At 58.5% G+C, this 56668-nt stretch carries 49 protein-coding genes and 3 tRNA genes (1 of these 52 running past the window's edge); 30 read left to right on the plus strand and 22 right to left on the minus strand.

Going from position 1 to position 56668, the window contains the following annotated elements:
* The 5 genes from B5D49_RS08915 to B5D49_RS08935 form a co-directional block, all read right to left on the minus strand.
* Positions 1–478: the 5' portion of an NADH-quinone oxidoreductase subunit C gene (locus tag B5D49_RS08915; protein ID WP_078717348.1), read on the minus strand. It extends 56 nt beyond the left edge of the window; 478 of the gene's 534 nt are visible here — the first part of the coding sequence; the start codon lies at positions 476–478; its stop codon lies beyond the left edge, outside the window.
* Between the two features lies 1 nt (position 479).
* Entirely contained in the window at positions 480–1031 is a 552-nt protein-coding gene (locus B5D49_RS08920) for an NADH-quinone oxidoreductase subunit B (protein ID WP_078717349.1), read from the minus strand.
* Positions 1007–1387, minus strand: a complete 381-nt coding sequence (locus B5D49_RS08925) for an NADH-quinone oxidoreductase subunit A (protein ID WP_078717350.1) — start codon at positions 1385–1387, stop codon at positions 1007–1009. The genes B5D49_RS08920 and B5D49_RS08925 overlap by 25 nt, the downstream gene beginning before the upstream one ends.
* A 212-nt stretch (positions 1388–1599) precedes the next feature.
* Complete coding sequence (locus tag B5D49_RS08930) at positions 1600–2913, minus strand: GGDEF domain-containing response regulator (RefSeq protein WP_234990667.1); 1314 nt, start codon at positions 2911–2913, stop codon at positions 1600–1602.
* 11 nt (positions 2914–2924) lie between these two features.
* Positions 2925–3629 carry a 2-phosphosulfolactate phosphatase gene (locus B5D49_RS08935; RefSeq protein WP_144019345.1) on the minus strand — a complete coding sequence of 235 codons (705 nt, stop codon included), beginning with the start codon at positions 3627–3629 and terminating at the stop codon, positions 2925–2927.
* A gap of 136 nt (positions 3630–3765) precedes the next feature.
* On the opposite strand from B5D49_RS08935, the gene B5D49_RS08940 reads away from it, so the two are divergent.
* Positions 3766–4734 carry a UDP-glucuronic acid decarboxylase family protein gene (locus B5D49_RS08940; RefSeq protein WP_078717352.1) on the plus strand — a complete coding sequence of 323 codons (969 nt, stop codon included), beginning with the start codon at positions 3766–3768 and terminating at the stop codon, positions 4732–4734.
* A gap of 37 nt (positions 4735–4771) precedes the next feature.
* Here B5D49_RS08940 and B5D49_RS08945 read toward each other — a convergent pair whose 3' ends face one another.
* Positions 4772–5911: a glycosyltransferase family 4 protein gene (locus B5D49_RS08945; RefSeq protein ID WP_078717392.1), complete on the minus strand. Its 1140-nt coding sequence runs from the start codon at positions 5909–5911 to the stop codon at positions 4772–4774.
* 121 nt (positions 5912–6032) lie between these two features.
* Between B5D49_RS08945 and B5D49_RS08950 the strand changes: the two genes are divergently transcribed.
* Genes B5D49_RS08950 through B5D49_RS08960 form a run of 3 tightly spaced genes read left to right on the plus strand, consistent with a single transcriptional unit; the run spans position 6033 to position 8302 of the window.
* Positions 6033–6674, plus strand: a complete 642-nt coding sequence (locus B5D49_RS08950; protein ID WP_078717353.1) for a carbonic anhydrase — start codon at positions 6033–6035, stop codon at positions 6672–6674.
* Positions 6675–6684: 10 nt separating this feature from the next.
* Positions 6685–7611 carry a DUF1848 domain-containing protein gene (locus B5D49_RS08955; protein WP_078717354.1) on the plus strand — a complete coding sequence of 309 codons (927 nt, stop codon included), beginning with the start codon at positions 6685–6687 and terminating at the stop codon, positions 7609–7611.
* Between the two features lie 55 nt (positions 7612–7666).
* On the plus strand, positions 7667–8302 hold the full coding sequence (locus B5D49_RS08960) for a phosphatase PAP2 family protein (RefSeq protein ID WP_078717355.1): 636 nt from the start codon (positions 7667–7669) through the stop codon (positions 8300–8302).
* A 39-nt stretch (positions 8303–8341) separates the two neighbouring features.
* Here the strand turns inward: B5D49_RS08960 and B5D49_RS08965 are convergent, their stop codons facing one another.
* Genes B5D49_RS08965 through B5D49_RS08975 form a run of 3 tightly spaced genes read right to left on the minus strand, consistent with a single transcriptional unit; the run spans position 8342 to position 10130 of the window.
* Complete coding sequence (locus B5D49_RS08965; RefSeq protein ID WP_234990668.1) at positions 8342–9097, minus strand: TVP38/TMEM64 family protein; 756 nt, start codon at positions 9095–9097, stop codon at positions 8342–8344.
* On the minus strand, positions 9094–9393 hold the full coding sequence (locus B5D49_RS08970) for a hypothetical protein (protein ID WP_078717356.1): 300 nt from the start codon (positions 9391–9393) through the stop codon (positions 9094–9096). Before B5D49_RS08970 ends, B5D49_RS08965 begins: the two co-directional genes overlap by 4 nt.
* Positions 9394–9404: 11 nt before the next feature.
* On the minus strand, positions 9405–10130 hold the full coding sequence (locus B5D49_RS08975) for a glycosyltransferase family 2 protein (protein ID WP_078717394.1): 726 nt from the start codon (positions 10128–10130) through the stop codon (positions 9405–9407).
* A 215-nt stretch (positions 10131–10345) separates the two neighbouring features.
* Between B5D49_RS08975 and B5D49_RS08980 the strand changes: the two genes are divergently transcribed.
* Positions 10346–10422: transfer RNA gene (locus B5D49_RS08980), tRNA-Met, on the plus strand.
* Between the two features lie 68 nt (positions 10423–10490).
* Positions 10491–10567, plus strand: a tRNA-Met gene (locus B5D49_RS08985).
* 294 nt (positions 10568–10861) lie between these two features.
* Here B5D49_RS08985 and B5D49_RS14870 read toward each other — a convergent pair.
* Positions 10862–10942, minus strand: a tRNA-OTHER gene (locus B5D49_RS14870).
* A gap of 212 nt (positions 10943–11154) precedes the next feature.
* A complete protein-coding gene (locus tag B5D49_RS08990) occupies positions 11155–11409 on the minus strand; it encodes a hypothetical protein (protein ID WP_078717357.1) in 255 nt (84 codons plus the stop codon).
* 1 nt (position 11410) lies between these two features.
* Between B5D49_RS08990 and B5D49_RS08995 the strand changes: the two genes are divergently transcribed.
* The 5 genes from B5D49_RS08995 (at position 11411) to B5D49_RS09015 (ending at position 17411) form a co-directional block, all read left to right on the plus strand.
* Positions 11411–12010, plus strand: a complete 600-nt coding sequence (locus tag B5D49_RS08995) for a DUF6884 domain-containing protein (RefSeq protein ID WP_078717358.1) — start codon at positions 11411–11413, stop codon at positions 12008–12010.
* Positions 11997–12698: a hypothetical protein gene (locus tag B5D49_RS09000; RefSeq protein ID WP_200806786.1), complete on the plus strand. Its 702-nt coding sequence runs from the start codon at positions 11997–11999 to the stop codon at positions 12696–12698. The genes B5D49_RS08995 and B5D49_RS09000 overlap by 14 nt, the downstream gene beginning before the upstream one ends.
* Positions 12699–13102: 404 nt before the next feature.
* Positions 13103–14785, plus strand: a complete 1683-nt coding sequence (locus tag B5D49_RS09005; RefSeq protein WP_078717359.1) for an MBL fold metallo-hydrolase — start codon at positions 13103–13105, stop codon at positions 14783–14785.
* Entirely contained in the window at positions 14782–14979 is a 198-nt protein-coding gene (locus tag B5D49_RS09010; protein WP_078717360.1) for a YwbE family protein, read from the plus strand. Before B5D49_RS09005 ends, B5D49_RS09010 begins: the two co-directional genes overlap by 4 nt.
* Positions 14980–15263: 284 nt before the next feature.
* The gene (locus B5D49_RS09015) at positions 15264–17411 is read left to right on the plus strand and encodes an ATP-binding protein (protein WP_159447185.1); all 2148 of its coding nucleotides are present in this window, start codon (positions 15264–15266) and stop codon (positions 17409–17411) included.
* Between the two features lie 176 nt (positions 17412–17587).
* Here the strand turns inward: B5D49_RS09015 and B5D49_RS09020 are convergent, their stop codons facing one another.
* Entirely contained in the window at positions 17588–18643 is a 1056-nt protein-coding gene (locus B5D49_RS09020) for a TOBE domain-containing protein (RefSeq protein WP_078717362.1), read from the minus strand.
* Between the two features lie 199 nt (positions 18644–18842).
* Here B5D49_RS09020 and modA point away from each other — a divergent pair, with 199 nt between their 5' ends.
* The 15 genes from modA (at position 18843) to B5D49_RS09095 (ending at position 35719) form a co-directional block, all read left to right on the plus strand.
* Entirely contained in the window at positions 18843–19577 is a 735-nt protein-coding gene (gene modA / locus B5D49_RS09025; RefSeq protein ID WP_078717363.1) for a molybdate ABC transporter substrate-binding protein, read from the plus strand.
* A 3-nt stretch (positions 19578–19580) separates the two neighbouring features.
* Complete coding sequence (gene modB / locus B5D49_RS09030) at positions 19581–20237, plus strand: molybdate ABC transporter permease subunit (protein WP_078717364.1); 657 nt, start codon at positions 19581–19583, stop codon at positions 20235–20237.
* A complete protein-coding gene (locus tag B5D49_RS09035; protein ID WP_078717365.1) occupies positions 20234–20923 on the plus strand; it encodes an ATP-binding cassette domain-containing protein in 690 nt (229 codons plus the stop codon). Before modB ends, B5D49_RS09035 begins: the two co-directional genes overlap by 4 nt.
* A 272-nt stretch (positions 20924–21195) precedes the next feature.
* Positions 21196–22215, plus strand: a complete 1020-nt coding sequence (locus B5D49_RS09040; protein WP_078717366.1) for a molybdopterin-binding protein — start codon at positions 21196–21198, stop codon at positions 22213–22215.
* A gap of 74 nt (positions 22216–22289) precedes the next feature.
* Positions 22290–25010, plus strand: a complete 2721-nt coding sequence (locus tag B5D49_RS09045; protein ID WP_078717367.1) for a molybdopterin-dependent aldehyde oxidoreductase — start codon at positions 22290–22292, stop codon at positions 25008–25010.
* 94 nt (positions 25011–25104) lie between these two features.
* Positions 25105–27435, plus strand: coding sequence for a pyridine nucleotide-disulfide oxidoreductase/dicluster-binding protein (locus tag B5D49_RS09050; protein ID WP_078717368.1), 2331 nt, complete (start codon positions 25105–25107; stop codon positions 27433–27435).
* On the plus strand, positions 27432–27647 hold the full coding sequence (locus B5D49_RS09055) for a DVU_1557 family redox protein (RefSeq protein WP_078717369.1): 216 nt from the start codon (positions 27432–27434) through the stop codon (positions 27645–27647). The genes B5D49_RS09050 and B5D49_RS09055 overlap by 4 nt, the downstream gene beginning before the upstream one ends.
* An 86-nt stretch (positions 27648–27733) precedes the next feature.
* Positions 27734–28384, plus strand: coding sequence for a DVU_1556 family methyltransferase (gene trsM / locus B5D49_RS09060; RefSeq protein WP_144019351.1), 651 nt, complete (start codon positions 27734–27736; stop codon positions 28382–28384).
* Between the two features lie 13 nt (positions 28385–28397).
* The gene (locus B5D49_RS09065; protein ID WP_078717371.1) at positions 28398–28862 is read left to right on the plus strand and encodes a DVU_1555 family C-GCAxxG-C-C protein; all 465 of its coding nucleotides are present in this window, start codon (positions 28398–28400) and stop codon (positions 28860–28862) included.
* Entirely contained in the window at positions 28852–30324 is a 1473-nt protein-coding gene (trsS, locus tag B5D49_RS09070; protein WP_078717372.1) for a radical SAM (seleno)protein TrsS, read from the plus strand. The genes B5D49_RS09065 and trsS overlap by 11 nt, the downstream gene beginning before the upstream one ends.
* Positions 30302–31687, plus strand: a complete 1386-nt coding sequence (locus B5D49_RS09075) for a DVU_1553 family AMP-dependent CoA ligase (RefSeq protein WP_078717373.1) — start codon at positions 30302–30304, stop codon at positions 31685–31687. The genes trsS and B5D49_RS09075 overlap by 23 nt, the downstream gene beginning before the upstream one ends.
* Positions 31684–32766 carry an XdhC family aldehyde oxidoreductase maturation factor gene (locus tag B5D49_RS09080; protein ID WP_078717374.1) on the plus strand — a complete coding sequence of 361 codons (1083 nt, stop codon included), beginning with the start codon at positions 31684–31686 and terminating at the stop codon, positions 32764–32766. Before B5D49_RS09075 ends, B5D49_RS09080 begins: the two co-directional genes overlap by 4 nt.
* A 19-nt stretch (positions 32767–32785) precedes the next feature.
* Complete coding sequence (locus B5D49_RS09085) at positions 32786–33910, plus strand: DVU_1551 family NTP transferase (RefSeq protein ID WP_078717375.1); 1125 nt, start codon at positions 32786–32788, stop codon at positions 33908–33910.
* Between the two features lies 1 nt (position 33911).
* Positions 33912–34613: a histidine phosphatase family protein gene (locus B5D49_RS09090; protein WP_078717376.1), complete on the plus strand. Its 702-nt coding sequence runs from the start codon at positions 33912–33914 to the stop codon at positions 34611–34613.
* A gap of 206 nt (positions 34614–34819) precedes the next feature.
* Positions 34820–35719 (plus strand): CBS domain-containing protein, encoded by a 900-nt coding sequence (locus tag B5D49_RS09095; protein ID WP_078717377.1) that lies wholly within the window; start codon positions 34820–34822, stop codon positions 35717–35719.
* A gap of 273 nt (positions 35720–35992) precedes the next feature.
* Here B5D49_RS09095 and B5D49_RS09100 read toward each other — a convergent pair whose 3' ends face one another.
* From B5D49_RS09100 to B5D49_RS14750, 9 genes are all read right to left on the minus strand, one after another.
* Positions 35993–37051, minus strand: a complete 1059-nt coding sequence (locus B5D49_RS09100) for an FAD:protein FMN transferase (protein ID WP_078717378.1) — start codon at positions 37049–37051, stop codon at positions 35993–35995.
* Positions 37048–39186 (minus strand): RnfABCDGE type electron transport complex subunit B, encoded by a 2139-nt coding sequence (locus tag B5D49_RS09105; RefSeq protein ID WP_078717379.1) that lies wholly within the window; start codon positions 39184–39186, stop codon positions 37048–37050. Before B5D49_RS09105 ends, B5D49_RS09100 begins: the two co-directional genes overlap by 4 nt.
* 48 nt (positions 39187–39234) lie before the next feature.
* Positions 39235–39810 (minus strand): electron transport complex protein RnfA, encoded by a 576-nt coding sequence (locus tag B5D49_RS09110; protein ID WP_078717380.1) that lies wholly within the window; start codon positions 39808–39810, stop codon positions 39235–39237.
* A 23-nt stretch (positions 39811–39833) separates the two neighbouring features.
* The gene (gene rsxE / locus B5D49_RS09115; RefSeq protein ID WP_078717381.1) at positions 39834–40583 is read right to left on the minus strand and encodes an electron transport complex subunit RsxE; all 750 of its coding nucleotides are present in this window, start codon (positions 40581–40583) and stop codon (positions 39834–39836) included.
* Between the two features lie 51 nt (positions 40584–40634).
* Positions 40635–41213: an RnfABCDGE type electron transport complex subunit G gene (gene rnfG / locus B5D49_RS09120; protein ID WP_078717382.1), complete on the minus strand. Its 579-nt coding sequence runs from the start codon at positions 41211–41213 to the stop codon at positions 40635–40637.
* Positions 41206–42198, minus strand: coding sequence for an RnfABCDGE type electron transport complex subunit D (locus tag B5D49_RS09125; RefSeq protein ID WP_234990669.1), 993 nt, complete (start codon positions 42196–42198; stop codon positions 41206–41208). Before B5D49_RS09125 ends, rnfG begins: the two co-directional genes overlap by 8 nt.
* A 37-nt stretch (positions 42199–42235) precedes the next feature.
* Entirely contained in the window at positions 42236–43387 is a 1152-nt protein-coding gene (locus B5D49_RS09130; protein WP_078717383.1) for a 4Fe-4S dicluster domain-containing protein, read from the minus strand.
* A gap of 18 nt (positions 43388–43405) precedes the next feature.
* Positions 43406–43882, minus strand: a complete 477-nt coding sequence (locus B5D49_RS09135; protein ID WP_234990670.1) for a cytochrome c3 family protein — start codon at positions 43880–43882, stop codon at positions 43406–43408.
* 97 nt (positions 43883–43979) lie between these two features.
* A complete protein-coding gene (locus tag B5D49_RS14750; RefSeq protein WP_144019357.1) occupies positions 43980–44225 on the minus strand; it encodes a hypothetical protein in 246 nt (81 codons plus the stop codon).
* A gap of 183 nt (positions 44226–44408) precedes the next feature.
* Between B5D49_RS14750 and B5D49_RS09140 the strand changes: the two genes are divergently transcribed.
* Both B5D49_RS09140 and B5D49_RS09145 read left to right on the plus strand, forming a co-directional pair.
* Positions 44409–46985, plus strand: coding sequence for a hybrid sensor histidine kinase/response regulator (locus B5D49_RS09140; RefSeq protein WP_234990671.1), 2577 nt, complete (start codon positions 44409–44411; stop codon positions 46983–46985).
* A gap of 2 nt (positions 46986–46987) precedes the next feature.
* Positions 46988–48472, plus strand: coding sequence for a sigma-54-dependent transcriptional regulator (locus B5D49_RS09145; protein WP_078717385.1), 1485 nt, complete (start codon positions 46988–46990; stop codon positions 48470–48472).
* 77 nt (positions 48473–48549) lie between these two features.
* Here the strand turns inward: B5D49_RS09145 and B5D49_RS09150 are convergent, their stop codons facing one another.
* Positions 48550–50427, minus strand: a complete 1878-nt coding sequence (locus tag B5D49_RS09150; RefSeq protein ID WP_159447186.1) for a methyl-accepting chemotaxis protein — start codon at positions 50425–50427, stop codon at positions 48550–48552.
* 476 nt (positions 50428–50903) lie between these two features.
* On the opposite strand from B5D49_RS09150, the gene nifJ reads away from it, so the two are divergent.
* Both nifJ and B5D49_RS09160 read left to right on the plus strand, forming a co-directional pair.
* The gene (gene nifJ / locus B5D49_RS09155) at positions 50904–54515 is read left to right on the plus strand and encodes a pyruvate:ferredoxin (flavodoxin) oxidoreductase (RefSeq protein ID WP_078717387.1); all 3612 of its coding nucleotides are present in this window, start codon (positions 50904–50906) and stop codon (positions 54513–54515) included.
* 251 nt (positions 54516–54766) lie between these two features.
* On the plus strand, positions 54767–56479 hold the full coding sequence (locus tag B5D49_RS09160) for an L-lactate permease (protein WP_078717388.1): 1713 nt from the start codon (positions 54767–54769) through the stop codon (positions 56477–56479).
* Positions 56480–56668 lie beyond the last annotated feature (189 nt).

A 56668-nucleotide genomic window follows, 5' to 3' on the forward strand; every position in this document is an offset into this window, starting at 1 on the left:
CGGCGCTGCAGGTCTCCGTTTCATACAGCGACATCAGACTCTTCAGCCCGGTACGCTTTTTGTCGGTCTTCAGCAGCGGCGGCTGGATGCGTTGATCTTCTTCCGCCGGCAACAGCAGAGGAATGAGGTTGGCATGCCCCTCAAAAACAACACCGTGAAAATCGCAGGTTTCCCGCTCATGCCAATCCGCGCCCTGGAAGATGTCCGAGATGGTGGGAACCGTGGGCTCCTCACCGGAAACCAACACCTTGAGCGTAATCCGCCCCGGTTTGGTCATCTTGTCAAAATGGTACACCACGAGCATTCCGTCCGTGGTATCCAGGGCCAATACGTCCTCCACGAACCAACCGTCTTTGTAGAGACGTTGTGCGGCTTTCCGCAGGACAGTCGGTTTAAGGAAGAACACCCATTCCTGGCCTGTTTTGGCAAAATCGGCCCGGGCTTTACATTCCACAGGAAGGCCGTCGAACAATTTCATATCAGCCCTCCTCCTTCAGCGCGGGAACCGGCCACCAGCGGCGTCCCGTGATCTGCTGCTGCAGCGTGAACAACCCCTCGAGCAGCCCCTCCGGACGGGGAGGACACCCGGGGACATAGACATCCACGGGAACGAGCGTATCGATTCCCTCCACCAGGTTGTAGGCTCCCTTGAAATTAAACGGCCCACCAGAGATGGCACAGTTGCCCATGGCCAAAACGTACTTCGGTGCGGGCATCTGCTCGTACAGACGGACAATGGCGGGAGCCATCTTCTTGGTCACAGTACCGGCCACGATCATCAAATCGGCCTGCCGCGGGGAAGGCCGGAACACCTCGGCGCCGAAGCGGGCCAGGTCGTACCGGGCCATACCGGTGCTCATCATTTCGATGGCGCAGCAAGCCAGTCCAAAGGTCATGGGCCAGATGGACATGGCCCGACAGACATTGAGGATCTTGTCCACAAGCTGGATCTGGACCAGTGCCGGCTCCACAGTCCCCGCGGTTTGCCGCAGGGTTGCCAGTTCCTCTACAGATTGATTCGGCGTGGCCATGAAAACACCCCTTTAGCCCAGAAATAGACAATGGATACGCCCAGAACGAAAAGGAAAATAAAGACCTTGACGAACGGCAACCAGCCCTCGATGGAGCCATAGGCCGTGGCCACCGGGAACAGGTACAGCACGTCCACGTCGAACGCGAGAAAGATCAAAGCGTAACAGTAATAGGAAATGCCCCACTTGACCCAGGAACTGCCATGCGGACGCATGCCGCACTCAAACGGCATTCCCAGATCGCCTCCTCTGGCCTGCGGCCCAAGCAGCACGGCCAGAATCAGCGGACCAACCCCGAAGAGCAGCCCGCCGAGTAGAAACAGCACAATGGCAAGATGCAACCAACTGAAGACCATACGTGACCTCTACCCCTTGTTTTGTGCGGCGCCCGAATTCGGCCCGGGCGCATGCCACCTACACGGAATGGTGCTTTTTTTTGCCCCATAACCCAAGTTACGTCAAGAACTTCGTGAAATATTTCATCTAGTGTCGCGGCATTCAAGGCATGCCCTGGCTTACCTCGCGTACGCCCTCCCCCTCGATTTTACATCCGAAAAAGAGACAAAACTCATTCACCGGACGTTGAGCACCACTTTCGGCCGGACCGCTTTGCGGCATACATGGCCGTATCCGCCAGATGCAGCAATTCCCCAGCAGTTGTCGCATCATGCGGAAACATGCTGATACCAAGCGTGGCGCCCACAAAATGCTTTTCCCCGGCAACGTCAAACGGCTCCTCCAGGGAAGACAACAGCTCCTGAGCAACATGCTCCGCGTTTTCCAATGAATCCACAGCAGAAAGCAGGACGCCGAATTCGTCGCCGCCGATCCGGGCCAGGGTGTCGGCCGAGCGTACACGCTGCCCGAAACGATGCGCCACGGAGCGCAAGACCTCATCCCCGACCTGGTGACCAAAGCCATCGTTGATCTTTTTGAAATTGTTCAGATCAATGAAAAAAATCGCCATTTTGTTGCCGTAGCGCTCAGCGCTCTGCAAAAAATGCTCAAGACGATCAAAGAACAATGTCCTGTTCGGAACCCCGGTCAGCTCATCAAAATTCGCCCGTCGGTGCAGGTTCAGCTCACAGGTTTTGCGGGCCGTGACGTCTTCCACCACTCCCTCAATCACCTTCTCTTCACCGCCCCGAACCAACCGGGAGCTTTCCGAAAGCCAAACGATCTGCCCATCGGCGCGCCGCACCTGGTATTCCCAATTGGAAACATACCCCTCTTCATCCAACGTTTCCAAATAGAGGCGATATTGTTCGGCATCCAAAACCATCGACTGGATCAAGCCCGGCACCTCCACCATGTCGTCCGGACATTCATATCCCAGGACGCGGGCCAAGGCAGGATTGGCTTCAATCAACGTCCCGTCCAGTCGCATTTGAAAAATCCCTTCAACGGCTTTGACAAAAAAGCTACGATACCGCTCCTCGGCGCGGCCCAGGGCTTCCGCAGCCCGTTTGCGCCGTACGATTTCATGTTCCAGACGAGTCTTTTGCCGGTGCAAATCCAAAAAAACCTTCACCTTGCTGCGCAGCATGTACGGATCCACGGGACGCAACAGATAGTCCACGGCACCGGCCTCGTATCCGAGTTTCACCGATGCCTCGTCCTGAAAAATGGAGGTGATAAAGATAACAGGGACATGCCGACCGCGATCCATTTCCTTGATGGTTCGGCACGTATCGTACCCATCCATTCCCGGCATTTGGATATCCAGCAAAATCAGCGCGAAGTCATGTTCACGCACCAATTCCACGGCCTCATGTCCATTTTCCGCCATGCGAACCACACAGTCGTGCTTTTTGAGCAACTGTTCCAAAAGCACCAGGTTCATGGGCGTATCGTCCACAATGAGAATTTCCAACGGATTCACGACCAACTCTCCTATGAGGTTGCCGTGGAAGCGGCGATCGGAACCAGCGCGGGCAACCCGAAATCCGATGTCACGACTTCCAGCGCCGTTTCCTGACTGTCCAACATCATGCAGGCGTCAAAATCTTCAGACGGCGCATCCGTCCGGGCGGGATCGTCGAACATGGCCGCCGCTGGTCGGTTGCGCAGGTGACCGTAAAGCACCTGATGATTATTCGGATAATCTTCCACCGCGTTTTTCAAAAACATGGCACACATGGAATTTTCCAGGCTGCGCTGTCCATCGGCTCCGGCGGGAGCCACCAAAGCGACCTCGTCGGCATTGGAGGATTCCAACGCCTGCGCCACGGCGGTAATATTGCCGAAAAAGAAAGGGAAAATTCGATTATGGTCCCGCAATCGAACAATAGCGGGTACGGCACCGGAGGACACGAGCACCACGGTTCGGTCCCGGAGGTCCGCCTCGCGGCACAGGGTGGGAGAACACGGCAGGTCAAACCCTTGCGGCGTGATGCCGTCCCATTCCCCGGCGAGCAACCAGTCCGGATGCCGTGCATGCACCTCGGCCGCCTCCTCTGGGTCGCTTGCCAGCAAGACCTTGGCACCGGACTGGATCACCGCGTACGCAGTCGCCCATGCACGGAAAACATTCGCCACAGCCACCACGCCCACGGAGTCAGGTACGGCATCCAGGTTCTCAAAAATGGTCAAACGCATGAGATCCTCCGGTTTGACCGGAAGATATTTCACATTTCCAGCACACAGTAAAGGGGGGACCGCTGTTCTTGATTATTGCACCCGCAGCCCGTATGGAGAAATCCCCACCACGCTGTATCCCCCCTGCGGAGGCACTATGCATCGCAAAAAACGCGTCCTGGTTACGGGCGGAGCCGGGTTCCTCGGCTCCCACATCTGCGAGTCGCTCCTCACGAAAGGGCACGAGGTGCTCTGCGTGGATAATTTTTTTACCGGCGGGAAGGAAAACATCCTCCATCTCCGGGACAATCCGCACTTCGAACTGCTGCGGCACGACGTGACGTTCCCGCTCTATGTCGAGGTCGATGAGATATACAGCCTGGCATGCCCCGCATCTCCCATCCATTACCAGCAGGATCCGGTGCAAACCACCAAAACAGCGGTACACGGCTCCATCAACATGCTCGGGCTGGCAAAACGCATTAAGGCCAAAATTCTATTGGCCTCCACATCCGAGGTTTACGGCGACCCCGCCCGGCATCCCCAAACCGAGGACTACTGGGGCAATGTAAACCCCATTGGTCCCCGCGCCTGCTACGATGAGGGCAAACGATGCGCCGAAACCCTGTTTTTCGACTATCGCCGCCAACACGGATTGAACATCCGCGTGGCCCGAATATTCAACACCTATGGCCCGCGCATGGCCGTGGACGACGGCCGCGTGGTCTCCAACTTCATCATGCAGGCGCTGCGGGGCCAGCCCATCACCATTTACGGAGACGGCAGTCAAACCCGGTCCTTTTGCTATGTGGAAGACATGGTGGAAGGATTGCAATGTTTTATGAATTTGAAAAGCGACAACCCCGGTCCGATGAACCTGGGTAACCCCGTGGAATCGACAATACGGGAAATCGCGGAAACCGTGTTGCGGCTGACGGGATCCGGGTCGCATATTGAACACCGGCCGCTGCCGGAGAACGACCCTGTCCAGCGCTGCCCCGACATCGGCCGGGCCAGACAACACCTGGGCTGGGAACCGCGTGTGACCCTGGAAGAAGGATTGTCGCGTACTATCGAATATTTCCGCACGGTACTCAACAAAGAGCGCGCCCGCCCCCCCTTTTGAGGACACCTAACAGGCTGTTGAAAAACGCTCCGGCGCCTCAGGCCGGTTCAGTGCCTTCCCGTTCCCGCAACAGTTTTTCCACCAGATCAACCCAGGCATCCATGCCGCTGGCCGCCCAGTCCGGCCATTGGAAAGGCGGTGGAGCAGGAGCACTGATCACAGCTGCGATACGCAGGGCCATGGCTTTAGGATCCGATGGATCCTCCAAAAGATTCTCCGGCGGCAGAAATGCACAACTGCCGTTGCTGGAACTGCTCACGGTTCGCACACCCATGGCCAAAGCCTCCATGACCGCATTGGAACACGCATCATAAAAAGTGGGCAGGACAAAGACATCCCCGGAGGCATAGAACGAACGCATATCCTCCACCCGACCCAGAAACCGAACCCGATCCGCCACCCCGAGCTTGCGGGCATAGGCCTGCCAGCGGCCTGCGCCGCGCCCTCCGGCCACATGCAGCACATACCGCTCCGGCAGCAGAGCCAAGGCCTGCAACAGCCCCCGCAACCCCTTGAGCATAAAATTCGTCCCGGCCGTCAACAGTACGACCTGGGCATCCTTGATCCCCGCAGCAGAACGAATTTCCGCCCGTTCCACCGGGTCTGCGGCATGGAACCGCCCCAAGTCCGGACGGTTGTAAATCACGGGCATAACTTCAGGACGTAAAAACGGATGCGCCTCCACCATCCATTGGCGGGTTCGCTCGGAGTTGGCCACGATCACCGGTGTGGTCCGGGCCTGGATCCGTTCAATCCACCAGCTGACCCAATTGGCCGGAGAAAGACGACGACGCAGCATCTTCAACGCACGACGCGGACCACGCGGCCAGGCCCGACGAGAAAGCCGCCAAAACACGGGCAAAGGGCCGCCCCCCTGTCGAAACACGTCCTGATAAAACGTTTTGCCAAGCCCCACGGACAGGTCATACCCGCCCTTTTTCCTGGCCCGTTCCGCAGCCAAGGCATACCAGAGCACCTTGAGCCACTTGAACGGCCCAAAACGCCCCACAACAACGGGATGTACGCCGGGCGGAGGTTCCACCTCGGCCCTCGCGCAGATGAAATCCACTTGATGTCCGGCTTCGGCCAATGCCTTGGCCAGCCGCCAACCAAACCCCTCGGCCCCGCCATAGCGGGAAAAACGCGGCATCATCACCGCAATACGCGCTGTGTTCATGTCCCGGCCACTTTGACAGCCCCCCGAGGGGAAGGCAAGACCGGGCTTGCCAGAAGCTCCCCCCGAACGGTAGGGTTTCATGGAACTTTTCTCCAAGCATCCATACCAAGGAATATGTACCATGCAAGATATTACGAAATTTCTTACAGGATTCCGGAAGTTTCAGCAGCACTGCCTGACCAATGAAGGGGAATTGCTTGAACAACTCCGCCAGGGACAGGCACCCAAGGTGCTCATGATCGCCTGCTGCGATTCGCGGGTCGACCCAGCGGTTCTCATGGATTCGGACTTGGGAGAACTGTTTACCTTGCGCAATATCGCCAGCATCGTCCCCCCCTATGAACGTGGCGGCGGTTTCCACGGCGTCAGCTCGGCCATCGAATACGCGGTCCGCCATCTCCAGGTGGAACACATCGTGGTGCTCGGCCACCGCCAGTGCGGCGGTGTCCATGCCTTACTCAACGGCTGCGGTCCGGACGACGACTTTATCGACGAATGGGTGAACATCCTGGAACCAGCCCGGCAATTGGCCATGGAAAAATATGCCGATGCAAACCCGGCCGAACGGGAACGGGCCTGTGAACAAGCTTCGGTATTGGTTTCCTTGCGCAACCTGCTGACGTTTCCATGGATCAAAGAGCGCTTTGAAAATGAAACGCTGATCCTGCACGGCTGGTATTTTGATTTGGAAACCGGAGAACTCCTCAGCTATCATCCCGACACCAAGCAATTCGAAACCTTGGTGGCTATTGATCACGACTGACGGTAGCGGCATGATTCTATCCGCCAGTCGCCGTACCGATCTGCCCGCTCTGTATACCCCGTGGTTTTTGGAACGGGTGCGGCAGGGCTGGTGCGCGGTCCCCAACCCGTTCAACCCCCGGCAGGTAAAACGCGTTTCCCTACGCCCCGACGACGTGGACGCTCTGGTGTTCTGGACGCGCTGGCCCGCCCCCCTGCTGTCAAGGTTGGATGAACTGGAGTCACTGGGCCTGAACCGTTTCCTGTTTCTGGTCACACTGCTGGGATATGGCCGTGATCTGGAACCCAGGCAACCGCGACTCGCTTCACGCATCCGGGCGTTTCAGTCCCTGTCCCGACGCATTGGACCGCAACGGGTAGTATGGCGCTACGATCCCATTCTTCTGAGCCGGGCCACGCCTCCTGAGTGGCATGTTTCCATGTTTACGGAATTGGCCCGCGCATTACGCGGTTCCACGGAACGTTGCGTGGTCAGTTTTCTGGAGGAATACACAAAAATCAAAACACGCATGCGCTCCCTGGTTTCCCAGGGGTACGCCCCCGATCCACCGGACCTCATACGACAGAACCGACTTCTGCAAAGGCTGGCCCGCATTGCCCGAAACAACGGGATTCAACTCCAAACCTGCGCACAGAACATCACCGCATCGGACCCGGCCGTTACACCCGGCGCCTGTGTGGACGGAGAACTTTTAACGCGTCTTTTTGATCTCCCCGCCATGCCCCCACGCGATCCGAACCAACGACGACACTGCCAGTGCGCCCGGTCGCAGGACATCGGCATGTATGACTCCTGCACTTTTGGTTGCGCTTATTGTTATGCAACCCGATCCTTTACCCGGTCCCGCCTCAACCGAAACGAACATGACCCGCATTCCCCCTCTCTCCTGGGACACCACATCCCTCCGCCTGGGCAGGCCACGCTCCCCGGCTGCTGACGCCAAGGGAGAAAACGCGCTTGCCCGCGCAATCCCGCCGGGATATGCTCATTGCATGTTTTTCGACACACCGGCCTTTGATCTATGGCTTTTTGAACTGATCAACCAGCACTGGCATGTGTTCTGGCTGAACGGCATTATGCGTCTTCTTTCCTCTAAGACACTGCTTTTCCTGCTGTTCGTACCCGCGGCCTTGCTCACGGCCCGACGCTTGGGCCGCCGACAACTGATTCTGTTCGTGGTTCTGCTGGCCGCCATGGGTCTCACGGACCTGACCACCTCCATGGTCAAGGATTCCATCCAGCGGGTACGGCCGCTGAACAGTCTGCCCAACACTCATTTTGTGGAGGACGGACAATGGCAACAGCGCCCGGCTGATTTCGTTTCCACAAAAACTTCCGGCTCATCCTATCCCTCGGCGCACGCGTCCAACAGCATGTGCCTGGCTACATTGGCCTTGTTGTTTTGGGGAACGCGCATGCGTCAGGGGCTGCGAACCGCGGTTGCGGCACTGCCGTTTTTAGTGGGGTATTCCCGGCTTTATTTGGGGAAGCACTTCCCCAGCGATATCCTGGCCGGATGGCTATACGGAATGGTCCTGGCCATACTGGTCTGGCTGATCTGGAAATATTTGCTGGAACAAAAAATCACCGGCGGGAACGGAATGGCTCAGGAACCTTCCCAGCATTAAAGAACGCGGGAAAAGAAACCAGGGAACGGGAATATCATATCAACGTTCCCCGGGGACGCTTCCAGCCTGGGCCTTATATTTTCGGTATACCGAGATGCCGAGCCAGGCCGAGGCCGCCAAAAGCGCCACGCTCATCCCCACCGAAAGAACCAACCCCAGCCGGGATTCCGCATTCATGCCCCCGCCGAACAGAGCAAAGACCAAATTTTGAGGCAGGTACCCCAGGGTTGAACCGAGCACAAAGGGACGCAACGGAATACTGCTCACTCCGGCGGCCAGATTGGTGAGCAGGTTGCTTCCCACGGGGATAAGACGGATGGTCAAGGCCGTGCGGAACGGACTGGAGCGCAAAAACGCATCGGCCCGGGCCAAACGTTTGCCCAACAGCCGGGTCACGGATCGCCGCCCCAACAATCGGGCATATCCTGCACACAAAAGGCATCCCAGACCGCAGGCCACGGTTCCGAGGAGCGTGCCGAACAACGCGCCAAACCCCACCCCACCGAGAAAACAAACCAGTTGCCGGGGCAGTCCCACGGCGGTGCAGGCCATGCCTACCCCTACGTAGATCAGCACGGAGAGCGGACCGTTGCCCAACACATGCTCATTAAACCAGTCCGCGTCGCGGAGCATGTCATCCAAACCGGCGCAACGTGTGCCCCATACCAACAGTCCCAAGCCCGCAAGCATGACAACACCCTTGAGCGCTGCCTTCAACCCGCTATGCTTCTCTGATTCGGGCATCACCTGTCCGTGGGCCACAGCTCTGTCCGGCCGGGCATGTACTTCCGTCATTTCTGCTTCCCGTGATTCTGTTTGGAAATTTCCGCCCGAACGCATCGCAGCCACCGCCACCCCAAGATCAAGGCCGTACCCTGCCCCAAAAGCAATACCGCGTCGCGTTGCAGCAAGCCGTAAATCATGCCGGCACCGCCGCCCAGCAGAAAGAACAAGGGAGCAATGCCAGCGGCCGCCGCCTCGCACCGATCATATCGTAAGCGGCACCAGAGCAAAATCAAGGCCCATACGCCCTGCCCCGCGCAGGCACAGGCCATCAGCCACCACCAGCGGGGCGGCGTCAGCCCGGTCATGGCTTCCAGGCTCAGAGATTATGCTCCTTGAGATCGTACTTCACCGTCCGGGTGAGCAGCCAGCGCACCCCGATGAGATCAAACACCCCGGCCACGGCCCTATCCCATGTGCCGTACTTGGAGTTGCCCTGACCACGAGGACGGTGGTTGACCTTGACCTCGGCGATGCGCGCGCCCTGCGCCTGAAGCAACGGCGGCAGATAGCGGTGCATGTTCACAAAGCGAGGCAGGCGCAAGAGCAGGGAACGGCGCATAACCTTAAGAGAACACCCCGTGTCGTGTACCGTGTCGCGGGTGATGCTCCGGCGGATGGCGTTGGCTGCCCGGGATGCCCAGCGTTTGGCCAGGGTATCTTTGCGCCGCGCGCGCCAGCCAATGACCAGATCATACCCCTGTGCGAACTTCTGCAACATGGCTGGTATGTCTCTGGGATCATTCTGCAGGTCCGCGTCCATGGTCACCACGATGTCGTGGCGGGCCGCATCGAACCCCGCGCAAAACGCGGCGGACTGCCCCCTGTTCTCGGCAAAGGAAAGATAGCGCAGTTCGCCATGACGTTCAGCCAGGTCATGGATGACGCGCATGCTGGCGTCACTGCTGCCGTCATCCACGAACACTGCCTCCCATTCCAGATCCAACGGATGCAGCACCGCGTGAATCTCGGCAAACAGATGTTCGAGGTTCCCCTCTTCATTATAAATGGGTACCACAACGGAAATGGCTTGCGTTTCGGACATGCCGTGGGGATAAGGAAAAACCGGGCGGAAGTAAATAGAGTCCTTTTGTCCGTCCACCCCACCGAGCCATGAAAATCGGCATTCCCCTAGAAGCCCTGGACGTACCCACGGCACAAAAACCAATTTTCTTTCAACAGGTTTGCGAAAAATACATCTTTTTTCATTTTGCGGTTGACATTGCCGTGGGCCAAGGCCTATATACCCCCCTCACGTGACGCGGGGTGGAGCAGTTCGGTAGCTCGTCGGGCTCATAACCCGAAGGTCAGAGGTTCAAATCCTCTCCCCGCTACCACGAAAACCACAGCGGTTTTCCCAAGCCGCTCACGTATCGTCGAAGTTGATTCGGCACCCATATCATGACGCGGGGTGGAGCAGTTCGGTAGCTCGTCGGGCTCATAACCCGAAGGTCGTAGGTTCAAATCCTGCCCCCGCTACCAAGGAAATCAAGGACTTACAGAGAAATCTGTAAGTCCTTTTTTCTGTTGCCATGTGTAAATAATGTGTGTTTTTTTTGCCAAAACCTGCTTAATTTATTGATAAAATTGGACATCCCAATTAACCTTCAGGTTAGAAACCCGACGGTCAAACGTCTCCTTACTGACAAAAAGTGATGGAATTTTATGTAGATGTTGATGCAAGTTCCAAATGTAACCCTCAAAAGTCTCCCAAATTCTACCCGAGTTTACCGATTTTGACTTTGGGAAAAGACACATTGAGGCTCTATGATTGAAAGGCAGTGTCAGGGAATCGAACCCTACACGAGCACATGTCTCAGGCGCACGCCTTGCGTCTTCCATCTCCGCCACACTGCCAATAGTCGAAAGGCACTGGCAGAATTTAAACCTGCTTGGCGGGTCACCATGTCTTCAACATCAGCATACGATCTGGCTGTAGCCCTCAGTGCCAATATCCATAATTCAACCGAACAATCTTTTTAGTTGCACGAAAATATTGTAGTCAGGATCACTTTTCCCCAAAAAAAAGAATTACAATATGTAACTGCCCTTTTTTCATAAACATTATATCACCTCATCCCTGGTCTTTTGACCTCTTCGCCTGACACGAGGTCAAATCTTGCTTTCATTATTTTTGCGTTCATTACCTTTGTTTTCTTTATTTTATCAGAGCCTGCAATAAGGTCAGATAAAGAAAAGAGATCTTTATCATTGGGAGTGGTCAAATCGACCTTCTCAACGACCACATGTTCCCCTTCCCGAAAGTCTTTCCGGTCTTTCTTCGGTATCTCAACGTGCAGCCTCTCTCCGTGGAGCTTGGACACCTTGAGAATCAGTGATTTTGATTTTGGCCTCATGTCCACATGGTGGACGAGCAAGTATTTAAACTTTTCGCTTGTGTGGAGGGCAGTTTGGGATAGGCACGACCAAGAGATCAGGGATGGGTTGAAAGGACTCATCCAACAGGATATGAATTCAATGAATATTGGATATCGAAAAATGGACAAGGCAACGAAAATATTTCTTGTTTCATGCGTAAAGACCAAACAGAACTCAGCCTGTGAAGTTAGTCAGCTGTATACTTCTGACTGGTTCCAGAAAGCCAAAGAGTACACAGAGCGACATTGTGATAAATGGTATATCCTGTTTGCAAAATATGGGCTTATTCAACCAGATGAAGTGCTAGAGCCGTATGAGGAAACTCTGAACACGAAAAAGAAGCCAGAACGGATTGCGTGGGCTGAAAAGGTTATTTCAGACCTTGAAAAGATTATCTCTCTTCAAGATGAAGTAACGGTGCTGGCCGGTTTGAAGTATCGTGAGTTTTTGAAACCTTGGCCCGAAGTGCGAGGCAACAAAGTAGTCATTCCATTGGAAGGATTGCGTAGCGGAGAGCAAAAGAGGGGGTTTAATGAAAACCAATAGTCGTGTTGAACATCTTGTAAGGCTTTATGGTTGCCTTGATGAGCTTGAGAAACGCATTGGGGGAAAACTTGAGCTTTCAGCCTGTCATGGACGCATGAATTGGCCGAACCAAGGTGTCTACTTTTTCTTTGAGGATGGAGAAGAAAGGACAGGCAGCGGCAATGGGCCGCGTGTTGTTCGAGTAGGCACGCATGCTGTGTCAAAAGGGTCGAAGACAACACTTTGGAAACGCCTTTACCAACATAAGGGAACTGAAAAAACGGGCGGTGGAAACCATCGAGTCTCAATCTTCAGACTGAATGTCGGAGCGGCCCTTCAGCAAGCCGGAAAAATTGAATCAATCAGTTCATGGGGGAAAAGCTCATCCGCTAGCCGAGAAATCGTGAATACTGAATTTGAAGCTGAGAAATATGTTTCTAACTATATCGGCAAGATGCCTTTCTTGTTCATTCGAATTGAGGATGAATCCAGCAAAGAGAGTGATCGAGCATTCCTTGAAAAAAACTTGATTGGACTGCTCAGCGAGTTTGAAAAAGCTCCCATAGACCCTCCAAGCAAAACTTGGCTAGGAAACAAGAGTCCGAAGCCTGAGATTGGATCGTCAGGGCTTTGGAACTCAAATTATATCGAATTTGACTATGACCCGAACTTTCTTAATCTGTTGGAACACTACATTTGTAACATGTAGCTGAAATCAGCGTTTCGGGCGAATCCACACATTTTCGGTTGCGTTTAAACTCAAAACCCCGCGCCATTGCTTGGATAAGCTCGAATTTCCATGTGTGTATAATGTGTAAATTTTGCCAAAAACAACGGGAAACCGGAGTAAAGGCCGGTAAAAAGTTTTCAAAAAATAGCTATGGAAACCAAAGAATTAGGTAGGCAGCGGGAAGTAGCGGTAAAGTCCGGTATGCTTAAATCGTAAAACTCATAACCCGGAGGTCGTAGGTTCAAATCCTGCCCCCGCTACCAAGATTTGTACGGAGACCTGGACAGCTGTCCGGGTCTCCTTTTTTTTTCGGTCCCGCCTGCTTTGACATCTCCCGATATCGGCACTACATCTGTGTCGCCGCATGCGGCAGGAGAATTATCATGACGCATTCCACACCTTCCGCGCCCTCCAGCGGGCCAAGCAAAGACCATATTTTTGAACTGTTCCGCCGACCTGACGGCTCCTGGTGTCTGGACCTGCGCGCCCATATGCTGGACCGACCGGGCGAGCTTGCGGATCTGGCCGCTTTTCTGGCTGCCAACAACGCCAACGTAGAGCGCTTTTACTACAATCGCTCCGAACACGCCCGACTGGTCCGCTTGCGTGTCGGGTGCGACTCGGCCACGGTAAGCGGCGCGCTCATGGACCAGATGCAACGCATGGGACGGCTGCCGCTTCAGGATACGACCCCCCCCACGGACCCAGCCTTGCCCGAAATTGGAACCATCACGGACCAGGATGGCTTGCTCAGTCTCAAGGTCACGCTGGCGGACCGGCCCGGCACGCTGGCAGAGCTGGCCGAAGTGCTGCGCAATCACGACGCCAACGTGATCCACATGACCTATGACGGTGACGAAGCCCCGGGACTGGTACGTATCACGGTGGCAACATCCTGTCCGGATCAGGTGGCCGCACTGCTGGCGGAACTGAACCAGAGTGGTCTGCACTTCCACGTTCAGTGGCAAGGCATGGACGGCGGTCCTATCGACCGCGTCATCGGCCTTTCCGCTGTGGAACAATTTTTGTTCCGACTCAAGACCATTTTGCCGCCCGACAAGCTGGACCGTCTCAAAACACTGATGAAATCATCGGATGAAATGGGTCGCGCCCTTTTGGATTTTCGTCGGGAATCCGGTGAGGATCCCGAATCCATGGCCGTTTCCGAAGTCTTCAGCAACATTTTGCACCTGGCGGCACGGTCCATCGGCAAAACAGGAAACAACTTCGTCATGCGGTTGACCGGCCCGCTGAACGTAAGCAAAGAAGTGGATTTGTATATGCTGGCCTGCCCCACCGGAGGGAACGCGTTCCTGCTGCGCACCGATGCGGAGGACGTACTCATCGACACGGGGTATGGCTTGTACTATTCCGACGTGTGCCGGTGGATGCAGTGCCACGGGTTTGATCCGGCCCGTATCCGACGTGCCTACGTGACCCACCCGGACGCGGATCACGCGGGTTGGGCCGCCCCGCTCCAGGAGGACTTCGGCACCCGAGTCTTCATGCACCAGGACGCGAGCCAGGTTTTTGCGCATGAAAACCGCGCACACAACACGGGTACCCGCCTGCAGGCCTTGAATATTTCATTCACCCGTCTGATCACCAGACTCACGGAACTGCGTCCCCCCAACGTCATCGAGGGATTTGATCCGATTCCCGGCACACCTGAAACGATGGGAGGATTTGCCGTACTTGGCGGGTTCCAGGTGGGAGATATTTCCTTCCTTACCCTGGAAAGCTTGGGAGGCCATGTGGCGGGGCAGGTCTTTTTCCTGGCCCCGGATCACGGACTGCTCTTTTGCGGCGACTATCTCATCGACGTTTCCAGCCTGTCCGAACGGGATAAGCAAACCCTTTCCATTCCAAAATACCTGATGACGAGCACCAACTCCGACAGCCGCGTATTCAGTAGGGAAATGAAAATGCTGCGCCGGTTCATGGCGGAGCTGCAAAAACAACTGGTCCCCCAAGGCATTACTGCCCGCGTGTGTTCCGGACACGGCGGACTGTACGCTGTGGAGGAAATGGGGTGGGCCAGGAAACAGGAGGATACGAAAGAATGACTGTCCCCGCCAGAAAAGAACTGTCTCCGGGCCTCCGGGTGGCCATCGTGTTGAAGCGCGATCAGCGCACCGGCAAACGCACGACCGGTGTACTCAGCACGATCCTCACCAAATCCCCGACGCATCCGCATGGGATTAAAGTCCGTCTTCAAGACGGACAAGTGGGCCGGGTGCAGGAAATCATCGCTCCCTGACGCCTGCCGGTCTCCGACCTCTGTTGAATAATTTTCCTTCTTCCTCCAGCGCAATACAATGAAAGATACTTTGACGAAAGAGGCTTCAAACAGTATATTCATTTTACTAATTTCAACTGTGCGATTCGCTCTAACTGACCGGAGCACGAATGGTCCACCTGCTCTCCTTGATCCGGCACTGGCCGCACAGATTTCTGCATTTACCTTTTCGACTTTGTATCTACACAGCAATATCAACAATTCTTTTTCTTGCCATCTCTACAGCACGGGCACACACTTCTACGATGCCCACACCGGCCAAAGTCCTGGTGTTGCTTTCCTATCACCAGGGATACGCCTGGACGGATGATCAAGTTCGCGGAATTCTGGATGTCCTGGGCGAAAACGGCACCAACGTGGACATCTCCTTCGAATACATGGACACGAAGCGCTTCCCGCCCAAGGAAAGCTTTCCTCCGCTGGCCGCCATTCTGCAACACCGTTACTCCGGGCAGCAGCCCGACCTCCTGCTGACCTGCGACGACAACGCCCTCAACTTCATCAAAGAATACCGCGACGCATTGTTCCCCGCCGTGCCTGTGGTCTTTTGCGGCATCAACGACCTGCACATGGACCGCATCGCCGGGATCCCGCGCATCTCCGGCGTTGCAGAACGATTTGACATGCAGGCCACGCTTGAAACCGCATTACGCCTGCACCCCACGGCCCGGCAGGTCGTCACCGTCACCGACGCAACGCCTTCCAACAAGGCCAATCTCGAAAAACTGCGCAAGGATTACCCCATCTTCCAGCGGGAGGGGATCCGGTTTCTTGAACTGCACAACCTTTCCCCCGCGCAGCTCACCAAACGACTTTCCCGCCTGGGTGACGAAAGCGTGGTCTTTTATCTCGGCTATTTCCTCGCTCCCGACGGGACAACCTTCACGACCAGACAGGGAACCCGCATGGTCAGCCGCGCCACAGATGCTCCCGTATATTCCTTTTGGGATTGGAGCATGGGACACGGCGTGGTTGGCGGCAACATGGCAAGCGGATTCAACCAAGGCCGCTGTGCCGCCAACATGGCCCGGCGGGTGCTCACCGGCGAATCCATCGACGCTATCCCCGTCCAATGGGACTGCTCCTCTCACTGGCTTTTCGACGCCAGAGAGCTGACGCGTTTTTCCATCCCACCGAACCGATTGCCCAAGGGCAGTGAAATTCTTTTCCAAAAGCACAGTTTTCTGGAACGCAACAGACCGCTCGCTCTGGCAATCGTCGGAGTCTTTCTGCTGCTCACCCTTGCGACGGTAGCCTTATCCATGAACATCCTGGCGCGCCGCCGCGCCGAGCAAAGCCTCAAGGAAAGTGAACGCCGGTATCGAATGCTCTACGAAGAAGCCACCGAGGGCATTTTCATCCTGGACGAAGACTTTTGCATTCAGGATGTGAACCCGCATCTATGCCGATCTCTGGGCTTCGCCCCCAGCCAACTCCGCGGCGTCAAGCTGTCGAGCCTGATGCACAAAGAAGACCTGGCCCTGCGTCCGCCGCAGATAACGGAACTGCTCATGGGCAATACCATGCGGCTGGAGCTGCGCCTCCAGCATAAAAACGGGCAATGGCTTTTTTTTGAAATCAGCGCACGCCGCCTCGGTCCCGCCTTTATCCAAGGCATTTGCCATGACGTCACCTCACGCAACGCCACCCAGGTGCAACTGCAACGCGCCAAGGAACTGGCGGAAGCGGCCAGCCGTTCCAAATCCACCTTCCTGGCCAACATGAGCCACGAATTGCGCACGCCCCTCACCGCGGCCATGGGCATGCTGGAACTCCTGCGGGCCAAGGATCCCCGCCCGGATCAGCTACGCCATATCCGTAGCGCCCTGTCCGCCTGCGGCACGTTGACCCAGCTTCTCGGTGATATTCTGGACATTTCCAAGGTTGAGGCAGGGCGAATGGAGCTGGAGCAGGAAAACTTCTCTCTAAACAAACTGATCAACGCCGTACGGCTTAGCCATGGTCCCAGCGCCCGCAAGCGTGGATTGCAGCTACGCATCGATCTCTCCCCATCCTTGCCGGACCGGCTGCTGGGAGATCCGGCGCGGATCCGGCAAATTCTCATCAATCTGGTTGGAAATGCAATCAAATACACGGAAGAAGGCCATGTTACCCTGAGCGTTGACCACATCGGCCCGACCGACTCACATACGGTTCATCTGCTGTTCACGGTGACGGACACGGGAATCGGCATGCCGGACACCCTGCTTCCGTCTATCTTTGACGCCTTCACCCAGGCTGAAGTCGGGAGTAATCGAAAATATCAGGGGTCGGGACTGGGGCTTCAAATCGTCAAACGACTGGTTCAACTCATGAACGGCAGCCTGTGCATGGATACGGAGCCAGATCGCGGAACCGTAGCCTATCTCACGCTTTGCCTGGACCGCCCCTAGCGGGCTGCGTCACGCTTCAAAAAAATTTACCCGCCTCGCATCCCAAAATAATCCATGATCCGAAATGGTTATGCTCAAGCATTGCGCCTTTGCCAACCGTCACTGGTTGAAAGTGTTGCATTGATCATTTGGTGGGAAACTCCTTCAAAAGACTCCCGCAAAGGCCGGCCCGCCCATCACACGGTGTTCAAAACGACGGACAACGCCTTGAAATGAAACACCGCGCTATCTCCCCGAGACAACCCCAAAACTTCAGCGCCCGAGGCCGACACCAACGCGCACACCGCTTCCCCCTCGCCCGTGATGCCGGAATATTCCGTCAACACCTCGGAAGAACGCACCGAAGTAATCTCAGCACAAACATGGTTTACGGCTACGCCTTGCCGAGCCTCTGCTCCGGGAATAACGCCTACCAGAGGAGCCTTGATGGTGGCGACTACGGGAACCTCCGGTTCCAGGCCCAAAGCCACCAGACTTTCCACGGTAATGACGGCCGTGATCGACGTTCCCGCCCTTGAAAGCATGCGGACCTGGGCCATAACGCCGTCACGCACTACCTCGGTCACCCGCCCGACAAACGTATTTCGCGCACTGGTCCGTTCGGCCAGATCGTCAAGCCCCAACCGACGCACCAGTGTGGTGGCTGTTTCCCCGGAGTAATGCTGATACACGGCGGTAAGATCGGTAGAGGACTGCCCTAGTACGTCCCGCACCACGGCCAGCGGGACGCCGTTGCGCAGTAATTCCACTGCCCTGGTATTGCGTAGCGTCCGAGGAGCGGCCAACTCCCGCGGCAAACCGCACGCCTCGGCCCGGGCATAAAACACCCGGCGCACGTACCCGGGATCCAACTGAAAAAAACAGCCCTCCAGTCCCGCAGCCTCCGGTGCCTGCAAAGCCCACTGCATCTCACGGCAAAACGGCTCCGGCAATGGTACGCTCCGGCGTGACCGGTCGTTCCCAAGCCGGACACAGCCTTTATCAAGATCCATATCCCGTGATTCGTCCAGCCCCAGTGCCTCACCCAGGCGTGCGCCGGTGCGCCGCAAAAACAAAAAGAGAAGATCCAGTCGCCGCCTGGAGCGCCGCTCGGTCGCTGTTCGCGCCGAAGCCCGCCACCGGGCAAAGGCTTGCTCCAGCTCTTCGGCCTGCGCTGCGGAAAGGTACCGGACCCCTTCCGGCACATCAAAAGTTTGATTCGGAGCCAAACGTCCATTTCCTTGCGTCGTCATCCATGCTCCTTGTTCCCCGCGAAGGGCCGCTGGTGCGTCTGCATAGCAATCGATCCGGCTTCCGGTCACGGTTCTTCCAAAAAGCGTGACCACATTGCCCCATGGATCGGAAGCCGAGTATGAGGCAGGGCAGACTTGCTGTGCGAATCCTGTTTTCTAGTCGCACCGATCCGATAATGCAAACCCTGTGAGGCTCCGCATGAAACGACTCCTCGCCCTTGTGATGCTCCTGGCCATAGCCCTGCCTCTGCCTGCCTCGGCAGCGGATCTGCTTGTGGCCCAGGCCGCCAACTTCATGCCCGCCATGAAGGAAATCATCCCTGTTTTTGAACAACAAACCGGCCTTGAGGTGGATGCCACCTATACATCAACGGGAAAGCTTTACGGCCAGATCGTAAACGGTGCTCCGTTCGACGTTTTTCTTGCCGCTGACCAGCGCCGGCCCGACAAACTCTTTGCGGACGGCCTGTGTTCCGAACCGTTTGTCTATGCCAAAGGGCAGATCGTACTCTGGAGCCTGAATCCCCAGCTTTGCAAAGGCGATTGGACCAAGGCCGCCCAACACACGGACGCCGTCAAAGTGGCCATAGCCAATGTGGAAAACGCCCCATACGGCAACGCCGCCATGGTGGCCATGCAGAAGGCGGAGATATGGGACGCCATGCAGTCGCGGCTCGTATTCGGCCAGAACATCGCCCAGGTGTTCCAATACGCCTCAACGGGTGCGGCTGACGCCGGGTTCTGCGCGTATTCCTCTGTGTTCACCGAGCAAGGTCAAAAAGGTTGCTTCGTAGAAATCCCCCAGGCTCCGGACGTAATTCAGGCGGCCTGCATCCTCAACAGCGCCCCGCATTCCGAGGCAGCGGCCAAATTCGTCGAATTTCTGGCCACACCGGAAGTAGCGGCCATCAAGGCCAAATACGGGTACAAATAGATCATGGATTGGAGTCCTCTGCTCCTTTCGGCAAAATTGGCGCTGCTGACCACCGTACTTATTCCGGTGGCAGCAGCGCCCCTCGCCTATATGCTCGCCTTTTTCCGTTTTCCCGGCAAAAGCCTGCTGGATGCCTTCATCACGCTCCCCATGGTGCTTCCGCCCACGGTGCTCGGCTTTGGTTTGTTGGTCTGCTTCGGACCAAACGCCTTTCTGGGAGCGTCATGGGAACAGCTCTTCGGGCAGCGACTGGTGTTCAGCTTTTCCGCCATTGTCCTCGCCTCCCTGATTTTCAACCTGCCTTTTGCGGTCCAGCCCATGCGCGCCTCCTTTGAGAAGCTGGACTCCCGCCTGTTGGAAAGCGCATCCATCCTCGGCCTTTCACGCACCGCAGCCTTTTTCCGCGTGGTTTTGCCCAACTGCTTGGGTGGTCTGGCCGCAGCGTCTATCCTGGTCTTCGCCCACAGCCTGGGTGAATTCGGCGTCATCCTCATGGTCGGCGGCTCCATTCCCGGTGAAACCAAGGTGGCCTCCATCGCCATTTTCGAGGCAGTGGAAGCCCTGCGCTACGACGATGCCTTCCGCATGTCCGCCCTGCTTGTCCCGGTAAGCTTTGTGGTGCTGCTGATCATCAACCGCATCAACCAAAGAGACCAATGAGCCTGAACGCCTCCATACGCAAACGTCTGCCGCATTTCGAACTGAACGTGGAACTCTGTTGCGCGCCGGGCCGTCTTACCGCGCTCGTGGGTCCGTCAGGTGCCGGAAAGACCACCCTGGTCCGGCTGCTTGCCGGTCTGGAACGACCGGATCAAGGCGTGATCACAATGGGTGATGCCGTCTGGGTGGATACAACGCGGCGACGCTTCGTGCCAACGCGTAAACGCGGCCTCGGCCTCGTGTTTCAAGACTACTGTCTGTTCCCTCATTTGTCGGTACGCCAAAATGTTGCCTTTGCCGCCACACAGGAACACCGCGTGGATGAACTGATGGAACGCTTTGGGATTCATCACCTGCAACATCGCAAACCCTCGGCCATTTCCGGCGGAGAGCGCCAACGGGCCGCCTTTTGCCAGGCACTGGCCCGCAATCCTTCCCTGCTTCTGCTGGATGAGCCGTTCTCCGCCCTGGATGCCGCCACCAGGGAAGCCTTGCGTAAGGAACTCAAAGACCTGAAAACCTCGTTGGACATCCCCGTGATCCACGTCACCCACGACCTTGCCGAGGCCCGCTATCTTGGAGACACGATCCTCCCCGTGGTCAGCGGACGGGTCGCCCCGGACTGGCTGGAGCGTCAGTATGTTCCATTTTTGAACACATCGGACACTCTTCCAGAGCCTTCCTAAGACCGATTTTCCTGGTCCAGCCAGTTCATCTTCCTCTCGCACTTTCCGCTAAAACATACGCCCTGCATAGGATATACGGCATTTGCCCGTATTCCCTTTCCCCATGCCAAGCGTTTGTCACCTTTACACCCATTGACCAATTATGCCCGCTTGTGCATAGTTTCAACCAAACTTCAACTCGCAACACCATACGAGCGTTCCCGGAACAATTCGGGACGGGCGGAATCGCCAGGGCGTACCGCCGATTACTCGCGCACACGGAGCCGCATGTTATGATGAACAGTCTCCCTGTTGAACAGGCCGTGGGCAAAGTGCTTTGCCACGACATGACCCGTATTGTTCCGGGCCAGACCAAGGGTCCGGCCTTTCGCAAAGGCCACATCGTCCGCGAAGAGGACATCCCCCTGCTGCTGGAAATCGGAAAAGAGCACATCTACGTGCTCAGTCTGGAGGAAGGACAACTCCATGAAGACGACGCGGCCCGGCGCATCGCCAACGCCGCAACCGGTCCCGGCATCACCTTGTCCGACCCTGTGGAAGGGCGCGTCAACTTTCTGGCCGATCCCGGGTTGCTCACCATCAACGTCGAAGCCCTGAACCGTATCAACGCCATCGAAGAAGTCGCCCTGGCCACCCTGCACACCGGTCAGCAGATCACCAGCAGACGGCCCGTGGCCGGAACCCGCGTCGTGCCTTTGGTTGTGGACGAGGACAAAGTCCGCCGGGTCGAGACCATCTGTAGGGAATCCGGCCCGGTGGTTCAGGTCAAACCCTTTGCCCGGCTGCGCGTGGGCATGGTCACCACCGGCAGCGAAGTCTATTACGGCCGCATTGAGGACAAATTCGGCCCCGTGGTGCAACGAAAATTTGAAAAACTCGGCAGCACGATCATGGGCCAGACCCTGTCCAGCGACGATCCGGCCATGACGCGTGACGCCATCGACGCCTTTATCGCCCAGGGAGCGGAAATGGTGGTGGTCACAGGCGGCATGTCCGTGGACCCGGACGACCAGACGCCGGCCAGCATTCGCGCCACAGGAGCCGAAGTGGTCACCTACGGCTCTCCGACCTTCCCGGGCGTCATGTTTATGCTGGCCTACAAAAACGGTGTCCCCATCGTGGGGCTGCCCGGCTGCGTCATGTACTACAGAGCCAGCATTTTCGACCTCGTGGTGCCGCGGCTCCTGGCCGGCGAAAAACTCACCAGAAAAGACATCACGGAATTGGGACACGGCGGATTCTGCGCCGGATGCGACACCTGCCGCTATCCGGTCTGCCCGTTTGGAAAATAGTTCCTGCAACAGGACACGCTTTGGGCCGAGAGGGGGTCCATGGTTACTGTCAACGTGCGTACAAGGAGGACTCCATGATCAAACGCACTCTCAATGTCAACGGTGTGCCGCGCACGGTCGTGGCCGATCCGAATCAATCACTGGCCAACGTCCTGCGTGAAAACCTGGGCCTGACCAGCGTCAAGATCGGCTGCAACCAAGGCCAGTGCGGCGCCTGCACCGTCTACATGGACGGCAAATTGGTGCGCTCCTGCACCCGGAAACTCAAAAAGGTGGACAACGGCGCCAAGCTGTTGACCCTGGAAGGCATCGGCACCCCGGACAATCTGCACCCCATCCAGCTGGCCTGGATCGCCTACGGCGCGGCGCAGTGCGGATTCTGCTCCCCGGGCTTCCTGGTTTCCACCTATGCGCTGCTGGAGAAAAATCCCAGCCCCACCCGCGAAGAGGTGCGTGACTGGTTCCAGAAGCACCGCAACGCCTGCCGCTGCACCGGATACAAACCCCTGGTGGACGCCGTCATGGCCGCTGCCGAAGTGATGCGCGGCGAAAAGAGCGAAGACGATCTGCTCTTTGAAATCCCTGAAGACGGCCGCATCTGGGGAACCAAGTATCCCCGTCCCTCGGCCATTGCCAAAGTCACCGGCACCTGGGACTTCGGTGCCGACCTGGGCATTCGCCTGCCGCAAGGCAGCCTGCGCTGCGCCCTGGTCCAGGCCGAGGTCTCCCATGCCAAGATCCTGAACATCGACACCTCCGAGGCCGAAAAAATGCCCGGCGTGTTCAAGGTCGTGACCTACAAGGACGTCAAGGGCAAAAACCGCATCACCGGCCTGATCACCTTCCCGGCCAACAAAGGCGACGGATGGGATCGTCCGATCCTTTGCGACGAAAAGATCTTCCAGTACGGCGATGCCATCGCCATCGTCTGCGCGGACACCGAGGAGCACGCCAACGCCGCTGCCGCCAAGGTCAAGGTGGACCTGGAACAGCTGCCCGAATACATGAGCGCCCCCGCGGCCATGGCCGACGACGCCATTGAAATCCATCCCGGTACACCCAACGTCTACTACACACCGAAGATCGCAAAAGGCGACGACACCGCCCCGATCTTCAACCGTGATGACGTGGTAATCGCCGAAGGCGACTACTACACCCAGCGTCAGCCGCACATGCCCATCGAGCCGGACGTGGGATTCGCCTACCAGGACGAAAACGGCAAGCTCTTCATCCATTCCAAGTCCATTGGTCTGCATCTGCACCTGTTCATGATCGCTCCGGGACTGGGCGTGGAGCCGGAAAACATGGCTCTGGTCCAGAACCCCACGGGCGGCACCTTCGGCTACAAGTTCAGCCCGACCATGGAAGCGCTGGTCGGCGCGGCTGCTCTGGCCACTGGCCGTCCAGTGTACCTCAACTACTCCTGGCACCAGCAGCAGACCTACACCGGAAAACGCTCGCCCTTCTTCACCTGGTTGCGCATGGCCGCCACCAAGGACGGCAAGATCCTGGGCATGGAAACGGACTGGACCTGTGACCACGGTCCTTACTCCGAATTCGGCGACCTGCTGACCCTGCGCGGCGCCCAGTATATTGGCGCGGGATACGACATCCCGGCCATCCGCGGCAACGGGCGCACCGTTTGCACCAACCATTGCTGGGGCGCGGCCTTCCGTGGCTACGGCGCACCGGAAGCCGAATTCCCCTCGGAAGTGCTCATGGATGAGCTGGCCGAGAAACTCGGCATGGATCCCTTTGATCTGCGCTACAAGAACGTCTACCGCAAGGGTGCCACCACTCCCACGGGCCAGGATCCCGAAGTCTATTCCCTGCCGGAAATGCTGGATAAGCTGAAGCCGAAATACGAAGAAGCCAAAAAACGCGCCGCCGCCAATTCCACGGACGAAATCAAACGTGGTGTGGGCATCTCCATCGGTGTGTACGGCTCTGGTCTGGACGGTCCGGACACCTCCGAGGTGGACGCCGAACTCATGCCTGACGGCACCGTGACCATCTACTCCTGCTGGGAAGATCACGGCCAGGGCGCGGACATGGGAACCCTGGGTACAGCTCACGAAGCGCTGCGCCCGTTGAACATTACGCCGGACCAGATCAACCTGGTCATGAACGACACAAGCCTCGCCCCCAATGCGGGACCGGCGGGCGGCAGCCGCTCACAGGTCGTCACCGGCCAGGCCACCCGCGTGGCCTGTGAAATGCTCATCGCGGCCATGAAGAAGCCCGACGGCTCGTTCCGCACGCACAAGGAAATGGTCGACGAAAAAATCGAAACCCGTGTGCACGGCAAATGGACCGCCCCGGCCAATGACTGCGACGAAAACAGCCAGGGCAACCCCTTCTGCTGCTACATGTACGGCGTGTTCATGTCCGAGGTGGCTGTGGAACTGGCCACAGGTAAAACCACCGTGGAAAAAATGACTACCGTGGCCGACATCGGCGTGGTCAACAACTACCTGGTGGTGGACGGCCAGATCTACGGCGGCGTGGCCCAGGGCATCGGCCTGGCTCTGTCCGAAGATTACGAGGACATCAAAAAGCACTCCACCATGGTGGGAGCCGGATTCCCGTACATCAAGCAGATCCCGGACGACATGGAGATCATCTACGTGGAAACGCCGCGTCCCGACGGACCGTTCGGCGCTTCCGGCGTAGGCGAAATGCCGCTCACCGCGCCCCATGCCGCAGTGATTAACGCCATCTACAACGCCTGCGGCGTCCGCATCCGCCAACTGCCCGCCAAGCCTGAAAAGGTGCTGGCCGGCCTGAACGCCTAGGCACACTCGACACGCTCAACCTGGCGGCGGTCCGGTAATCCGTCGGACCGCCGCCTTTCTTTCCGACCATGGGACGCCGACACGGGAGCCGCTTATGGACCAACAATCATTACATGCCTGGGAAGCCAAGTGTGTGCAGGAAGAAGCGCCGCGGTGTACTGCGGCCTGCCCCCTGCATGTGGATGCCCGCGCCTTTAGCAAGCACATGAGCCAGGGACGCTGGAACGAGGCCTGGGCTGTCCTTGCCCGGACCATGCCTTTGCCGCGTGTGCTGGCGCGTATTTGCGACGCCCCCTGCGAGTCCGCCTGCCTTCGTTCCGAGCGAGGCGGAGCCGTGCAGATCGGTGCGTTGGAAAAATACTGCGCCCGCATGGTCACCCGCATGCCCCCGCAGCCCCCACTGCCACGCAAGGAAAAAACCGTCGCCGTGTTGGGCGCGGGGCTGGCCGGATTAAGCGCGGCCTGGGAGCTGGCACGCAAGGGCTTTACGGTCCAACTGCACGGCCGCCCGGTTCAGGGCAGTCTTGCCGATTTTACAGAAGAAATTTTACCGGATGCCGTGGTGCAGGCGGAACTGGAACGGCTCCAGAAGATGGGAGTGACCATGCTCGCTCCGCACCCTCTGGAGCAAGGAACCCTGCAAGCTTTACTGCAACATTGCGACGCCGTATTTCTTGATCCGGAAATCCATTCCCTGGCCGAAACCGGGCTGGATCAGGCTGATCCACTGACCCTTGGAACAGATATTCCGGGCGTTTTTTCTGGCAATCTCCATGAGATGCTCCAACCGCCCGAATCACCTTCCCCTGCTCGGCTCGCCAGCCTGGGGAGACGGGCCGCCAATTCCATGGAACGTTTTGCCCAAGGCGCTTCCCTTACTGCCGGCCGGGAAAAGGACGGTCCCTATGAAAGCCGCCTGCATACCGACATTTCCACTATTCCCCAGGTTCCTCCGGTATCGCTTGCTCCCACGTCGGATCCCGCAGACCAGGAGACCGCCATACAAGAAGAAGCGGGCCGCTGTCTGCAATGCGAATGTCTGGAATGCGTGAAACATTGCGCCTACCTGGAAAAATACGGTTCCTACCCCAAGGTCTATGCCCGCCGCATCTACAACAACGCTTCCATTGTCATGGGAACGCGTCAGGCCAACACCATGATCAATTCCTGCATGGATTGCGGCCTGTGCGAAACCCTGTGTCCCGGGGATTTCGATATGGGCGCGCTCTGTCTGGAAGCCCGACGAGACATGGTGCAACGCGGGAAAATGCCGCCGTCAGCGCATGAATTCGCCCTGCGGGACATGGACTTCGCCAATGGCGACCAAAGCGCATTGGCCCGCCCGGCTCCGGGAGGCTCTCCCACTCAATGGCTCTTCTTTCCCGGTTGCCAGCTGACGGCCTCGGATCCGGCCCTGGTGGAACGGGTCTATGCCTGGCTGCTGCAACAACAACCCGAAACAGGACTACACCTGGCCTGCTGCGGCGCGCCCGCACTCTGGGCCGGACAGGTGGACCGCTACGAAACATCGCTGGCCGAGTTGCGCTCATCCTGGAAACAACTTGGTTCGCCAGCCGTGGCAGCGGCCTGTCCCACCTGTTTGCAAACCCTGCGGGAAGCGCTACCGGAAGCGGATATCCGCTCCTTTTGGGAGATGCTCACGGATATGGACCTGCCCTCGCCGGAACGCGATTCAAACACCCCGCTGGCCATTCATGACCCCTGCGGCTCACGCCAGGATGCCGCCCTGCACGAGGACGTCCGCACCCTGCTGGAGCGTCTGGACATACCCCTCGTAGAACCGAAGCTGACCAAAGACCTCACGGAATGTTGCGGCTATGGCGGGTTGCTCTGCGAAGTGGACCCAGACCTCGGCCGGGAAGTGGTCGAACGCCGTGCCAAGTCCGTGGACCACGACTTCGTGACCTATTGCGCCATGTGCCGCGACAGGCTGGTGCGGACCGGAAAGCCCGTCTCCCATGCCCTGGATTTACTTTTTCCCCCGCCGGAGCCAAACGAATCTGCGCCGGGTCAACGCCCTGCTCCAGGCTATTCGCAACGACGCGAAAATCGCGCCCGACTCAAGGAACGACTTCTGCAAACCTATTGGCAGGAATCCAGTCCCTTGCGTCCCGAGCATGAATCCGTGACCGTCCGACTTGCCCCTGGTGTGGAGGAACGGCTGGATCAACGACGCATCCTCGTCTCGGACCTGCAAAAAACATTGCTGACCGCGCAACGGGCCAACAATGGCCAAGGCTGCGCTTTTGTGTCCGAATCCGGGAGACTTCTGGCCCGACACCGCCCCGTCAGCGTGACGTACTGGGTCGAATATGAACCGGAACCCGACGGCGGATACCTCGTCCACAATGCCTGGAGCCACCGCATGCGCGTGGTGGACACCCTCAAAGGAGGCGACCGATGAGTACCATTCGTGTTCCCGAAGCCGATGTCACGGGGTGGCGTTGCCGAACCTGCGACCAACCATTGGAACCGGCTCCGGTCAGCTTGGAATATTTGGGCAGCAGCTTTAATGTGGAGTTGCCCGCCTGCCCCTGTTGCGGCATGGTTCTCATCCCCGAAGCCCTGGCCACGGGAAAAATGGCCGAGGTGGAACGACTTCTGGAGGACAAGTGAACCGCTCTGTCCCCCCGGGGCAACCCGGGCCGCTTTCCCCTCCTGCCGCCCCCCATCAGGCGCCACCTCTCTGGACTCGCCCGGAGTTGCGGAGAGTTGCAGGAGACACGCTGCGCCCTGGCGGTCTGGAACTGACCACCCGACTCGCCGAAACAATGCATCTATGCCCGGGCATGCGAGTGCTGGACGTGGGATGCGGGTTGGGAAGCACTGTACGTTTCCTCAGACGGCGCTTCGGCGTATGCGCCCTGGGGCTGGATCTCGCCCCTGGCACGGAGCATCCATCGCTTCCACTGATGCAGGGCAACGCCGACGCCCTGCCTTTGCCGCCCGACTCCATGGATGCGGTCTTCTGCGAATGCGTGCTCTCCCTTCAACACGACCCCGGCAAGGTACTGCGGGAGCTGCATCGAGTGCTGCGCCCCGGAGGGATGCTTGGTCTTTCGGATCTCTATCGCATTGCAGAAGGCCGGACCAAGGCTGCCTGTCCAACTATTCCCGGAAACCGTTCCCCCGAAACGGAAACGTCCTGCACAAAAACCTCTTTCACCCAAGCCGATCTCTTGGAACATCTTCGCCTTGCTGGATTATACGCTATCCGATTTGAGGACCATTCCCCGCTGCTACGGGACTTGGCCGCCAAGCTCACCTGGGCTGGCATTTCCCCGGACGCCTGCCGTGCCGGTGCGGGATATTGTCTGGTTTCGGCGCACAAGCCAAAACCACAACGCTCCTAGGAGGACAATGACAATGAACGACATGGACCTGACCTTGATGCGCCTTTCGGGTGCCGGGTATTGTTGCAGTCAGATCATGCTCTTGCTCGGCCTGGAAGAAACCGGCCGCTCCAATACAGACTTGGTCCGTGCCATGGCCGGACTTTGTAACGGACTGGGGGATTGTTCCGGTCCTTGCGGCGTTCTTACGGGGGGATTGTGTTTGCTTGCCTTTTACGCGGGCAAAGGACTGGATCACGAGCAGGAAGATGAGCGCCTGCCGTTGCTGCTTTCCGAATTGCGCGAATGGTTCGGTAAAACCGCCTGCAGCGAATTTGGCGGCACCACCTGCAAGGCCATTCTCGGCGGCGAATGCGGCAGGCCCGATCCCCAACGTTGCGGCGGCCTGCTTGCCAAAACCCATGCCCGGGTGCGGGAACTCCTGGTGGAAAACGGCCTGGACCCAAGCCAGGGCAGGGAGCTACCCGATGCCTTCTGAGTCGCGCTTCCTCCGGGGGACGCAGAGCGTCTGTCCGGTATGCTTACGCACAATCCCCGCAAGCATCGAAGAAGAGGGGAACAACGCCTACCTCGCCAAGCGCTGTCCGAAACACGGGCTGTTCCGCTGCATAATCTGGCGGGGCAATCCCGGCCAGGAGCTTTCCCGCTGGAGCCGACCCAAAATTCCCTCGCGGCCGCGCATCCCCGCGACAGCCATTGAACGGGGATGCCCCTACGACTGCGGACTTTGCCCGGACCACCGCCAACACACCTGCACCGCGCTTTTGGAAATCACCTGGCGCTGTAATCTCGCCTGTCCGGTCTGCTTTGCGTCGGCAGGCGTTCCGAAACGCCCGGATCTGACCAAACCCGAAGTGGAACACATGTTGCGCGAGGTCATGCGCCTGTCCGGACCCTGCAATATCCAATTCTCCGGAGGAGAGCCGTCCATTCACCCGGACTTGCCCTTTTTCATATCCCTGGCCAAGCAGATCGGATTTCCCTTCGTGCAACTGAACACCAACGGATTGCGCGCCGCCCGGGAAAAAAGCTTCGCACCGGCCATGGCCCGGGCCGGGCTGGACTCCGTGTTCCTGCAGTTCGACTCCCACCGACCGGAGCCATATGAACAGTTGCGGGGAGCCTCCCTGCTTGAGGAAAAACTCCTGGCCGTGGAACGGTTCATTGCCGCCGGCATCGGTGTGGTGCTCGTGCCCACGGTGATTCCCGGCGTCAATGATCAAGACCTGGGCGGGCTGCTGGAATTGGCGGCCTCACGTTCACCCGGGGTCCGCGGCATTCATTTCCAACCCGTCAGCTATTTTGGACGTTTCCCTGCTTCCCCGGCGGATCAGGCTCGCATCACGCTCCCTGAAGTGATGCGGGGATTGGAAGAACAGACCAACGGCCTGATTCACGCCCGCGATTTTTTACCACCTGCATGCGAGCACGCCCGATGCTCGTTCCACGCCAATTATCTGGTCAATGAAGATCAAAGTCTGACCTTACTTTCGGAACAACGCGCCTGCTGTTCCGGCAAGGTGGAACCCATCCCGGCGAAAACCGGAGCGGATCAGTCCAAAGCCTTTGTCAGCCGCCAATGGTCTGCACCCACCCATCACACGGGCACAGCACCCTCCGAGGACGATGCAGCACCAAAGCAGTCCCCGCAGCCCGCTGCGCGGCTGCCCATGGCTCCCCATGGGACGGAGAAAGCCAGGCCAACGGTTCCCATGGACGACCTGGACCGTTTTCTGGCCAGAGCCGCCACGCACCGGCTCGCTGTTTCGGCCATGGCCTTTCAAGATGCCTGGTCCCTGGACCTGGACCGACTGCGTGGCTGCTGCATTCATGTGGTTACAACCGATGGAAGGCTGATCCCGTTTTGTGCCTACAACCTCACGGCCGTGGATGGGCGGCCGCTCTACCGGAACACCCATGGTCACGCGGTCCTGGCTTGACCGATGGCTGGCGGAAGCCCTGGTGCAAAACAACGCATCAGCTCCTCCGCCCGATTCGGCGATCTCCCGCCTTGCGCTGCTCCAGTACCAGGGCAGGCAATGCCGACGGACAGTGGACAATGCCCGGAAAAACAGCCCGTTTTACCGGACGGCGTTGCGTCACGTCCGTTTTGCGGAGCATGAATTTCCACAATCCCTGACCGCGCTTCCTCTGACCTCGGCCCATGACCTTCGGGAGCATCCCCATGCATTCCTCGCGGCGTCACAGGACGAAGTGGCCCGGGTGGTCAGCATCCCCAGCTCCGGCACCAGCGGACCGGGCAAACGAATATTTTTCACGCCCAATGACCTGGAACGCATTCGGCATTTCTTTCGACGAGGCATGCGGAATCTTGTTCAACCGGGCGAAACAGCGCTGGTACTCCTGCCCGGCGAACGTCCGGACAGCGTTGGCAGGCTCCTCGGTGACGCGTTGTCGTCCTTTGACGTGCGTGCCTTGGTATGCGGTCCCCTGGAATCTCCTTTGGGGACCCTGCACCGAATGACACGGGAAAACGTCCGCTGCGTGGTCGGTTCCCCGGCCCATGTGCATATCCTTGCCGCGCATGCCCGGTACGGGGAAGACAGCCCCAAACCCCGACTTCGCTCGGCGCTGCTCTGCTGGGACGCGGTGCCTCCGGCCCTGGCGCACGCTGTGGAGCAAGGGCTGCACTGTCGGGCCTTTCACCACTGGGGCATGGTGGAAACAGGACTGGGCGGCGCAGTGGAATGCGGCCGCGCCCCGGGGATGCATCTGCGCGAAGCCGATCTGTACGTGGAGATCCTCTGCCCCGGAACAGGCCGACTTGTCCCGGACGGTGAATGGGGTGAAATCGTCGTGACCACGTTGACACGCCGTGCCATGCCGCTGATTCGATACCGCACAGGAGACCGGGGCCGCATCCTGCCCGGGACGTGTCCCTGCGGCAGTATTCTGCGTCGCCTTGACCCAGCCGTGCGTCGGCTGCCCCAAGATACCACGCACAATTCCAATCAAAACGGTTCCCCACTGGACGCGGCCGCCCTTGGTGACATACTTTACGCAGTGCCGGGCTTGGCCGACTTTGCCGTGCAGGCGCCCTCGCCCCATCAGCAACCTGCAAACGTAACGATACAAGTCAGCACGGTGGCCCATGCGGGAAGTTCTGCGGAAGATGCCGTACTGCAACAAGTGCGACAAGCGATTCAACAACTTTCCTCCTTGCCATGCGATCCGGCCGACGTATGCATCACGGCCACCGGACACGGCGCTCCCGTCCTGCCGGGACTACAAAAACGCGTGCTCAACATGCCCACGCCACCTCTTCAGGAGACCTCTTCATGACACACCTGCTACGCGATACCCTCACCCTGCTGGACCGCGGCGAATCCGTGGTCCTCGCCACCATCGTGGATTCCCACGGCTCCACTCCCCGTTCCTCCGGAGCAAAGATGACGGTACGCCGTCCCGGATGCACCGGGGAAGGCATCCTCGGCACCGTGGGTGGCGGCATCACCGAAGCCATGGCGATTCGCGAGGCAGGCGAACTGTTCGACACGCCCCCCGGAACGGCCCGACTGCGCGAACTCAACCTGAACCGCGACCTGGCCGCGGGAACCGATATGATTTGCGGCGGGGAATTCCGCCTCCTGTTGGAACACGTGACTCCGAACAGTTCCGCAGCAAAGGCCATGTCGATTCAGAACAAGGCGTTGCGCCACGGCCGGGCCAGCATTTTGCTGGTTCGACTCGTACAGGAAGACACGCAAGACAACATACGAACCGCGGACCACGAAGTGGTGCTCCAGGACCAGCCGGAAAAGGCAAACGGCAATGCCATACCGGACGATGTGCGGGGACGGTTGCTCCACCTGACCCGCTCTCGGGGGACGGTAGGACTTCATTGCCTGGACGATCAACGCTTCCTGGCCGAACCTGTCTATCCTCCGGCCCCCGTATTTCTGTATGGTGCCGGGCATGTTTCGCGATGCACCGCCAAATTAACGGCCATGATGGGCTTTCGTACCGTGGTGTTGGACGATCGCGAAGATTTCGCCAACCAGGACCGTTTTCCAGAAGCGGATCAAATCGTGGTTCTTGACGACTTTCACAATGCAGTAGACCCTGAAGTCGTGAAAGAAAATGCGTATGTCGTCATCCTCACCAGAGGACACGCCCACGATAAGACCGTGCTGGGACAGGCGCTCCGTACCCCGGCCCGATACGTCGGTATGATCGGCAGCAAGAAAAAAAAGAACGACGTCTACGCGGCACTGGGCAAGGAAGGGTTCACGGATCAGGATCTAGAGCGCTGCCACTGCCCCATCGGTCTGGCCATTAATGTACAGACACCGGAAGAAATCGCGCTGAGCATCGTCGGCGAGCTGGTGCATCTGCGCGGCGCGCCCGGGAAACAAGGGTAACCTTACCGAGGAACGGCTTATGCTTCGCTTTTCCGCCATTATTCTGGCCGCGGGGTTTTCGTCCCGCATGGGCCAATTCAAACCGCTGCTTCCGTTGGGAGGTGTTCCCGCTTTGGAGCGGCTGCTCCAAAGCTTTGCCCAGGCCGGGATCCCCTCTCCTATTATCGTCACGGGACACAACGCTGAACAAATTACCCCCCTTGGTCTGACCTATGATTCCGTCATGGTCCACAACCCCGATCATGCGTCCGGCATGTTCGGATCCGTTTTGACCGGTGTGAGCGCACTGCCGAATGACATCGACGCCTTTTTTCTGCTCCCCGTGGACATCCCGCTGATCCGCCCCCAAACCTTGCAACGGCTGAGCGCGCACTTTGTCAAGCACCGCGCCTTAATCACCCATCCGGTCTTTGAGGAAACACCAGGACACCCGCCATTGCTGCGACAGGACATGATTCCGCGCATTCTGGCTCACGACGGTCAAGGTGGTCTGCGCGCCGTACTGGAAGCCCATGCAGAGGAGGCCGCACTGGTACCCGTGGCTGACCAGGGCATTCTTTTGGATATGGATCATCCTGAAGAGTACCGCCGCCTGGACCAACGCGCCACCCGCGACTATCCGCTGGATGGGGAATGCGATGCCCTGCTGGACCTGGCGCACACGCCGGAGACCATCCGTTTGCATTGCCGGGCCGTGGCCGACCTCGCAGTACGCATGACCGCCCTCCTCAATGCATCCCTTCCCGAAGAGGCAACGCCCCTAGACGTCACCCTGACACGAAGCGCCGCCCTGGTGCATGACGTGGCCCGCGCCAAAGCAAAACACGCTCAAGCCGGTGCCAACTTCCTTTTGGAGCATGGTTTTCCCGCAGCAGCCCCCATTGTACGCGACCACGTGGATCTGAACCCGGACGACATCACGCAAATCACAGAACGCGAAATCGTATTCCTGGCAGATAAATTCGTGCAAGGAACCCAACGCGTCCCGCTGGAACAGCGATATCTCGCAAAGCAAAAAAAATTTCAAAACAATCCAGAAGCCGTACAAGCCGTCACGAGTCGGTTGGACCGCGCCCGCCGTGTCCTGGCCATCTACCTGGAGCAGGCTGGTCCGGCTGCCCGCCGACTATTGCAGGTGGGATGACATGCTCGTGCTCATTCGCCATGCGGCCACTATTCCCACGGCGAAAAAAACATACATCGGCACCACGGATCTGCCTCTCAGCCCCAAAGGGGAGGCACAAGCCCGAGAACTCGGCAGCGTCTTTGCCGCGGGTGCCGTTCGCGCAATTTACACCTCGCCCCTGCAACGGACTCTTCAAACCGCCTCCCAACTGGCTCAAGCGCAAAACCGGCCGGTCACCATCCTCAAAGATCTTCGGGAAATTCATCTGGGACAATGGGAAAATCGTCCCATGGCCGAAATTCGCGAACAAACACCCGACCAATACGCCGCCCGGGGAAACAATCTTGCGGACTTCCGGCCGCCCGAAGGCGAAAGTTTTTCGGACCTTGCACAACGGGCCTGGCCAATGCTGGAACAAATGGCCCATGGTCCCTTGCCCTGCGCCGTCGTCACCCATGCGGGAATTATTCGCGTCCTGCTCTGCCGCGTGCTCGGCCTTCCGTTGAACGATATTTTTCAATTTCGTCCAGGGCATCTTTGCTGTTGGGGGCTGAAACCAATTTCGTTGGAGGCGCACTCCCCGAGCAATTCGCCCGACGAACAAGGTTCCGGTTCCTCCGCTCCCATTGATTTTTGTGGCGGGCCGGAATTGCGCTTCCGGGTCGCCTTTCAGAACCTGCCTCCTGCCCAAACCGCCGCCCAACTGTGCACCACTGCCTAGCACGGCAAGACTCCGCACGAAAAAACACGCAAAAAACACGCAAAAAGACACTCAACACCTTGGTATAAATATCGATACCAAGTGGCACACCGATTGCTTTTCTTCCTCGCAGAATCGGACATGCCCGCCTCCCGGATTGCCCGGGACGGCCGAATGGAATCCGCCGCCCTCCAGCGCGACGGGAACAGGCCAAGGAGTTGAGGAACATGATGAACATTCGCGTACTGCTGGTGGATGACGATGATCGCTTCCGCAGCAATATGGCCCGGCTGCTCGAATCCAAAGGATTTGAGATCGTCACCGCCCAAAGCGCCCAGGAAGCGTTGTCCATGGTGGATCAAGATCCGGACGTGGTCATTACGGACTTTCAAATGCCCGGGATGAACGGCAACGAATTCGTCGAGGCTTTCAAGGAACGCCGCCCCACCACCCAGGTCATCATGCTGACGGGACACGGATCCATCAAAAGCGCTGTGGATGCTTACTGCGACGGCGCGTTCGACTATCTGACCAAGCCCTGCGAAATCAATTATCTCGCATCGCGCATCGTGGATGCCTATAAGTCCACCTACGAAGGATGGCAGGCGGAAATATGCGCCGAAGATCTCATGATTCCCCTGAGCGAATACACCACTATCCGCGAGACCGAGAGCGTGTTGCGTGCCGTACAAAAGCTGCGTGAACATAACGAACGCGTCATGGCCACGGATGTGACCTCGGACCGGGGACATCGCTCCATCATCGTGCTGAACGAGCAGGACCAGCCCGTGGGGTATCTGACCATCCGCGACCTGGTTACCGCCCTGTACAAGGCGCACGTGTCCGCTCAGCCCCAGTCCAAAGAAACCACCAGGTTCTCGCACTTCTTCTGGGACGGCGTTTTCACCCGCCAGGTGGAAGACCTTTTGGACGTTCTGATCAAAGACGTCATGACCGCCCACACCGTGCGCATCGAAACCAACGCCTCGCTCATCGAAGTGGCGGAAAAGATGTTCTCGCACAATCTGCAACGGATTCTCGTGGAAGATGAAGGCAAGGTCGTGGGCATTATCCGCGACCACGAACTCTACGCGGAAATCGACCGTATCGCCAAGTCCGCCCACTGACCTGACGATACGGATTCGAGGACGTGGAGCATTCCCCCAAGTGCCACGCGTCCACATACAGAAGCCAAGGAAACAACAGGCCAAGGCTTCACCCTCCTCCCCTCACCCTCCCCGACGGAAGCGCCCTCTTCCGTCGGGGTTCTTTTCTCCAGCCTGCCTTTGCCGAACAACAATGCAACATCTCGGTCGGTGCGTTTCTCTCGCCGCCCAAAAGAGAGGGGCTTCGGCACACAGTCGAAGCCCCAGCGTAAGGGTGTCCATGCGGTCTATGAACTATGCTTGCGACGACACCTCCAGCCGCCTCCAGTGGCGGGAGCCGATCCGTCCCTGGTCAACGCCAATGATCAGGCATTCCCGGCCCGGCAGACTGTCCACCAATCGCAGCCCATCGTGGGCCGATCCCAGAAACAATGTCGTGGCCAGAGCGTCCGCCTCCATGACCGTTGGTGCGGTCACGCTCACAGAAGCGTTGCGACCCGGACATATGCCGGAGTCAGGGCGTACGATATGATGTCGCCCAGCGCCCCAGGTTTGCTCATACGCTCCAGAAGTGGCCACGGCCTGATTCGTCAACTCCAATACCGTCCGGGAACGCTGTTTCCCTGACGGATCCTGCAATGCGACCCGCCAGCCGCGCTCCCGAGAGGGACGGCCCGCAGCAAAGATATCTCCGCCCGCGTTGATCAAATGATCCCCCACGCCCATGGCCGACATCACACGGGAGGCCTGATCCACGATATACCCCTTGCCGATGCCGTCCAGGGTCAAAGCCATGCCCTGCCCTGCCAAACCTACGCGCCCTCCATCCAGGCGAATCTGTGACGCGCCGATCAATTCCAAAGTTTGCCGCAATAGTGCCGGATCCGGATCATACGCGCCCGACGAACGCATGAGATCCACCAGCGGAGCCACGCTGGGGTCGAACACTCCCTGGGACAACCGGTTCAGAACCAGCGCACGATCCACGACATGAATCAACTCGGGTGATGCATGGGACAATTGCCCGGATCGATTCAATTCGGCAAGCTCGGACCCGGCATCGTGACGATTCAACAATCCGGACAGTCGCTCAATTTCAAAAAAAACCGCGTCTATCGCTTGCTCGGCGCAATCTTGATCGGCATGCACCCCGCACACGGTCACATACGTTCCCAACAAAAAACGCGTTGCTTCCCAGTAATCAGAGCGGGGAGCGGTTGCAGCATCAGCACGCAACGGTACCCACACGGGCAGGGCCAGTCCCAGCCCCAAGGCCAGCCCAGTGCGTAAAAACCCACGTCGACTCATGGAAGCAGCACCATGCATCAACGAATTATTCCCGATTCCACTCATGACTTGGCCTCCATTGCAACGCGCTCCTCCGCGCCTTGGTCAAACAACGTCACATCCCGATCCTCGGCAAACTCCGACCCGGCTTCAGCATCGTAACACGTAAAGCCGCACCGCAAACAACGACTAGCCTCCTTGACGGCCTCCCGCTCGCCGATGCCCCGCCGGACCTCCAGAGCGAACCGCTCCAACCGAGCACGTACCGGCACTTCCGAGGGTTGCACCTTGGGGATGTGCCAACGGACCCGCATCCCCTTGAGCAACGATTCCGGGACCACCCGCTCCTGGGGCATGACCGGCACGGGAACCTCGCCCGACGTAACGTAATGATGAATGGAGCGCGCCGCGCGTCGACCGTCCGAAACCGCTTCCATGACAATGGACCGCCCACGCCGCAATTCCCCTCCCACGAAAACGTGGGACATATTGGTCTGCATGGTGGCGTCATCCCCCACCATGGTTCCCTGCTTGGTCATTTTGAACGGTCCGATTCCCCGTTTGTCCACATAAGGAGTCAAATCCGGCACACGATCCGTGGCCACAATGAAAAGATCCCCTTCCAGTCGATGTTCGCTGCCCGCAATGGGCTGAGGAGTTCCCGAGGCTTTTTTCGAATCCGGGTACTCGGCCCGCAACAAATGCAGCGCCACTGCACGGCCGGACTCTTCCACGTCGAACGAGGCTGGAATGATTTGCTCCAGTAATTGCGCTCCGACATCCCGCGCTTTCTCGACTTCATACTTATTGGCGCTCATTTTCCGGCGAATGTGCCGCGAGGTGATGTGAACGGACTGTGCCCCCAGCCGCGCCGCGCTTCGGGCAATATCCATGGCCGAGTTGGTGCCGCCAACAACAATCACGCGCTGCCCCTTCAGGTTGGTCCAACGCGAGCCGATGCCGGTGAGGAAGTCCACGCCGCCCACGACGTTGCGGGCATCGTCGCCCGGGATAAACAGTCGCGGGTTCCTCCACGCGCCAGTAGCCAGGAATACTGCCTCAAAACCCTGTTCTTTCAAATCTTCCAGATCGAAATCCTTGCCGAAGGTCATGTAGGTACGAACCTCCACGCCCAGTTCCAGGATTCCGCGAATCTCATATTCCACGACATTGCGCGGAAGTCGGAATTCGGGAATGGCATACCGCAGCATGCCCCCCAGGGCAGCATGGGATTCAAAAATGACAGGCTGATGCCCGAGACGGCGCAGAAAATACGCGCAGGAAAGGCCGGCCGGCCCGCCGCCGACAATGGCCACCTTGCGCCCGGTATCCGGGGCCACATGAATGGGCACCCGGCCGTTGTTCATTTCCCAATCCGCCACATAACGCTCCAAGGCGTTGATGGCCACGCCTTCGTCCACAATCTTGCGGCGGCAAATATCTTCGCAGGGGTGAGGGCAAATCCGCCCCACCACGAGCGGCAGGGGATTGCGGTTCTTGAGCGTAAGCAACGCGCCGTGCAAATCCCCGGACTTGACCTGTTGGATAAAGGTTCGCACGTCCAGTTGCACCGGGCATTTCTGCATGCAGGGAGCCAGGCAGTCCACGAGTTTGTTCACATGCAGCAGGCTGGCGGAAAAACTCGTGATGCGGATGGCCCCTGTGGGGCAGACCTCGGCGCATTTGCCGCAAGAACGGCACAAGGACTTGTTCACGATGGGCAGGTTGTGCTCTCCAAGACGGATCGCTCCAAAAGGACAGGCCCGAACGCAGGATCCCAGCCCGAGACACCCCAAACCGCAACTTTTTTCTCCGCCGTAGAGCATGGCCTCGGCCCGGCAATCCCGGACGCCCTCATAGGCAAACATGCGGTTGGCCCGATCCCCGCCGGAACAAATCAGCGCGGCAACCTGCGGCTCCCGATAGTCCACGGTTTTTCCCATGACCCGTGCAATGGCTTCGGCAATATCCATGCCGCCCGCCACGCACACCTCCGGAGGAGCTTCCCCGGCCACAACAGCCGCAGCAGCAGCAGAGCATCCAGGATATCCGCACCCGCCGCAATTGGCACCGGGCAGGCAGGCCTCCACCTTGGCAACCCGTGGATCTTCCTTGACTTGTAAGAATTTTGAGGCAGCGGCCAACAGTGCGGCAGCGCTGAAGCTCAATCCGAATACGATGGCGACAGAGGAAACAATCATAACGACTCCAGTGCGTTCATTGCATCAAGGATACATCCTGCAACGGCCTCAGCCGCCCATGCCCCGGAATGCAAAAAAAGTCAGAGACATGAAACCGGCCGTAATCAACGCTACAGGTATTCCCCGGAACACACGGGGAACGGGAGCGGTTTCCAGACGCTCGCGGATGGCCGCGATGATGACCAGTGCCAACAGAAATCCCGCGCCCGAGGCCAGGGAAAAAACAACCCCGCGCACAAAGGAAAACTCGTTGCGTTGCACCAGGATGGCCACACCAAGCACGGCGCAGTTGGTGGTGATCAACGGCAGATAGATTCCCAAGGACGCATAGAGCGGCGGAACGAATTTGCGCAAAACCATTTCCACCAACTGCACCAATGACGCGATGACCAAAATGAACACGATGGTTTGCAGATACTCCACCCCATGGGGGACCAACAGCAGGTGCTGGATGGGCCAGGTTAGGGCCGTGGCCATGGTCATGACGAAGACCACAGCCCCCCCCATGCCCAGCGCCACGCCCACATCCTTGGACGTCCCCATGAACGGACACGCGCCCAGGTATTGCACCAGAACAATATTGCTTATGAATACTGCGGAGATGACGAGCAGGAAATAATCCATGAGTATATTCTCCTTAACGCGGCTCAATGACCATTAACGGACGCCCGGCCAGTGCCGTCCCCGTTTGTCCCGTTTTCCGTATTCCCCCCGTTCAGAAGCGCCGAGGTGTGCTCGGTTCCCAGGGAGGAACAGGAGGCAATGGCTTCCAGGGCGCGGGGCGGCGGATCCTCATGCCGTCGGGCATACCAGCTGTTCAAAGCGTTCATTCCAGCCAGAATCAATCCCAGCCCGAGGAACGCGCCGGGAGCCTGCACCATGATGCTCAGCGGCTGGAAGGAGTCCCAGGTCGCCGACATGCCGAACAGCGTGCCGTTGCCCAGCAGCTCCCGAATGCCCCCCAGAAAGGTCAGGGAAAGGGTAAACCCCAGTCCCATGCCCAGGGCATCCGCCACGGAAAGGCCCACGGAATTCTTGGAGGCAAACGCTTCGGCCCGGCCCAGAATGATGCAGTTGACCACAATGAGCGGAACAAAGATGCCCAGCTTTTGGTACAGTGGATACACATAGGCCTGCATAAGCAGCTCCACTGTGACCACCAGGGTCGCGGCGATGAGGATGAAGCAGGCGATCCGCACCTTGGGCGGAATCACGCGCCGCAACAGCGACACGATCAGGTTGGACAACGTGAGTACGAAGATCACGGCCAGCCCCATGCCCAGACCGTTCTCCGCCGTGGATGTCACGGCCAGAGTGGGACAAAGCCCGAGCAACACCCGGAGCGGGGGCAATTCTTTCCATAATCCTTTGCTGAATTCTTTCCAAAGACGTTGCATATATTTTTCTCCTCATCCCGGACGGCATGCACAGCCTTGCCCGGTTGCCGCCTACTTCCAGACGTCGCCTATTTGCGCCTTGAGCTGCGGGTACAGGTTTGCGGCCTTGCGTACCGCGTCCACCATGCCCACCGAGGAATAGGTGGCCCCTGAAACCGCATCAATGTCACCTTCGTCACTCTTAAGCCGCAGCCCGTTCAGGGCGTGGTCGCGGAATTGGTCGCAAAATTCGGGGACAAATACTCGCGTCCCCACTCCAGGCGTTTCGGTCTGGGTGGTTACACCCACGGCGCGCACCGCATCGCTTTGCAGGTCAAAGGCCACCATCACACCGATGTCTCCGGAGTAGCCCGGAGCAAACGATTCATAGGCGAGGCAGCACAGATCCCCCCCGGAAAACCCCGGAAAAACGGTCAACTCCTGCCCATCCTCCAACACCAGCTTACGCCGGTCCTGAATGGGGTCGTTGTCCACTCCGTACATCACGCCGTGCAGGGCCGGTCCCTGCACATAGGTCAAAACCTGTTCTTCAATGGCCGGTCTGGTGATCCGCTTGAGCGTTGCCAGCCCATAGCCGGACACGGCACCGATGATGGATAGCACCAGGATCATTTTGGCTAGCTCACGCATGATTCCTCCTTACGGCTCCAAACGGCCGGGGGCGCACCCTGTCAAGCAACGGGGTCAGGAGATTGGCCAGCAGCACGGCAAAGGGCGCTCCATCCGGGTACACACCATACACTCGGATGATCATGACCATGACTCCGGCCAACGCCCCGAACAGGAGCATGGGCAGACGGCCGCACGGGGACGGCCCGTGTTCAGGAGCGAGAAAAAAGGCGCACAGCATCACGGAACCAGTGCTGAGGTGAAACAGCGGCGAGGCATATTGCCCGGGATCCAGCATCCAATAGATGCCTGCGGTGAGGGCCACGCCAACCAGGAACGCCAAAGGAATGAATACCTTGATAACTCCACGGGCCAACAACCAGATCCCGCCGAAAAGCAAGGCCGCCACCTGGGAAGCTCCAAGCGCCCCTACCTGCATGCCCCAAAACAAATCCGAAAGATCGAATTGCCAGAGACTTGAAACGCCAAAATGCATCAGCTGTCCCAGGGGTTCATTCATGGGTAAGGTGGCCAGGGCCATGTCCACATCCATAAACCGGGGCCAACAGACCAGACATACGGCCCAGGCAAGAGCCGGTGCGCTGAACGGATTGGATCCCAATCCTCCGAAGATGGCCTGCCCCAGCAGGATGGCGATACAACCGGCGGCAAAAGCCAACCACCAAGGCGCGCCGGGCGGCAATAAAAAGGCCGTAACCATGCCTACGAAAAACGCATTCCAATTCTCCAGGCTCGACCGTCCGCCGCGCAGCCGACAGACCAGAGCTTCGCAGGCCACGCTCGCGGCACAGCACATGCCAAGCACTTCAATGGTTCCCCAGCCAAAACGCCACACGGACAAGACGGTCGCGGGCAGCAGCGCCAAGACGCACTCCAGCGTAAGACTCCGGATCGTCCGGCCACGACGCCAGTGCGAGGGCGGTCCCACAGTCAGACGCATCGCAATATCCGCATGGGGTTTGACAATGGCGGCTTGTTTCATCATAGAGCTTCACCTTGCGTTGTTGTTATGCCTTGCGCGATCAGCGGGACCAGCCCAGGGGAAACGCCCCGGCTTCCTGCGAGAGCTGCTGTTTGGCAAACCGGATGTAATGCTGCATGGGCCGCAGAGCCGGACACCAATACGAACACAATCCGCATTCCATGCAGGAGTCCAATCCGCATTCCCGGGCACGTTCGAACATGCCGTATTCCGCATATCGGGCGATAAGGTTGGGTTGCAGGCGGGCAGGGCAATGCAGCACGCACTCGCCGCAGTTGATGCAGGGGCGGTCCTCCATGGGCGGATAGGCATCCTTGGGAACCACGTTCAGGGCATACACGCCCTTTTCCAGCCCATGATTCACGTCGAAAACAGTGTATCCCGTCAAGGGACCGGACAAAACGAGCCGGTCACCGGGATGGATTTCCACACCGGCAAAATCCAGAATATCCAGAATGGGCGTACCGAGCCGTGCACGATAGTTCACGTTGTCCAGCGTAAACACGGTCTCGTCGATAGCCCGGCCGGTTTCCACAACCCGGCCGATCTGCCACAATTTATGAACACTGAAGATAACGGCGTCAGCGGGATTTTCACGCCCCGTCACCGCCTTGAGCACTAATTGCGGCAGGCTGTTGGGGTACACGGGATTGATATGCTGCACAGCACACCCTTCCAGACGATATCCACCGCTTCCCGTGGCCAGGACACAACGCTTCGGCTCCACGGCCTTACGCACCAGAGCCAGTCCGCGTTGCACGGTTTCCCCGGCATCGCGCAACAGTTGTTCCGCCACGCTGACGCCGGGTTGGGGGTTCAACCCGTTGATCACCAACGTTTCTGCAGGATGAAACCGCTCCACGCTGATGCCGAGATCGCGCATGGCATCGTTCAGTTCCGCGCCGGGACAAAGGGAGCGTACATCCACAAACTCCGCCACTTCTTCGGACTTTCCCGGCTTGATGGTCAAATAGGCAAAATCCACTTTGCTGACCTTGCCCGACACCGGCGCACTGGCCACACCGCCCATGGGACGGGGATGAGCGGCCAATCTCTGCCCGCGCTGCACATTGCTGCCACGGCCCACGCGTACGTCGTAGCCGCAAATAAACAGACTCACTTCCTGGGGCGATGGAACATCCACCACGGAACCAGGAAAATCCGACCGAAGGGAAAACACGTTTTTGGGCATGAAATCGTCTCCGTCTGGTCACATGCCGGCGTGGCACTGGTCGCAGGCGTCTTCCCCTACGGGACCGCCCATACTCTCGTGACACCCCAGACATTGTTCATGGAACGCGTCCGTGCGCACGGGAATCCATTCCGGATCGGGACGTTCCGCAGGGGTTTCCACATCAGGATCCGAAGCGTGGCAGCGCAGACAGTGCGACCGATCCGAAAACGCCGCAAAATGGCCGCCACGGAACGAATCATCAAAAGCCTTGGGATGGCAGACGCCGCACGGAACGGGCTGTTCCGCCCCGGTATCGTCATGATGACACTCCACGCATTCCAGGCCGTAGTCCGCAACATGCCCGGCATGTGCGAACACCACACGCCCGCCGGTATTTTCCAGAAACACCCTGGCGGGCGGGTCGCTCTCCTCGGTGCGGACCAGGTATCCGGTCACGGAAGCCGCAAACAGCGCCCACGTAACGGCCAGCAGAATCAGCATATGTCTATTCAAGGAACGACCCTCTCTGCTTGAGGAATTGGAAGAATTTCAACAACAAACCTTCTCCGTATCGCAAGCCTTCAGAGCATGGAGCATGCCAATCCCCACGTCATTGCGCGAAACAACACGTCGCATCCACAGCAATTCTTCTGGATTTACTGAAAAAAGATTTCCGTTTTCGGACCAGCAACAATGGAAAAACAAGACGAAATAAACGCGCATTTTCCCGCAATAACCGGCATTGCGCGATAGGTTTTTCAATGTGCTGCACCGCGACGCCCCCTTTGGGGCTTGCCCGCTCCGCGCCCTTGACGGGGTGGTCCCCTTCGGGTAGCCGCAAGAAATCATGATCCACTCGTCTTCCGCCCCCCATGTACGCCGCTCTCTGGGAGTCCGGCTGCTCCTGCTGGCCCTTTGTGCGGCCCTGCTGGGCCTTTTCATGTTTCCGTCCCCTCCGGCTGCGGCATCTTCAGCATTGCCCCGCTCCCCCGAGGCAGTCTCTCCTCCCGTCGCCAAAAAAGGGCCGAAAAAAAGAGTATTGTTTCTGAATTCGTACCAAAACGGATACGCATGGTCCGACGCCATTCTGGACGGCGTGCGGGAACACTTTGCCCAAAGCGGACACATCGTGGATCTCCAGATCGAATACATGGACACCAAGCGCTACGCCCCCACGGAAGTAGAGGAGGCGCTCTACAATTATTACCGGACCAAATTTCAGGGTGACCATTTCGACGCCATCATCGCTTCAGACAATACAGCGCTACTCTTTCTGGCACGACACAAGGAGGAACTGTTCGGCGACACGCCGGTGGTTTTCTGCGGCATCAACTATTTCCGCTCTAAAATGGTCAAGGACCGGACAGCCTACACAGGCATCACGGAAAATCCGGACGTGGGCAGTACGTTGGAACTGGCCCGCCGGCTCAATCCTCAATTGCGCAACATCATGGTCATCAGCGACAGCTCGGTCACTTCACGGGCCATCACCAACCAGGTGCGCGAACAAGCGGAACGCTACGAAGGAAATCTGGAATTTGAATACTGGGACACCCACACCCTTGCCGAAACCCTGGCCCGTACGGAAACCCTGGGACCAGACACGGCGCTGTTTCTCACGCCGTTCTACAAGGGAGCGCACGGGGAGCTGTATTCCGTGGAGGAAGTGCTCGCCAGCATCCACGCCCATTCCAACGTCATGATCTTCAGCTCCTGGCGCTTTTTGCTCGGCTACGGCATCGTGGGCGGAAAGCTCCTGTCGGGACGCATCACAGGCGCAGCGGCAGCCAAGATGACCGGGCGCATCCTCAACGGAGAAAGCCCGGCAGACATCCCCGTAGAACATGACCTGCCCACGCCCTACGCCTTTGACTACAATGTTCTGAAACGATTCGATATCCCACTCAAGTCACTGCCGCCGAACAGTGAAATCATCAACGAGCCGGACGCTTTTTACCGCATTGAGCCAAAATTTTTCTGGACCATTCAAGGTTCCCTGGCCGTGCTTTCCGTCAGCCTGCTCATGCTGTTACTCAATGTTCTGCGTCTGCGCCGCGTGGAACGCGAAGTCAAAACCCAGCTCGCCTTTCAAGAGATTCTGCTCAACACCCTGCCACTGCTGATTTTCTGGAAGGACAAACGGCAACACTACCTCGGCGCCAACATGTCCTTTGCCCAATTCGCCAAGCTGGACAGCCCGCAGGACGTGCTCGGACAACACGATGAAGATCTGTTCGACAACCATCACTTGATCCGCCAGATCACGGAGGGGGACCGCAAAGTGCAGGAAACCGGCACGCCGCTACTGGGCCAGAGCCTGCGCGTCACCACCGACGAAGGGGAAACAGTCTGGCTGGACATCAATACGGTTCCCCTGCCCGATGAAAAGGGCAAGGTTATGGGCACGCTGAGCACGGCCGAAGACGTGACACGCAAAATCAACCTGGAGCGGCAATTGCTCCAATCCCAAAAAATGGAAGCCATCGGCACGCTTGCGGGTGGAATCGCGCACGATTTCAACAATATTCTGACCAGCATCATCAATTCCACGGAACTCGCCCTCTCGGATGTGGAAGAAGACTCCATGACCCACAAGGATCTCTCCCGCGTGCTCAAAGCTGCGGGCCGCGGCTCCAGGGTGGTCAAACAAATTCTTGCCTTCAGCCGCCCCTCGCAGGGGGGATTCCTCCTGGCGGACATTGCGGAAAGCCTGCACGAAGCCGTGGAATTGATGAAGGCCTCCCTGCCCCGGAATATCGCCATCCACACCCGCATCGAGGCCAAGGACACCCGCATATGGGCCGATCCGACCCAAATTCATCAAGTGGTCATGAACCTGTGCACCAATGCGTTCCAAGCCTTGCGGCCCAAGGGCGGCACCATCGAACTGGGACTGACCCGCGCCTACATCGAAGGCGAGCAGGCCGAATTGCTCAGCATTGCCCCCGGTCATTACCTCAAACTCTGGATCAGTGACGACGGGCCGGGCATTCCCGCCGAAATCGTAGACAAAATATTCGATCCTTTCTTCACCACCAAGGGAAAAACCGAAGGCACGGGCCTGGGGCTCGCTGTGGTCCACGGCATTGCCAAGGCACACCGAGGCGGCATCCGGGTCACGTCCGTACCCTGGCGGCAAACACGGTTTGAGTTGTTCCTGCCCTGCAACGGGGCCGAGGGCCAACTCTTTGCGACTCCGGGCGCAGGCGTACACCGAGGGGATGAGAGCATTCTTTTCGTGGAAGACGACCCGGATCAGCTGGACACCGTGCCTCGGCTTCTGGAACAATTGGGATACCGCGTTACGGCGCTGCGCTACCCCGATGAAGCCCTGGAAACCCTGCGACTCAACGTCGGAGGATTTGATCTGGTCATCACCGACTACGACATGCCCTCCACCAACGGCCTGCAACTGGCGGAGCAAGCCGTGGCCGTCAATCCATCCCTTCCGGTGATTCTCATTTCCGGTCGCAAGGATGCCCTGGGACAAGCGGAAAAATCCAACGCCGTACGCCGCGTGCTGCTCAAACCGTACAATCAGGCGTCGCTCTCCGAGACCATCCGGCGAACCATTGACCATGACGACGGCACATCCAACTCAAGCGGAGAAATGTAATCATGGCCAATATTCTGATCATCGACGACGACCACGATGTTTGCGAAACCATCGAAAGCCTGGGTACGCGGCTCGGCCACCACTGTGAAAGCGCCCACACCCTGGCCCAAGGCATGGAACGACTGGAGCAGGGCGGTGTGGATGTGGTTTTTCTGGATATCCGGCTGCCCGACGGCAATGGCCTGGAACATCTCACCACGGTCAAATCCATGCCCGATGATCCGGAAGTGATCATCCTAACGGGCAAGGGAGATGCGGACGGCGCAGAGCTGGCCATCCAAGGTGGCGTTTGGGATTATCTGCTCAAGCCTTCCCCGGTAAAGGAAATCACCCTCACCCTGGGCCGGGCCATCAAATACCGCGACGAAAAACGCAGCCGCAACAAACACGTGGCCCTGAATCTTGAAAACGTCGTGGGCAAGAGCCAGGCCATGCGCTCCTGTTTTGACCTCATGGCCCAGGCCAGCAAATCCGACTCCAATGTGCTCATTACCGGGGAAACCGGCACTGGCAAGGAACTGTTCGCCCGCACCATTCATGAAAACAGTGTCCGCCGTACCGGAGAATTCGTGGTGGTGGACTGCGCCTCGCTCACGGAGAACCTCGTGGAAAGCACGCTGTTCGGCCACAAAAAAGGAGCGTTCACCGGCGCGGACAGCAACAGGATCGGATTGGTCAAACTGGCGGACCAGGGGACGCTGTTTTTGGATGAAGTGGGCGAAATGCCTCTTTCCCTGCAAAAGGCATTTTTGCGTGTGCTTCAGGAGCGTCGCTTTCGTCCCGTGGGCGAGGCCCGCGAGGTGCAAAGCAATTTCCGACTCATCTCAGCCACCAACCGAAGCCTCGAACAGCTGGTGGAACAAAAACGGTTTCGCAGCGACATCCTGTTCCGGCTCAAAACCATTCAAATCCGCCTGCCCTCGCTACGGGAACGCCGGGAAGACATCCGCCCGCTGGCCCTGCATTTCGTGGAACAACTCTGCGCCCGTTACGATACAGGTATCAAAGGTTTTGGCTCGGAATTTTTCAGTACCCTGGAAGCATATGACTGGCCCGGCAACGTGCGCGAACTCGCCAATGTGTTGGAGCGGGCCTTTGTTTCCGCCGGTGCCGAGCACACCCTCTACGCCATGCATCTGCCCCAGGAGCTGCGCATCCAAGTGGCCAAGGCGCAAATCGTGGAACGCAAGCATGCCGCCAGCCCACCGACCGAAGAACCCGTGTCCGTTGAATCTTCCCAGAGAACGGAACGAGTGTCCCGCACCGGGTTCCCTGCTGGGGAGACGGGTGAATCCATTATCCGCAGAGCCATTCCAGAAGGACCGGACCTGCCGTCCCTCAAGGAATTCAAAGTGCTGGCCGAAAAACAATACCTCATGGCCCTGATGGACCGCTACGAGAAGGACATCAAGACCATTCTGGAACTTTCAGGCTTGTCCCGGTCCCACTTTTACGCCCTGCTCAAAAAACACGACATCCGGGGCTGACCCTCGAAGCCTTCAATGAAACGGGCCGGAACGTTCGTCGCGCTCCGGCCCGTCAGCATATTCAAGACAACCTTCCATCAATATCGCGACAGCCCGTCATCGTCATACGGCAGTTCCGAGGGCTTTCGTCCATATCGGTTTCCATCTCCCTCTTGAAGCGGAGCCGGGAAACCCCCATCACGTTCAGCCGATTCAAAGCATTGCTCCCCCATGGTCTCAGCTGTTCCCTCGCTTGAGGATCCATCCTGCAAACGGAAGCGTTCCAGGCTTTGCCGCAACTGCATACTCTGGCTGGAGAGCTGTTCGGAGGCAGACGCGGTTTCTTCGGCATTGGCCGTATTGGTCTGGGTCACGTTGTCGATCTGAGCCAAGGCCTCACTGATTTGTCCAATTCCTTCGGCCTGCTCGTTGGATGCGGTCGCAATATTCTGCACCAGATCCGTCACCGAGCCAGAGCCATCCACGATACGTTCCAATGATTCCGATGTGAGTTGGGCCAGCTGTACGCCATTTCCGACCTTGGAAATGGTGTCCTCGATGAGACCGGACGTTTCCTCGGCGGCCTTGGCGCTGCGGGAGGCCAGATTCCGCACCTCCTCGGCCACAACGGCAAACCCCTTGCCATGCTTGCCCGCTCGGGCGGCTTCCACTGCGGCATTCAAGGCGAGCAGATTGGTCTGGAACGCGATTTCATCGATCACTTTGATGATTCGGGCGATATTTTCCCCGGCCACGCGAATACCTTCCATGGCTTGCAGCATCCGCTCCATGTCCTTGGCTCCCTCGGCAGCCTGTTGCTGCTGTTGCCGGGCGATTTCGCTGGCCTTGGACGCATTGTCCGCATTGGTCCGGGTCTGTGAGCCAAGCTGCGTCATGGTGCTGGTGATTTGTTCTAAGGAAGCGGCCTGCTGCGTGGCTCCCTGGGAAAGCGACTGACTGGAGTCCGAAACTTCGGACGCCCCCGCCGCGATCTGCACTCCGGCCTCACGCACCTCGCTGAGCAACATCCGCAAATTCTGTGTCATCTCACGCAAGGCTTCACCCAGAGAATCCTCCTCTGAACAAAGCTGCACCTCCCCGGTAAGATCCCGCCGTGCAATCCGCTGTGCCAACTCTGCCTTGGCCCGAAGCGACTGGGCCATGGCGTTGAAGGCCCGTTGCAGCACGGCGGGTTCGTCGCGGCCCTCGGCCTTGAGGGATACATCCAAATACCCGGAAGCGATGCGCTGTGCCACGGACGTGGCTTCGGCCACGGGATTCACAATGCTTGAAATGACCATCCAGAACAGGGGCAAAAGAAACAAGACCAGCAAAACGGCCACACTTCCCAATACCCAAAACAGCAGGTCATTGGCCTGTCCCGTGATCTCCGACTCGATCCGGGCTTTTTCCGCATCAATATTATCAATATAGACGCCCGTACCGATCCAGACATCCGTACCGGGAATCATTTCCGCATACGAAAGTTTGGGGACGTCGCCGGCACCGGGTTTCGGCCAGATATATTGAACAAATCCACCGCCATCCTTGGCTTTACGGTTCAATTCCACCACAAGCTGGACACCATTTTTATCTTTGAGATGCCCCAAATCCTGCCCCTGAAGATCCTTGCTGGTAGGCAATGCGACATTGACGGTTCCACGGTAGATGAAATAGTATCCTGAGTCGTCATCCTCAAACCGGATATCGTCCACTACGCGCCGCATGAAACGAACCCGTTCAGCCTCGTCCGGAATGTCCCGAAGGAGTTCCCCCAGAGCCACTGCCATGCTATGTGTTCCGACCTGGAGCTTGGTCCGCTGGCCCTCAAGCATGGCTTCATCAGCCGCGACAACTCCCATGGCAGTCAACTTACCGGCATTGGCGTGAAAGCTGAGCACCACGCCTGCCAAGAACAAAACCACCAGCCCCAGTAAAAATAATAATCGAGCTCGAATGCTGAATCGACGTAACATGATAGCCCCTCCTGTTCGTTCTCTTCGTCGGCTGGCGTACTCTTGCATTGAACATGCCGAACACGCATTGCAGCGGCTTTTTTTCTTTGACTCATACCACGCCGCTGAAATCATGAAAAGGGAACCGCACAACCGCACTCCCTGCGTATACGCCTGACACCGGATTGCAGTCCGAAAAATAAGACACACGCCGCTGACATGCATTTGTCCCATTTTGGAACAATGCCGACAGCGCCCCGGTATCACAGGCTTTACAATAATATCCCGACAGCACCCCGAAAGGAGTTGTCCTTTTTTTCAGACAGTCATCCCCCTCCCCAATTCCCCCAAGCAGGCGGCGGGATGGCGTAACAGCTTAAATTAAAAAGGAGTTATGTAAAAAAGATCCCTTTGGCACATTTCTTGTTAACTGGTAATCGCCATTACCGGTCGGGCATAGCCCGGCGGAAAGCGGAAACAATGGAAAGGAGATTTGAATGTCCAAGAAAATGAAAACAATGGATGGCAACACTGCCGCAGCGCATGTGGCCTACGCCATGAGCGAAGTGGCTGCCATCTACCCCATCACCCCGTCCTCGACCATGGGTGAAATCGCTGACGAATGGGCCGCCCAAGGCCGGAAAAACATCTTCGGACAGAAAGTCATGGTCCGCCAGATGCAGTCCGAAGCCGGCGCGGCTGGCGCAGTGCACGGTTCTCTGTCCGCAGGGGCGCTGACCAGCACTTTCACGGCCTCCCAGGGTCTGCTCCTGATGATTCCCAACATGTATAAGATTTCCGGCGAGCTGCTGCCCGGCGTGTTCCACGTCACGGCCCGCGCCATTGCCGGCCATGCCCTGTCCATCTTCGGCGACCACCAGGACGTCATGGCCGCCCGCCAGACAGGCTTCGGCCTGCTCGCTTCCGGCTCTGTCCAGGAAGTCATGGACCTCGCCCTGGTGGCGCATCTCTCAGCCATTGAATCCCGGGTGCCGTTCCTGCATTTCTTTGACGGATTCCGCACCTCCCACGAGATCCAGAAAATCGAAACCATTGATTACGACGACATGGCCAAACTCGTGGACATGGAAAAAGTCGAGGCCTTCCGCCGCGGCGCCATGAACCCCGAGCATCCGCACATCCGCGGCACCGCCCAGAACCCGGACATTTACTTCCAGGCCCGCGAAGCCGCCAACCCCTTCTACAATGCCCTGCCTGCCATCGTGCAAGAGGCCATGAAGAAGGTGGAGAGCATCACCGGCCGCAGCTACAATCTCTTCGACTACGTTGGCGCAGCCGATGCCGAACACGTCATCGTGTCCATGGGTTCCTCCTGCGAAGCCATTGAAGAGACCGTGAATCACCTGACCAAGAACGGTGAGAAAGTCGGTCTGGTCAAGGTCCGCCTGTACCGTCCCTTTGTCGAGGAAGCCTTCCTCGCCGCTCTGCCGCAGAGTGCCAAAAAGATCACCGTACTCGACCGCACCAAGGAAGCCGGCGCCCCCGGCGACCCGCTGTTCCTGGACGTGCGCGCTGCCCTGGCCGAAGCCGGACGCGACGCCGAAGTCCTGGCCGGACGTTACGGCCTGGGTTCCAAGGAGTTCAATGCTCCCATGGTCAAGGCCGTGTACGACAACATGGCTTCCAGCGCCAAAAAGCGCTTCACCGTCGGCATTGTGGACGACGTCACCGAGACGTCCCTGCCCGTGTCCGAAAAACTGGACACCACTCCGGAAGGCACCGTGCAGTGCAAATTCTGGGGTCTGGGTTCCGACGGCACCGTGGGCGCGAACAAGCAGGCCATCAAAATCATCGGCGACAACACCGACATGTACGCCCAGGGATACTTTGCCTACGACTCCAAGAAGTCCGGCGGCATCACGGTTTCCCACCTGCGCTTCGGTAAAAAGCCCATCCAGTCCACCTACCTCGTGGACAGCGCCGATTACATCGCCTGCCACAACCCCAGCTACGTGCGCCTCTACGACGTGCTGGAAGGCATCAAGGACGGCGGCAGTTTCGTGCTGAACTGTTCCTGGTCCCTGGAAGACATGGAGACCAAGCTGCCAGCGGCCATGCGCCGGACCATCGCGGAAAAGAAGCTCAAGTTCTACACCATTGATGCCGTGGCTCTGGCCGGCAAGGTCGGCCTGGGCGGACGCATCAACATGGTCATGCAGACTGCCTTCTTCAAGGTGGCGGACGTGATCCCCTTTGAAAAGGCCGTGGAGCTGCTCAAGGAAGGCATCCACAAGGCCTACGGCAAGAAGGGCGAAAAAATCGTCAAGATGAATATCGACGCCGTGGACCTGGCCACCGATGGTCTCAAGGCCGTGGAGTACCCCGCGTCCTGGGCACAGGCCGAATCCAAGGCACAGGCTGAAAAGGACGAGCCGGAATTCGTCAAGAACGTCATGCGTCCCATCCTGGGCCAAAAGGGCGACACCCTGCCCGTGTCCTGCTTTGAGCCGGACGGACTGTTCCCGCTGTCCACTTCCAAATACGAAAAGCGCGGTGTGGCCATCATGGTCCCCGAGTGGAACATCGACAACTGCATCCAGTGCAACCAGTGCGCCGTGGTCTGCCCCCATTCCGCTCTGCGCCCGGTGCTGGCCGATGAGCAGGAAATGAAAAACGCTCCTGCCTCCTTTGCCACCCAGGACGCCAAGGGTAAGGATCTCAAGGGACTGCAATACCGCATGCAGGTCAACGTCATGGACTGCCTGGGTTGCGGCAACTGCGCCGACATCTGCCCGGCCAAGGAAAAAGCGCTGGTCATGAAGCCCATTGCCTCGCAAGCCGAGGCCGAGGCCGACAACTTCGCCTTCTCCGAGACCGTCTCCTACAAAGGCGACCGCACCCGTCGCGACACGATCAAGGGAAGCCAGTTCCAGCAGAGCCTGATGGAATTCTCCGGCGCCTGCTCCGGTTGCGGCGAAACTCCGTACGTCAAGCTGCTGACCCAGCTCTTTGGTGAGCGCATGGTCGTGGCCAACGCCACGGGCTGCTCCTCCATCTGGGGCGCCTCCGCTCCCACCACCCCGTACTGCGTGAATCAGGACGGCCACGGTCCCACCTGGGGCAACTCCTTGTTCGAGGACGCGGCCGAATACGGTTACGGCATGCAGATCGCCGTGCAGCAGCGTCGTGAACGCCTGGCCACCCTCGTGGCCGAAGCCGCGGAAGCTGCCGACGGCGACCTGAAGACCGCTTTGAACGGCTGGCTGGAAAACAAGGACGATGCTGTTAAATCCCGCGAATTCGGCGATCAGCTGAAAGCGCTTTTGGCTGACGCCACCGATCCCAAGCTGGCGGAAATCGCCGCCATGGGCGACCTGTTCACCAAGAAGTCCTTCTGGGTCTTCGGCGGTGACGGCTGGGCCTACGACATCGGTTACGGCGGAGTGGACCACGTTCTGGCCTCCGGCGAAGACGTGAACGTGCTGGTCATGGACACCGAGGTGTACTCCAACACCGGCGGCCAGTCCTCCAAGGCCACGCCCCTCGGTTCCATCGCCAAGTTCGCTGCCTCCGGCAAAAAGACCGGCAAAAAGGATCTGGGCCAGATGGCCATGACCTACGGCTACGTCTATGTGGCGAGCATCTCCATGGGCGCGGACAAGGCCCAGGCGCTCAAGGCCATGAAGGAAGCCGAGGCCTACCCCGGTCCCTCCCTGATCATCGCTTACGCTCCCTGCATCAACCAGGGAATCCGCAAGGGCATGGGCAAGTCCCAGCTCGAAGGCAAGTTGGCCGTGGAATGCGGCTACTGGCCCCTGTACCGGTTCAACCCGGAACTGGGAGACAAGGGCAAGAACCCCTTCTCCCTGGATTCCAAGGAACCCAACGGTTCCATTCAGGACTTCCTGAGCGGCGAAAACCGTTACGCCCTGCTGGAGCGGACCTTCCCCGAAGAGTCCAAGCGGCTGCGTGAACTGATCGAAAAGGAATACGCCGTGCGCTACGCGACCCTGAAGCGTATGGCTGAGACCGACCCCATCACTCTGGGCGACGAAGCTGAAGCCGAGGCCTGCGAAGCCGCATCCACGGCCGAGCACGCCCGTCCCGGCGCAGGCGAGCCTTGCGACGATGGCCGGTCCGGAAAATAGGACCTCCTCTCCCCTCCCATGGCCGCCGCTTCGAGCGTCGGGGCGGCGGCCAACGGGGAGAACGAGATAACGTCAAAACGCGGCTCCTGCGTCCAAAGGAGACATCGAAAATCGGCCTCTGCCGACGAGATGATTAGGAATAGTAACTATGGATACGGGCGGGACGCGAATTTCCGTCCCCGCGTCCCGCCCGGCTCCCTTGGCAGGGGAGCATTGTGGAAACGTCCCTATAGTGCATTTGGAGGGGGAAAATGTCCATTGAAGTTCTGGCGCTGATCGCTGTACTTCCCATTGTCCTGGCATTGGTTCTCATGGTCGGGCTGCGTTGGCCCGCAACTCGCGCCATGCCTCTCGCCTGGCTCACCTGCGCCCTCGGCGGCATTCTGGCCTGGAAACTTCCGGTCGGCTATGTGGCCGCTCTTACCGTGCAGGGCTGCATCTCCGCCATCGGCATTCTGATCATTGTCTTTGGCGCCATTCTGATTCTGTATACGCTGCAACACAGCGGCGGCATGGAAACCATCCAATACGGAATGCAGAACATCTCCCGCGACCGTCGCGTGCAGGCCATCATCATCGGCTACCTGTTCGCCGCCTTCATCGAAGGTGCGGCCGGTTTCGGCACCCCCGCGGCCCTGGCCGCCCCGCTGCTGCTCAGCCTGGGCTTCCCGCCCCTGGCCGCCGCAGTGATCTGTTTGGTGTTCAACTCCTTCCCCGTGAGTTTCGGCGCGGTTGGTACGCCCATCGTCCTCGGTCTTAGCCCGCTTAAGGGACTGATCCAGGAAGCCGTCGGCTCCAGCATCCCCGGCCTGAACTTCCAGAGCGTTGACCAGTTCAACATTGTGGTCGGTCAGTGGGCCGTGGTTCTGCATGCAGCCATGGTCTTCATCCTGCCCATCTTCATGCTCGGGTTCATCACCCGTTACTTTGGTCCGAACCGCTCCTGGAAGGACGGCTTCGGTGCCTGGAAGTTCTGCCTCTTCGCCGCGGTCGCCTTCTTCATCCCGTCCGCCATCACCGCCTACCTGCTCGGACCGGAACTTCCGTCCCTGATTGGTGGCCTGGTTGGTCTGGGCGTGGTCATCGCTGGCGCCAAGGCCGGAATCTGCGTACCCAAGCAAGCCTGGGACTTTGGTCCCTCCGCCAACTGGGACGCCGAATGGACCGGTGAAATCAAAGGCTCCAACTCCTGCGAATTCAAGTGCCACATGAGCCAGTTCCGCGCCTGGTTGCCGTACGTGCTCATCGGCCTGATCCTGGTCATCACCCGCATCCCCGAGCTGGGTCTCAAGGGCTGGCTCGCAAGCCAGAAGCTCGCCTTCACCAATATCCTGGGCTACGAAGGCGTCAACGGTGCCATTGCGTACCTCTACCTGCCCGGCACCATTCCGTTCACCCTGGTGGCCATCATCACCATCGCGCTGCACGGCATGAAGGGCAACGCTGTCAAGACCGCCTGGACCCAGTCCATTGCCAAGCTGAAGAACCCGGCCATCGCCCTGTTCGCTTCCGTGGCCCTGGTGTCCATCTTCCGCGGCTCCGGCGTGGAAAATGCGGCTCTGAACCCGAACGCCTACCCGTCCATGCCACTGGCCATGGCCAACACGCTGGCCGGTCTCGTGGGCAGCGCCTGGCCTATGTTCGCCTCCTTCGTGGGTGGCCTTGGCTCGTTCATCACCGGTTCCAACACCGTGTCCGACCTGCTCTTCGCTGAATTCCAGTGGGGCATGGCCTCCACCCTGAGCCTGCCGCACCAGATCATCGTGGCGGCCCAGGCCGTTGGTGGTGCCATGGGCAACATGATCTGCATCCACAACATCGTGGCCGTGTGCGCGGTTGTGGGCCTCTCCGGAAAGGAAGGTACGATCCTGCGCCGTACGGTGTGGCCGTTCCTGCTCTACGGACTGATGGTGGGCATCGTGGCCACGCTGCTGAGCTACGTGTTCGTGCCCCATCTGTTCTAGGTATGGTAAGGCGTAGACTCACCCAATAAAGCAACAACGGCCCGGGGACCGGTATCCCCGGTTTCCGGGCCGACATTTTTCAGGAGAATATCATGTCCGCTAATGCTGCTCTGATCAAAGAGTTTGAAGCCATTCTCGGCAAGGACAACGTGTTTACCGAGGAGTCCGACCTTTACTCCTACTCCTACG

The sequence above is a fragment of the Paucidesulfovibrio gracilis DSM 16080 genome (genome assembly GCF_900167125.1).
GTDB classification, from domain to species: domain Bacteria; phylum Desulfobacterota; class Desulfovibrionia; order Desulfovibrionales; family Desulfovibrionaceae; genus Paucidesulfovibrio; species Paucidesulfovibrio gracilis.

Coding starts and splice junctions, on each gene's coding strand:
- B5D49_RS08920 (WP_078717349.1), bottom strand. CDS start 1,031: ATGGCCACGCCGAATCAATCTGTAGAGGAACTGGCAACCCTGCGGCAA.
- B5D49_RS08925 (WP_078717350.1), bottom strand. CDS start 1,387: ATGGTCTTCAGTTGGTTGCATCTTGCCATTGTGCTGTTTCTACTCGGC.
- B5D49_RS08935 (WP_144019345.1), bottom strand. CDS start 3,629: ATGCGTTTGACCATTTTTGAGAACCTGGATGCCGTACCTGACTCCGTG.
- B5D49_RS08940 (WP_078717352.1), top strand. CDS start 3,766: ATGCATCGCAAAAAACGCGTCCTGGTTACGGGCGGAGCCGGGTTCCTC.
- B5D49_RS08945 (WP_078717392.1), bottom strand. CDS start 5,911: ATGAACACAGCGCGTATTGCGGTGATGATGCCGCGTTTTTCCCGCTAT.
- B5D49_RS08950 (WP_078717353.1), top strand. CDS start 6,033: ATGCAAGATATTACGAAATTTCTTACAGGATTCCGGAAGTTTCAGCAG.
- B5D49_RS08955 (WP_078717354.1), top strand. CDS start 6,685: ATGATTCTATCCGCCAGTCGCCGTACCGATCTGCCCGCTCTGTATACC.
- B5D49_RS08960 (WP_078717355.1), top strand. CDS start 7,667: ATGTTTTTCGACACACCGGCCTTTGATCTATGGCTTTTTGAACTGATC.
- B5D49_RS08965 (WP_234990668.1), bottom strand. CDS start 9,097: ATGACGGAAGTACATGCCCGGCCGGACAGAGCTGTGGCCCACGGACAG.
- B5D49_RS08970 (WP_078717356.1), bottom strand. CDS start 9,393: ATGACCGGGCTGACGCCGCCCCGCTGGTGGTGGCTGATGGCCTGTGCC.
- B5D49_RS08975 (WP_078717394.1), bottom strand. CDS start 10,130: ATGTCCGAAACGCAAGCCATTTCCGTTGTGGTACCCATTTATAATGAA.
- B5D49_RS09000 (WP_200806786.1), top strand. CDS start 11,997: ATGAAAACCAATAGTCGTGTTGAACATCTTGTAAGGCTTTATGGTTGC.
- B5D49_RS09005 (WP_078717359.1), top strand. CDS start 13,103: ATGACGCATTCCACACCTTCCGCGCCCTCCAGCGGGCCAAGCAAAGAC.
- B5D49_RS09010 (WP_078717360.1), top strand. CDS start 14,782: ATGACTGTCCCCGCCAGAAAAGAACTGTCTCCGGGCCTCCGGGTGGCC.
- B5D49_RS09015 (WP_159447185.1), top strand. CDS start 15,264: ATGCCCACACCGGCCAAAGTCCTGGTGTTGCTTTCCTATCACCAGGGA.
- B5D49_RS09020 (WP_078717362.1), bottom strand. CDS start 18,643: ATGACGACGCAAGGAAATGGACGTTTGGCTCCGAATCAAACTTTTGAT.
- modA (WP_078717363.1), top strand. CDS start 18,843: ATGAAACGACTCCTCGCCCTTGTGATGCTCCTGGCCATAGCCCTGCCT.
- modB (WP_078717364.1), top strand. CDS start 19,581: ATGGATTGGAGTCCTCTGCTCCTTTCGGCAAAATTGGCGCTGCTGACC.
- B5D49_RS09035 (WP_078717365.1), top strand. CDS start 20,234: ATGAGCCTGAACGCCTCCATACGCAAACGTCTGCCGCATTTCGAACTG.
- B5D49_RS09040 (WP_078717366.1), top strand. CDS start 21,196: ATGATGAACAGTCTCCCTGTTGAACAGGCCGTGGGCAAAGTGCTTTGC.
- B5D49_RS09045 (WP_078717367.1), top strand. CDS start 22,290: ATGATCAAACGCACTCTCAATGTCAACGGTGTGCCGCGCACGGTCGTG.
- B5D49_RS09050 (WP_078717368.1), top strand. CDS start 25,105: ATGGACCAACAATCATTACATGCCTGGGAAGCCAAGTGTGTGCAGGAA.
- B5D49_RS09055 (WP_078717369.1), top strand. CDS start 27,432: ATGAGTACCATTCGTGTTCCCGAAGCCGATGTCACGGGGTGGCGTTGC.
- B5D49_RS09065 (WP_078717371.1), top strand. CDS start 28,398: ATGAACGACATGGACCTGACCTTGATGCGCCTTTCGGGTGCCGGGTAT.
- trsS (WP_078717372.1), top strand. CDS start 28,852: ATGCCTTCTGAGTCGCGCTTCCTCCGGGGGACGCAGAGCGTCTGTCCG.
- B5D49_RS09075 (WP_078717373.1), top strand. CDS start 30,302: ATGGTCACGCGGTCCTGGCTTGACCGATGGCTGGCGGAAGCCCTGGTG.
- B5D49_RS09080 (WP_078717374.1), top strand. CDS start 31,684: ATGACACACCTGCTACGCGATACCCTCACCCTGCTGGACCGCGGCGAA.
- B5D49_RS09085 (WP_078717375.1), top strand. CDS start 32,786: ATGCTTCGCTTTTCCGCCATTATTCTGGCCGCGGGGTTTTCGTCCCGC.
- B5D49_RS09090 (WP_078717376.1), top strand. CDS start 33,912: ATGCTCGTGCTCATTCGCCATGCGGCCACTATTCCCACGGCGAAAAAA.
- B5D49_RS09095 (WP_078717377.1), top strand. CDS start 34,820: ATGATGAACATTCGCGTACTGCTGGTGGATGACGATGATCGCTTCCGC.
- B5D49_RS09100 (WP_078717378.1), bottom strand. CDS start 37,051: ATGAGTGGAATCGGGAATAATTCGTTGATGCATGGTGCTGCTTCCATG.
- B5D49_RS09105 (WP_078717379.1), bottom strand. CDS start 39,186: ATGATTGTTTCCTCTGTCGCCATCGTATTCGGATTGAGCTTCAGCGCT.
- B5D49_RS09110 (WP_078717380.1), bottom strand. CDS start 39,810: ATGGATTATTTCCTGCTCGTCATCTCCGCAGTATTCATAAGCAATATT.
- rsxE (WP_078717381.1), bottom strand. CDS start 40,583: ATGCAACGTCTTTGGAAAGAATTCAGCAAAGGATTATGGAAAGAATTG.
- rnfG (WP_078717382.1), bottom strand. CDS start 41,213: ATGCGTGAGCTAGCCAAAATGATCCTGGTGCTATCCATCATCGGTGCC.
- B5D49_RS09125 (WP_234990669.1), bottom strand. CDS start 42,198: ATGATGAAACAAGCCGCCATTGTCAAACCCCATGCGGATATTGCGATG.
- B5D49_RS09130 (WP_078717383.1), bottom strand. CDS start 43,387: ATGCCCAAAAACGTGTTTTCCCTTCGGTCGGATTTTCCTGGTTCCGTG.
- B5D49_RS09145 (WP_078717385.1), top strand. CDS start 46,988: ATGGCCAATATTCTGATCATCGACGACGACCACGATGTTTGCGAAACC.
- B5D49_RS09150 (WP_159447186.1), bottom strand. CDS start 50,427: ATGTTACGTCGATTCAGCATTCGAGCTCGATTATTATTTTTACTGGGG.
- nifJ (WP_078717387.1), top strand. CDS start 50,904: ATGTCCAAGAAAATGAAAACAATGGATGGCAACACTGCCGCAGCGCAT.
- B5D49_RS09160 (WP_078717388.1), top strand. CDS start 54,767: ATGTCCATTGAAGTTCTGGCGCTGATCGCTGTACTTCCCATTGTCCTG.